This window comes from Psychromonas sp. (assembly GCF_047632995.1).
Lineage (GTDB): Bacteria > Pseudomonadota > Gammaproteobacteria > Enterobacterales > Psychromonadaceae > Psychromonas.
Map to the genome: position 1 here is coordinate 57,672 of NZ_JBLIEK010000002.1, position 43,487 is coordinate 101,158.

Here is a 43,487-nt window from a genome sequence, read left to right on the forward strand (position 1 = left end):
GTCATAGACAGTACGACCTTCTTTTACAGAATGAGCAATAGATGCAAAATTATCATCGGCCAGCACCATCTCAGCAGCCCCTTTGGCCGCTTCTGTACCTTTGTGTCCCATGGCAATGCCCACGTCGGCGCGTTTTAAGGCTGGTGCATCATTTACCCCGTCTCCAGTCATGGCGACAATCAAACCCAGTTCCTGCATCAGTCTAACTAACAGCAATTTATGTTCAGGATTAACACGTGCATATACGTTCACATCCTGTACACGTTGACGTAACTCATCCTCACTCATTAAGTCCAGTTCCTGTCCGGTGAGTACATCATTGGCATTAACAAGCTTAAGTTGCTGGGCGATGGCACGTGCTGTGAGCGCGTGATCTCCGGTAATCATTTTCACCCGAATACCTGCTTCAGCACAGGTTTTTACTGCCTCAATAGCCTCCTCTCGCGGTGGGTCAATCAAGCCGAACATGCCCAGCATAATTAAGCCATTCTCCACATCGCTAAACTTCAACTCCATCTGTCCATAGGCTACAGGCTTGAGAGCTATGGCCAATACTCGCTGGCCAAGCTGTGCCATTTTTTCAATACGGCTTAGCCAGTAATCTCTATTGATTGGTTGTTCACCAGCAATGGTTTTTTGATGAGAGCAGATCTCCAATAGCCGTTCAGGTGCACCTTTGATAAAAATAAAGGCATTATCCTTGTGGCTATGATGGAGTGTCGCCATAAAGCGATGCTCTGATTCAAATGGAATAAGATCTGTGCGGGGATATTGTTTGGCTTCTACTTCAATTTCTAATCCAGCTTTCAAACCGGATACTAATAAAGCCCCTTCCATAGGATCGCCATGAACAATCCATTCAGAACCTTTGCATTCCAGTGACGCGTCATTGCATAGCACTGCAGCCCTGACGGTCTCTAACAACAGCGGCCGTTCTTCAGTAAACACATTCACACCCGACAAGGATATTGATCCATGGGGATCATAACCGGTACCGCTAAGCTCAAATAAACCACTCGTGGTTGTAATCATACGCACCGTCATTTCATTGCGTGTCAGGGTACCGGTTTTATCTGAACAAATGACGTTTACAGCCCCTAGCGTTTCCACGGCGGGCAATCTGCGAATAATGGCATTTCTTCCCGCCATACGCTGTACACCTATCGCCAGGGTGATGGTCATGATAGCCGGCAATCCTTCCGGAATCGCCGCCACTGCAAGGCTAACCGCGGCAAGAAACATTTCAGAGATTGCATAATCACGAATAAATGAACCGAAAACAAAGGTAATGATGGCAATACCTAAAATGGCCAGAGTAAGCCAGCGGCCAAACTGAGCCATTTGCCGCAATAGAGGTGTTGTTAGTGATTCGACATCTGCAACCTGTGTACTAATGTGACCTATCTCTGTGTCTAATCCGGTCGCAATGACCACACCCGCCCCCTGACCATGGGTCACCAGAGTACCCGAATAAGCAAGGCATAGACGATCACCGATCATAGATTCCAGTTCGACAGGATCCGTGATTTTTTCTACCGCTATCGACTCGCCAGTCAGTGCCGACTCCTGAATTTGCAACCCCTTAACACGGAACAATCTAAGGTCTGCTGGTACTTTATCACCTGATTGCAGCAAGACGACATCACCAGGTACCAAGGCTTTAGCGGGGATGGTTATCTGCTTTCCATTGCGCAACACCATGGCATTTGGCGAAAGCATTTGCCTTATAGCTTTTAAGGCATTCTCGGCCTTACCTTCCTGTACGAATCCGATGACTGCATTAATAAAGACGACCCCCAGAATTACACTGGCATCGATCCAATGTCCCAGCATAGCCGTGACAGCGCTCGCCACAATCAATACATAGATCAGCATATTATGGAACTGGTAGACAAACTGTAGCAAAGGACCGCGTGTTTTTGCTTCAGGAAGCTGATTTGGCCCGTACTTAACCTGTCTATTAGCGGCTTCCTCACTGCTTAAGCCGTCTGCGCTTGTGTCGAGTGATTCCAGTACTGTGTTCGCTTTTTTGAAATGCCAGCTAGTATTCTCAGTCATCAATAGCCCCTCTTCTGCAGCAGTTGTTCTGACAAAGTAGATCTGCAACTAATTAAAACGCTTACCTAAACTTATATAAGCTCCGAACTATTAATCTCTAAAAACGTCAAAAAGTTACACAGAATTATTTGTCGATAAATTTATTATGGCGTACAGCGAGATATATTCGCTGCCCCTGCAGTTCTATCCTTGAGCTTGGATAATACCAAAAGAACTAAAAAGGTGATCATCCTTGCTGGTTAAAATCATCCCTAACTGCGTTGTGAGTTTTGAAGTGAGAATAACTATCTCCTGCAACTCTCGCCTTGTTAGTGTTAATTTTTCCTTCGCAATCATTGATCACTTCATTAATTCTTTTGGTATAACCACTTATCAAAAAGCGATGTTTTTACAATAGTATATTTAATAGCTCAAATTGTAGGCAGCAAGATACATTAGGTAAAGTGATTCCATAGCCATTATTTAAGGATATTTATTAAGCGGGGGTTATCATCAGGGGAGCCAAAAATTTTTATAAATAAACCTAGTTAATTTAGCTCAATACCGTTCGGTTAAGCGGTTTTTTGGTTTATATCTTGATGATATAAGTAGGTGAACATATAAAAATCAATTGGATAGATGAAAGTGGGGTGAGTTTACATGTTCGGAAACTTGTCTGCCATTACTTATAAAGCACTGAACGCGGAAACGTTCGGTTTTTCCTTTTTTTAGACAGAATAAAATGATCATCATCGACACGCCGTCAAGGGCGGAATACCAACGATAAAAGTTCAGCCAACCGCTACAGGCGAAAGTCAACACGACAAGCCCTAGAATTCATATTCACCGCTAAGATTCTGTTTTTTAACTTAAGAACATCATCAAAGCGGTCAAATATTAGCTACTCGATTTTAAGACGTTCACATAGACTTTTAGATTTTGTCCGGGATGAATATATTTCTTATCAAACAGCTCATTCCAGCGTACTAAATCTGCAGTTTCAACACTAAATTTTTCGGCAATAACACCAAGAGAATCACCAGTTCGTACCTTATAAGTAATATGGCGTGTAACCTGTTTTTCCTGCTTTGCTTTCTCTGTATACACACGCAGCTCTTGCCCCGGTTTGATATATTTTTCCTCGTTTAGCTTATTCCAACGTACTATATCAGCGGTTTTGACATTAAATTTTGATGCAATAACGCCAAGAGAGTCTCCAGAACGCACATGGTAAGTCACTCGTTGTGTAACTTGTTTTTTCTGCTGCGCTTTTGCTGTTTTCCAAATAGTTAGCTGCTGGCCTAAACGCAAGGTTTTCTTGCTGCTCATCTGATTCCAGTACGCAATCTCTTTGGCTGTCACATTATACATGCGACTGATATCCCAAAGCGTATCGCCTTCGACTATCGTATGCTGAAGTTTGCGTTTACTGTTACTGTTACTCATCTTATCTTGTGAGCGATCGAAACGCTGCGCCTGGCTATATAGATAAGATTGCTGGGACTTAGTAGCAATCGGGATTAGTAACGGTTGCCCTATTTTAATCATCGAGCCGTTAATCTCATTTATCTGTTTAAGGACATTGGTGGTGGTGCCATATTGACGGGCGATCACACTTAAACTATCACCAGAGCGCACTTTGTAACGATCCCAACGGATCCGTTTATTGTTATCACCATTACTTAATTTTTCACTAAACACTTTAGCAATACGGGTTGGCAGAAGTAATCGATGCGGACCATCCGGTGAAGTTGCCCAACGGTTAAATGCGGGATTTAATAATTGAATTTCAGCAATAGATAACTCGGCTAATTCTGCTGCATAAGCAAGATCAAGTTGCGATCCGGTATCAACATGAGTGAGCACCTGCTTATTGGGAACAAAAGGTAGTTCAATGCCATATTTTTGATGATTACGTAATAGATCAATCAGCGCTAATAATTTGGGCACATAATTTTCGGTCTCTTTGGGCAAGGATAAATTCCAATAATCGGTGGGCTTATTATACTTCTGGTTTTTGCGCACCGCATTTTGCACTCGCCCTTCACCCGAATTATATGCTGCGAAAGCATGTAACCAATCTTCGCCTAGATATTTATGTAAAATTTCCATATAACGTAGCGCGGCACCCGTTGAAGCATAAATATCGCGACGACCGTCATACCACCAGTCTTGTTTTAAACCGAATCGGGTTCCGGTCAGCGGCATAAATTGCCATAATCCGGAGGCATTGCTGGGTGAATAAGCAAAGGGGTCGAATGTGCTTTCGACAACAGGGAGTAAGGCTAATTCAAGAGGCAGATTTTGAGCTTCTATCTGCTCAACTATCAGATATAAGAATGGCGCAGCACGTTTTGAAACTTGTTTTAAATAATTGGGATGCCTTAAATAATAATCACGCTGCTTGGCTATACGTGCATTATCAGGCACTTCAAACTCAAAACCTTCAGCTAACTTTAACCAAAGGTTATCATAGCCCACAGGCAGTAGTTGTTGAACTTCAAGCGGTGCATCATCATCAATTAGATTGGCCAACCCTTCTTCAATGTCTACCTCTTGCAATTGCTCATCAGGCAAGACCTCATTGTTCAATGCATCAACAACTGAAGCATTACTTGCATCTGTAACATCTGTATTTGTTGTTGTTTGACAGGCACTTAATAATAACAACAAAAATAACGGCAATAATAATTTCATAAAAGGGACCACCTACCTATAATAAGTGGCGTATTCTAGCCTAAATCATTGCAAAATTCATTAGAACTGATCTTTATACTTACGCAGTGCCGTAAAACAAGATAATGGTTCACTTAATTTCGTTGCTAAATGCATTTGCAAACTGTTAACCAGCGAACTTTGATCGCAACGCAAAAAGGGATTAATCGTTTTTTCCAGCCCGATAGTGGTCGGAATGGTCGCTAAACCTTGCTGACGTTTTTTACTAACCTGCTTAATATATTTCAGCAGGTGTTGATTTTTAGGCTCAAAATGAAAAGCAAAAATAAGATTATTTTGCGTGTATTCATGCGCGCAATAAACTTGAGTATGGTCGGGTAATAAGGCTAAACGTGATAATGAATTAAACATCTGCAGATATGAGCCTTCAAACAGACGCCCGCACCCACCAGAAAAGAGAGTGTCACCGCAAAAAAGTAGTGATTCATTGTAGTAGGCGACATGATCCAAGGTATGCCCTGGCACTTCCATCACCTTTAATGAAAAACGGTCGTCAAAAAAAGTTAATTCATCTCCCTCATTAACTAATACACTGTGCGCAAATAATCTGTTTTTGCTGTATAGCGCAATAGGTTGCTCAGATTCGGCTAGTAAAGCCTCCACACCATCTATATGATCATAATGATGATGGGTTAAAATAATCGCATCGACTATTAACTGTTGCGCAGCTAATACTTGTAAAACTGGGCCAGCATCGCCGGGATCGACTACAATACAATGCTTGCTTTGACTATCTTTAATAAGCCAAATATAGTTATCGGTAAAGGAATTAATCGTTAGAATATCAACCATAATTGATTCGCACCTATTTTAAGTTGGGGTTAGTTTATACCCGTTACCAATCGAAATGCAAAAATCAGCAAGTCGAAAGGTAAGCAGATTCTAGGCATGAAGTTGAAGAACTAACGGGTTAAATCAAGACTTCATAACAACGAAGATGCTTGCCTCTCGACTTGCCCTTCGGGGAGCTCGCTCGAAAACCAGCGCTGCGTTGCAACAATTGTAAAGGGAACACCATTCACTCATGTTGCGCCTTGCTCTGGTATCCGAGCGTGCTCCTGATAAATGCATTTTGAATGATAACGGGTATATATATGAAAATAGCAAAAACAACACGCATCCTTACCCCGATTGAAGATTGGCAACAGTTGCCAAAGGGTAAGATGTTACAGGAGCAAACTCAACAGCGGATCGATGATTACTTGCCTCTCTGTTTTGGTTACCATCTGTTAAAATTGGGAAGATTAAGCAGCTTACTGGACACTTCATACTCATTAATTCCCCATCAAATCAATTGCGCCGCTAGCGGAAAAGATATCGGTTTACTCGCAGATATTCACCAACTGCCCTTACAAGACGCTTCAATCGATCTCTGTATTCTGGCTCATGAATTGAATTTCTCAAATGATCCGCACCAATTATTACGTGAAGTTGAGCGGGTATTAACACTCGATGGCACCTTAATTATAACAGGATACAATCCAATGAGCGTTTTTGGATTGCGCTCGCTGTTAAAATCCAAAAGCCCGAAAACGGCACGGCTATTTTTACTCAATAGGATATACGACTGGCTCTCTTTATTGGGCTTTGAAATTCTACAAAAACAACATTTCGATTTTCTTTCTGGTGATTTTCACAGCCCATTTTCATCATTCGTCGAGCGAACAGGGCAACGCTATGCCCCTTCTTTTTGCAGTGTTTATTTTATTGTGGCCAAAAAGCATAGTATACCTATGACGCCGATTAAATCTCCATTTCAATTTAAGCAACAGAGAAGAACAGGGCAAAGTGTTGCCACCAAACATCATTACCCGTCATAACCTAAATCTTTTTGGGTTGGTTTAGATTCTGCCGCTTGCCGAGCCAAGTCGTCACAACGTTCATTTTCTGGATGCCCAGAGTGCCCCTTCACCCAATGCCAGGTTATATTATGCTTTTCCTGTGCGGCATCTAATGCTTTCCACAAATCAACGTTTTTTACGGGGGCTTTTGCGGCCGTTTTCCAGCCGCGTTTTTTCCAATTATGGATCCACTGAGTGATCCCTTGGCGAACGTATTGGCTGTCAGTGGTCAGATCTATTTCACACGCTTCGCTTAATGTTTCTAACCCTTTGATACAAGCTAACATCTCCATGCGATTATTGGTTGTACGCAGGTAACCCTCCGCCAATTCGCGACGGTGCTTGTTATAAATTAACACGGCGCCATAACCACCCGGGCCAGGATTACCTAAACAGGAACCATCTGTATAAAGTTCAATTTTCTTCATTATTATACCCAATTGATTAATTAATTTAGCGCTTATAGATGCACTGTGATTTCAGCTCTAGGCGCATTGGTTTAGGTTTGCTAGACTCAATTCTTTGCGAACTATAAATAGAGATTAAGATGAACACAAGCAAAGTAATTCGACAAGTCGTATTGGATACTGAAACCACTGGTATGAATAGAGATGGTGCGATTTATCTTGGCCATCGAATTATTGAAATAGGCTGTGTGGAAATTATTAATCGACGCTTAACAGGACGTCATTACCATGTCTATATAAAACCAGATCGTGAAGTGGATCCCGAGGCGGTCACAGTGCATGGCCTGACGGATCAGTTTCTGCAAGACAAACCCGTGTTTAGCGAGATTGCCGATGAATTTATTGAATTCATTAAAGGGGCAGATCTGGTTATCCATAACGCGCCCTTTGATGTCGGCTTTATGGATCAGGAGTTTCGTTTTTTAAATAAAAAAACACAAACAACTGAAGAAATATCCACCGTAACCGATACGCTAGTAATGGCGAAAAAATTATTCCCCGGTAAACGGAATAATCTGGATGTGTTATGTGATCGCTACGGTATTGACAATAAACACCGCGTACTACATGGCGCGTTACTTGATGCCGAGATATTAGCAGATGTTTACCTGCTCATGACAGGTGGACAAGCAAAACTCAATCTTTCTAGTTCGGAGCGCGGTGAAAATACGACAGGACGAAAAGTCAGACAATCTCAGTCGCCATTAACTATCATTCGTGCAACAGAAGAGGAAAAAAAAGCGCACCAAAAACGTTTAGATCTTATTGAGAAATCAGGGAGTTGCTTGTGGCGACAATAATGAAAAAAAACCTCTTAAGTTTATTATTTTTGATCTGCGCATCTACCGCCTGGGCGCACACGATTTATGCACCCAATGACATACCGTTATTAGATAATCGTTTTCGAATTGATCCCCATACCGAGCAAGTCACCTTTATTCTTAATCACGACAAAGGCCCTGAATTTATTGTTCTGGTCCGCCCTGATGGCAGTAAGATTTATCCGGCAAGACACCCCTCTTCCGTTGCTTGGGTAAGTGGTGAAAAAGAAGACATTATTACCATAAATAACCCGATGGCAGGACCTTGGCAAGCTGTTGCAGAATTAAATGAAAATAACCGCATTAAGTTAATTAGTCATGTTGAATTAAAAACAAATAAACTGCCGTTAAAATTATACTCACAAGAATATATCACCACCCATGCTTCGCTGTATTATGATAATCAATTAATGACCGAACAAAGTTACCTGGACGATGCCAAGTTATCTGTCGTACTAATGGCTGGTGCAAAAACACAACTGACATTATATCAAGATGATGGCAAAGGTTATGATGCCCTACCATTTGATGGCGACTTAACGGCCCGTGTTTATATTGATCTGCCCCCCGGACGTTACCTACTTAATATCCGCACTAAAAATGATGTTTTTCTACGCAATGTGAACAAAGATATTGTGGTTTTTCTTCCTCCTGTCACTTATAAGGTAAGCACACTTAACGAGGGCAGCAAAGAGGCGGTATTTGAGTTTAAGGTCGACAGCGAAGAGATTGATCCGGAATCGGTAATCATTGATGGGGTCATTAAAAATAGCAATAATACAGTCGTCGAGCAGTTAATTGTCCATAGCACCGGAAATATATCAATAGAAAACAGATTCGCGACAACAAAAGCACTCTCTTACGGTGTCTTAACTTTCTCAGCGAAAGCATTTGCGACCACCCGCTCAGGAAGAGAGATAGAGTTACAATTGCCGGATCAGCAATTTGAGTTGCTGCCTAAATTTATTGTGCCGGAAATAAAGACAAGTGCAGCGGTCGCCACTGATACTGAATTTTTCAAATATAATTTCTCATCACTATGGCAAAACAGTTGGCTTATTACAGCAATTGCGATTATCTGCTTAATTATTATCTCAGCGCTCATTTTTATGATTAGACGTAGGGCAAAAAAGAGAAAATCTGCAGATGGCAGCGATCAACCTTTAGCGGAATTAAAACTTGATGAACTGTCACCTACATCAATAAATCTAAAAGGGAATAAAAAATAAGCACTGAAAGAATATATTTAAACAACCTAAAAATGTAAACCGCTCTGTTTTTAGGTTATTTGCATAGAAAGTAACCATTTGTGAAAGTTAAAGCTTAATATTGCTGTTTTTTTCTTTTTCCTTATTGACTCAGCAAAAGCAACTAAGTATTATCTGCGCCTCAACAAACACAGTGCTCAGCTCTGTGTATTGATGCTAACTGGAGTGGTAGTTCAGTTGGTTAGAATACCGGCCTGTCACGCCGGGGGTCGCGGGTTCGAGTCCCGTCCACTCCGCCAATATCATATTTAGATGTGAAATTGACGTTAGTTAGCACAATGTTGAATCTGATAATTATCACGTGGAGTGGTAGTTCAGTTGGTTAGAATACCGGCCTGTCACGCCGGGGGTCGCGGGTTCGAGTCCCGTCCACTCCGCCAACATCATATTTCGATATGAATGATAATTATCAAAAGCTTGAACTGTAATACACTCGTGGAGTGGTAGTTCAGTTGGTTAGAATACCGGCCTGTCACGCCGGGGGTCGCGGGTTCGAGTCCCGTCCACTCCGCCAACAGTATTATTGAACAAGTAAACGTTATTATTTATTTAATAACAATTTATGTGTAACCAACACATAAAGTGAAGAAAGCTGTAACACACTCGTGGAGTGGTAGTTCAGTTGGTTAGGCTCTTGCTTAACATAGTCGGCATGTCACGCCGGGATTTGAATTTAAACTCAAATTAAGAGTGGTATTTATGTGTAACCAACACATAAAGTGAAGAAAGCTGTAGCACACTCGTGGAGTGGTAGTTCAGTTGGTTAGAATACCGGCCTGTCACGCCGGGGGTCGCGGGTTCGAGTCCCGTCCACTCCGCCAACTTCATATTTATATGAATGAACGATGTGTACACAGTCCATCTATAATGCGAGTTATAGAACAATAAAAGATTTTAGCGGAGTGGTAGTTCAGTTGGTTAGAATACCGGCCTGTCACGCCGGGGGTCGCGGGTTCGAGTCCCGTCCACTCCGCCAATTCCTTTTATATCCTCAAGTAAAAAGACCTAACGTTTTAAAAACCCCAACTTATAATAAAAGATTTTCGCGAAATGGTAGTTCAGTTGGTTTACTCTTGTTTAAAAGAAAGCCGGCCTGCCACACCAGTGCTCACTGCTTCGAGTCCCATTAACGAAGCCAATTCCTTTTATATCCTCAAGTAAAAAGATCTAACGTTTTAAAAATCCCAACTTATAATAAAAGATTTTCGCGAAATGGTAGTTCAGTTGGTTTACTCTTGTTTAAAAGAAAGCCGGCCTGTCACACCAGTGCTCACTGCTTCGAGTCCCATTAACGAAGCCAATTCCTTTTATATCCTCAAGTAAAAAGACCTAACGTTTTAAAACTCTCAAATAATAAATTCCCTCTGCATTTCTACTATCAATAATCTTTAGTTAATAAATAATTAGTTTATTACTTCGTTTCATTAAAATTAAATAAAAGATTTTCGCGGAGTGGTAGCTCAGTTGGTTTACTCTTATTTAAAAGAAAGCCGGCCTGTCACACTAGCGTTCACTGGTTCGAGTCCTGTTAACGAGCCAATTCCTTTTATATCCTCAAGTAAAAAAGTCCTTAGTAAAAAGACCTAACGTTTTAAAAATCCCAACTTATAATAAAAGATTTTCGCGAAATGGTAGTTCAGTTGGTTTACTCTTGTTTAAAAGAAAGCCGGCCTGTCACACCAGTGCTCGCAGGAGTCCCGTTAACGAAGCCAAATCCTTTTATATCCCATCTGGTAATAAATTCCTGTGCTAAACATATTTTACATATTCAAAACATTATTAAATTTAAATCGAATATTTTCAGAAAGTGGTCGTACTGTTGGTTTACTCTTTTTTGAAAGAAAGTGTTTTAGGGGACAACTAACTTGACATTTTTTGGTAAACTTCAAACCTAAACCAGCAAATTCTGATAGAAACAAAAAATCGGGTCTATTTAAATGTAATCTCAACCCGATAATTTATAATGTAATGTCTAAGCAACAATAGCGGTATAAAAATAGCCGTTATTGTTGGCTTTTATTTACTAAGATTTAGCACTGTTTGATTTGCGACGAGAAAATCCAAATCCCACTAAGCCCAACCCAAGCAAGGCAATAATAGCAGGCTCTGGAACTGCAGTACCCGCATAAATCAGCCCCGTTGGATACCTATTGTCTGAGCTAATATCATGCACATAAAAGTTAAGCCTGCTAGCTGCTGCGATAAAAATATCACCGGTAATAGCGTGAACATCTATGGCGGTATTCCATTCGTTGCCGGCAAATTCAGTAATAGAGTCAAAAAGCTCTACCCCAGCACTTTTAATTTTGAACGTATCGTCCGCAGATACCCACAGTGAAGTAATCCACATATCTTCACCCGTCATATTTAAATCCATCTCAAATACACGATAGTCATTTAAAACAGGATCTATATAACTTCCTTCTTGCTGAACCCATTGGGCACCTGTTGAACCTGCTGCCGTGTTGAAGTTTGCTTCAGTTATCCATGTGCTGTATGCGTTAGTTGAAAGCGTACAATTAACAGCTCCAACCTTACATCCATCATCAGTTCCTGACACAAAATCGATAGTAGTAGCGAAGGCAGTTTGGCTACCAAGTGATAGCGCTGTTGCGGCTATCGCTGCCATTAATAATCTTTTATTATTCATAATTAGTTCCTTTCTATTATTCAAAACCATAAAAATACAATTAAGTTCTATAAAAAGTATTAACCCGTGATATATATCCAACTTATTTACTAAATCCATTGAACTGATATCAACATTACATCTATTGCACATGCACAAGCGGTGCCAGATGATCATTTAATATAAAAAACATATGTGTACAAGCTATCTGCTGTACTTTTTTTGCAAAGGTGCAATATTTTTCGACACACCTAATATGGTTATATTAAGCTACCAGTAAGCGATAAATTAATAATCACATTAAAATACAACGAGATATATCCATTACAGCATTCAACTAAAAGTGTAAAAAATTTCGACTGCCTAAGGTGTTTTGTTTATAGCATCTGCAATTCGTAAAATTTAATCGTCCATGGAAAAATAGATTTAGAATAATCCCTCAGATAGCTCACATTTCCACTTATATCCCATACAAACAATAGAATTTTATCTGTATAAAAGGGAGAATCTCACATTATAAGTAAATAAAAGGTCCCCATGGAAAATACATTTACACATAACTTACCTAATGCGCAGGGCTACTTTGGTGAATACGGCGGTAGCTTTGTTCCTGAACAATTACAAACAATCATGGATCAAATCACGGCAACTTATGATGAGTGTCGCCAAGATCCCGCATTTCGTGCTGAACTGGCGCGCTTATACAAACACTTTGTGGGTCGTCCAAGCCCAATTTTTCATGCGCAAAACTTATCAAAAAAATATGGCACAGAGATCTATCTTAAACGAGAAGATTTAAACCATACTGGCGCGCATAAAATTAACCATTGTTTGGGTGAAGCCCTGCTTGCCAAAAAAATGGGCAAAAAGAAATTGATTGCAGAAACAGGTGCAGGACAACATGGCGTAGCATTAGCCACAGCAGCCGCATTAGTTGGTTTACAGTGTGATATCTATATGGGCGAAGTAGATATTGCTAAAGAGCATCCAAACGTTGTACGAATGCGCATTTTAGGTGCTAATGTTATTCCAGTAACAGAGGGACGTAAAACATTAAAAGAAGCGGTAGATGCCGCATTTCAGGCTTATTTACAAGATCCTGTAACGCAACTTTACGCCATCGGCTCTGTTGTCGGCCCACATCCATTTCCGATGATGGTACGTGACTTCCAATCAATTATCGGCAATGAAGCGCGCCAGCAATTTCAGGAGATGACAGGTAAATTACCAGATAACTTGGTTGCCTGTGTAGGCGGAGGCTCTAATGCTGTGGGTTTATTTACGGCTTTTTTAGAAGATAAAGAGGTCGCTATTTACGGTGTTGAGCCTGCAGGGCGTTCACTTGAACAGCCTGGTGAACATGCTGCAACCTTAACATTAGGTAAACCGGGGATAATTCATGGCTTTAAATCTTATATGTTACAAGATCAACAAGGTGAGCCAGAGCCAGTCTACTCAGTGGCCAGCGGCTTAGATTATCCCTCTGTTGGACCGCAACACAGCTACCTAAAAGACCTTGGCCGTGTCACTTACGGGTCAATTGACGATAAAGAAGCGATTGATGCTTTTTTTGAGCTATCGAGATTAGAGGGGATCATTCCTGCGATTGAATCTGCACATGCAGTTGCCTATGCGCTTAAAATGGCTCAGCAAGGTGAAAAAGGGACAATCTTACTTAACCTTTCTGGTCGAGGTGATAAAGATATTGATTTTGTCGTTGAAAAATACGGTAAGGATTACGGTATCGAACTTTAGGGCCTGTTTAATAAAAGCGCCGGTTGGCGCTTTTTTCGTAAACAGAAAAATTATTAAGAAAAGGTTACATCATCGGGCAATGATCTTTCCATCGGCTCTAAACTAAAGCCGCCATTTTTCTTCGAATTTTCTTCTGCCTGCTCCATAATTCCGCCATGATGCAACTTAAATTTAAGTGCGATATTGGTCGGAGAGTCCGAGTTTTTAACCGCTTCCTCTTCTGTTATCCGCCCTGCAATCACCAGCTCAAATAGCGCACCATCAAAGGTCTGCATACCTAACTGTTTGGATTTTTCCATCACATCTTTTAGCAGACCAAAGTCGCCGCGCTTAATCATATCGCGAATGGTTAAGGTTCCCATCATCACTTCGATAGCCGCACAACGCTTACCATCAACAGTTGGAATCAGACGCTGTGAAATAAAGGATTTTAAATTATTGCCCAAATCACTTAACAGTTGTGGTCGGCGCTCTTCGGGAAAGAAGTTGATAATACGATCCAAGGCCTGGTTGGCATTGTTAGCATGCAGTGTCGAAATAGCTAAATGCCCTGTTTCAGCAAATGCTAACGCATGCTCCATGGTTTCTCGATCACGGATTTCACCAATTAAAATTACATCGGGAGCCTGTCGCAGCGTATTTTTTAAGGCCGCATGAAAACTTCGCGTATCAACCCCAACTTCACGTTGGTTAATAATACTTTTTTTGTGTTTGTGTACAAACTCAACCGGATCTTCAATGGTGATAATATGACCAGATGCATTGCTATTACGGTGGTCAATTAATGCAGCCAGCGAGGTTGACTTTCCCGAGCCTGTCGCACCGATAAAGAGGACTAAGCCACGCTTAGCCATGATCACCTCTTTAAGCACTTCAGGCAGCTTCAAATCATCAAATTGAGGGATATCCACTTTGATATTACGTGCGACCACAGAAATTTCATTACGCTGCTTGAAAATATTAACCCGAAAGCGTCCCACATTTGAGATTGAAATAGCCAGATTCATTTCCAGATCCTGCTCAAAAGCTATTTTTTGCTCACTATCCATCATTGAATAAGCGATAACCGCAATTTCTCCCGGCTTAAAAGGAGTATCAGTGAGAGGTTTTATCGTGCCTTGAAATTTGGCAGAAGGCGGGGCTCCCGTTGACAGATAAAGATCTGATCCATCTTTACTCGACAAAATATTGAGCATTTGTTCAAATTCCATGTTTACTCCTAAATTGAAAATAATTTTGCGCCCGTCATAAATAATCCACTAACTGTATTTATAAGGAAGAGCGGTGAATTAATGTCTGAAAATATGACTTGTATTTTTCCATCTGTACTTTGCTTTGCTCGGTTAACAGTGGATTGCTTAATTCAATAGTGACTCTATCTTGAATAGCTAATATCTTTAATGTTTCAGCGTACTTTTCTTTAAAAATTTTCTCATATTCACCATTATCGATTAACATCCTCAACCCTTTGGCTAAGCGCACTGCTAATTCCGGATTGTCTTTATTAACAAAATAATAAAAGGGTAACGGGTAGTAGATAACTAAGTGTTGCTCAATCTCTAATTCTTTATCAAGATGCAAATCAAGCTCCTGTAACACTTCATTGGCACCTCGGGAAAAACAATCAAAGCGCTTCGCGGCAAGCTGTTCAAATAAAAGCGCATATTTATGCCCTTTCCAAAGCGTTAGGCCATTCGCTTCCATTATTGTTCTGTCGGGCCAATCCCGATGCGTTCCTATTTTTAATTTGCTGCTGATCAGATCATCTAGACTTGAGACGGACTTGAAGCGTTCTTGTTGACCTTTGTTAATCAGGCAGATACGGTAACTTAATAAGGATCCGGTTACGGGAATTCGTACTGCAATCGCACTTTCTTCTCTTTCTTTAGTGGGCGCAAAAACAGCAATTTGTACATGACCATTATTAGCCATCTGTTTAACAACACGACCTTGTTCCATCGCCTCCGAAGGGATAAGTTGAAAAGAGCCATATTCATCAGCCGTTACCTGCAGCGCTTTTACAAGTAGCTCTGAAACCATAGGATTGGGGTGTTCCAGCAGTCTATTCCATACAACAATAGGTTGCGCAAAAAGGGGCTGCGAGAAAGAGAGGAGAGTAAAAAGAATGTAAGAGTTCATCCTTTTCATAAAAAACACCTTATTAAAAATCAATAACCATCCATAGTATGAGACGGCTTTAAGCTATTTACCACAATCAATTAACTAAAGCTGGATATGTAACGCTTGTTTACTATTTTTGAACTAAATAAACAGTGGTCAATCAACAATTGACCACTGTTTCAGCGACTGTTCAGCCTCTAGCCACCCCATGAGTCGCGCAACGCAACCGTGCGGTTAAAGACCAATTTCTGCGCAGTTGAATCTTTGCTATCTGCGCAAAAATAACCTTCACGTTCAAATTGGTATGTCTTTTCAGCCTGTGCATCCGCCAGACTAAGTTCAACAACACCCTGTTTTACAACTAATGATTCCGGATTAACGACATCGTGAATATTCTCTGCTGAAGCAGGATTTTCAACTAAAAACAGACGTTCATAAATTCTAAACTCTGCTGGTTTATTTAATTTAGCATCAACCCAGTGGATAACGCCTTTCACTTTACGGCCATCACTTGGATTATTACCCAAGGTTTCTGGATCGTATGAACAATGGATTTCAGTTATCTCGCCAGCTTCATCTTTAACTACATTTTCAGCTTTAATAACATAAGCATTACGCAAACGAACCTCTTTACCTAATACCAGACGTTTATATTTTTTATTGGCTTCTTCTCTAAAATCAGCACGGTCAATAAACAGCTCATGAGAAAAAGGTAAGGTTCGCGTGCCCATACTTTCATCTTTAGGATGGGCTGGTGCAATCAGTTGTTCACTTTTATCTGCATCATAATTGGTAATAATAACTTTAACCGGATCAATCACGCCCATAGCACGAGGTCCATTAGCTTCAAGATTTTCGCGAACGCACGCTTCGAGTGAAGCAAATTCAACTGTATTCTCCTGCTTGGTAACACCGATACGCTTACAGAATTCTCGTATTGATGCGGCAGGATAACCGCGACGACGCATTCCTGAAATGGTAGGCATACGCGGGTCATCCCAACCACTCACTAAATCCTCGGCAATTAGCGCATTCAGCTTACGTTTAGAGGTTAAGGTATATTGTAAATTAAGGCGTGAAAACTCAATTTGACGTGGTTTACAGGCAATACTGATATTCGCCAGCACCCAGTCATATAATGGACGGTGATCTTCAAATTCAAGCGTGCATAAACTATGAGTAATACCTTCAATCGCATCAGAAATACAATGCGTGAAATCATACATAGGATAGATACACCACTTATCGCCAGTTTGATGATGGTGAGCAAAACGGATACGGTAAATAACCGGATCACGCATCTTCATATTTGGCGATGCCATATCGATTTTTGCGCGAAGCATCATCGCGCCTTCAGCAAACTCACCTGCGCGCATACGTGCGAAAAGATCGAGACTCTCTTCGATAGGACGATTACGGAACGGGCTATCTTTACCCGGAGAAGTTAAGGTGCCACGATATTCACGCGTTTGCTCTGCATTGAGCTCACAAATATAAGCTTTGCCATTTTTAATTAACTCCACGGCATAATCATAGATAGTCTCAAAATAATCCGATGAATAATGAATATCCCCCGCCCATTGAAATCCTAACCAACGCACATCTTGTTCAATTGCAGCAACGTAATCCGCGTCTTCTTTTACTGGATTAGTATCATCAAAGCGCAGATTACAGAGCGCATTCGGGTAATCCTGGGCAATACCGAAATTCAAGCAGATAGATTTAGCATGGCCAATATGTAAATAGCCATTTGGCTCTGGTGGGAAGCGTGTATGTATCGACTGATGTTTGCCCGTTTGAAGATCGTTATCGATGATATTACGAATAAAATTGCTTGGGCCATTGTCCACCTGAGTCATTGCTTACCTCTGAATATATATAAAACGAAAAATAGAGACAATCATCTTATATTATCAGCCGAAGCTCAAGCTAAATAACACGAAAACAATAAAGGGCATGGCTTGCAGGGAAGGTTTTTATGGCAGATCACCCTCTCACGGTGAACAGACCTAAAATCGCTTCGCTTGAAAGCGCGCCTCTTACTTACTGTGCAATAAAACAGTAAAGGGTGAAACAGCCGCGCATGTTACTCCGACCTATTTTACCACCCACTGTCCTGTTGCATTTTGGATATATTGTCCAGCAGGCGTCTTTTTAATGGTTTTTTCACCCGCAAGAACCAATACTTGATCAAGGGTCATGCCATTTTTTTCCGCTATCTGTTTATATTTGACTAAGCGCTTTGCATTGATCTCTTTTACTAAATCGGAAACCTCTTGTGAAACGCTAACCACGCCCAATAACCCATTGGTTTGCTCGCCAATGACCCCCTGCTCTTTGGCATCAGACAACTCTAATGCAAAGGCTGAAAAACTGAGTATTAGCATGAACATCAAAAATACCTTTTTCATTTTATCTCCTAGATTATTCATTATTACTGTTAAAATAGACCGCTCTCTTCGGTAAAGAGATCATCTAACTCTTTGTCAATTTTCACTCTGATTTCGTGATCTATTTTAACATTTAAATTTATGGTAATAGGCTCATCGGGCATCGCAAGCTCTACCCGTGGTGTACATGCCGTTACAGTAAAAAATAACGCCGATAACATATAAATTCTTTTAAGCATTAATACCTCTCCTTTATCTGTTGTACTAATTGCTCGTTAAAGCGCAAACTTTTAAGTAATTGTAAAATATTTTCATTGTGTGAATAGTTGAAATTAATAGGTTGTGTTCCGCTGACGTTCGGATTTATCCCTTTAATTGCAATTTTTAAATCACATTCACCATCCGCAGTATAACCGATAGTGCCCTGTAAAGTATCGAACTGAAAATCAGATAACAGTTGCATAGTATAAGCAACGGCTGGATTGACTTGGCCCATAGCGACAGTAACGCTATTCTCTGGCACCTTAATATATCCGCCAGGCGCGCGGGCAGAAATCGTTCCATTACTGATGGTTGGTCCTTGCGCAGTTAACGATAAGGGCAGCACACCATCAATTATAGCTGTGCTTTCTATTTCAGGATAAGCGCTATATTTAACCACTTCACTTAAACTAAGACCGGAGAGGTTTATTAATGTCTGACTGGGTGCGGCTAATGTGAAATCATCAAAATCCACCCGTCCGCCCAATAACCGAGCCTTAAAATGCTGCACCAGGGGCTCACCAATATTGATTTGTGCGTCCAGCTGCAACGCCTGAATTGGTATGCCAACAAATAGATTGGCTATTTTCAGCTGCAGCTTATCGGTATTGACAGTGACCTTCTCTTTTTCAAACAGGTAATCCAATTCACTGTTTAAACTGATTCCATCAAATAGCACATTACTGTTCTCACCCGCTACCGAATGCGCGCTGATATGGCTTGCAACTCTGGTGCTATTTTTAGTTAAATCATACCAGGCGGAGAGTTGCAGATTGATCTCACCGCTTTTTATCTGCAGCAACTCGGTGGCTGGCAGATAACTGTGCAATGATTCAACTAATGTTTGCGGCGATAGATGGGTATCAGGCAGCTCCACTTTGATTTTTTTATCTGCATACAGCAGTTTGCCAGCAAGCGTTTGGTTTAACAGTGAGAGGCGCCAATCAAGCGATAGATGGTCAACAGATCCCTGCGCATCTATCGAAGCAAATAAAGAAGGTAATTTTTGCGTATCAATATGAATGCGTTGCATTTTACCGCGGGGGGTCTTGGTCAAAAGCGCACTGCGTCCGACACGCAGTTGCAGTGGCAAGCTGTGAATCTGCAGCGATGATAGATTGATTAATGCCGGCTGTGCTAATTTAAGAGAGATAGAGCGGGTTTTCCACTCCTGCTGCGTTGACAGACTATAGTTGACGTTTTGTAAATTAATGGCGAGCTGACTTACCGCCAGTTGATCCGCTAACAGATTAATATCTCCCGCTAAACTCAACTGCCCCTGCTTCGCTAAATCAGGCAGACTCCCCTGCCAGTTAAGCGTAAACGCGCCCTTTCCCCAACTTTTTAAATTAGTTGTATAACTCACCTTGAGTTCATCATGTAATAATTTATTCAGCTCAACGGGCAGCGTTATCAATTGTGCGATTTGTTCTAAGTCTATTCTGCTTTCTACGCTTACATCTTTGTTTAATAGGTTTATTTTGAGATCAGCTTTGAGCTGTTCGCCGCTTAATGTAATAAAAAGATGCTCTTCTTTTTTTTTGATAAATACACTGAAGGATAATTTCTTATGGAGAAGATTTGTGGCTAAGTTAAGTGATTTTATACGTATATTGGTTTCGGGCAAAGCGGCTAAACGTTTAAACAGTTCATTGAGCTGCAGATCAATCTGTCCTTTTTGTAAGGTGAAGGGTAACTGTTTTGTGCTGCCCTTGTCCGTTTGAGCTGCCGGGCAATTAAGATCCCAGTCGATAACGCCAATATCGGTATTAAGCTTATTCTGTTTGTGACTGGCTTGAATATTTAAGAGTTGATTTTGCGGGCAAGATTGATTGGGCTGAATACGTTTGATATTGGAAGTTAAAAACGGAAGCCAGTTTAATAATAGCCTCTGTGTTGTTTGCGCCGAAAGAGGCGCGCTACTCAGTAGGAGTAAACAGCTAACTAATATAATTAAATAACTGTTTAACTTACGCTGTGATTTCACAATACTTTATTGCACCCATTCAATAATACCTGCAACATTTTTCCCGTCTTCGCTGACGATTAACCACTTAATATGCTTTTCACGCATGATCTCTTCTGCATCCGTTAAACGTGCATCAGGGGAGATAAAGCGCGGTGACGGGTTCATCAATTCGCTGGCGGAGCAATCATTAATGGTTTTTCCTGAAATTAAGAAGCGGCGTAGATCGCCATCGGTGATCACACCCTGTAATTGATTATCTTTCATTACCAGAGCAAGACCGGTACGCGTTTCCGTCATCACCATCAGCACATCTGTGAGCGATGTTTGCGTCTCAACAAGCGGCAGATTATCACTGCGCATCTCATTCTTAACGAAGGTTAGTAAACGTTTACCTAAGCTTCCTCCCGGGTGGAACCTGGCAAAATCCATGGGGCTGAAATTATTATCCAAGGTCAGCGTGGAAGCCAGCGCATCGCCTATTACCAGCGCTAAGGTGGTAGAGGTGGTTGGGGCTAAATTATTCGGACAGGTTTCTTTTTCAACACTTGCATCTAAAATGACATCTGAGTTTTTCGCCAGCGTGGAATCTCGCCCGCCTGTTATCGCGATTATCTTATTACCAAAGTGCTGAATCGACGGAATGATTTTTAATAGTTCATCGGTTTCACCGCTGTAGGAGATAAGTAAAAGCAGATCATTTTTGGTGATCATGCCTAAGTCACCGTGAAACGCTTCTCCCGGGTGCATAAAAAATGAAGGCATGCCAACGGATGCAAGCGTTGCTGAAATCTTTTTGCCGATATGACCAGATTTACCCATTCCGGAGACAATCACCCGCCCAGTGCAACTTTTCATTAAAGCCAAGGCTTGTAAATATTCATCGCCAAGCTGTTTACTGTGAGAGGTCAGCGCTGCACTCTGCACATCAAAAACATTGCGAACTTCTTTAAGTAATTGCTCAGATGATAATGAAAAGGGTGTCATAGAAGATCCTTAGAAAAGGTGATGATATTTAAAGCGTGATATTAACGAAAAAAGAAAGGTGGTCGGTATGAAAGGATTTGAACCTTCGACCCCTGCTCCCCCAGAGCAGTGCGCTACCAAGCTGCGCTACATACCGATTATTATGCAAGTCTAATAATTTATGACTGAGATGCAACATAAAGTTAATCAAAAACAGAAATAATTTACTTTTTTAAAGATATTCCCCTATTACTGCTTATTTATCCCTCAAAAAATAGCTTTCCACACAACTTATTGAAATAACGGTCAAAAAACACCCACCTAAATGGGTGTTTAAAAAATGATAAAAATCAGTGATTAAACGCTAAGACAATCAAATTCAACTAATGTATCCACATCTGCCTCATAATCGATCCCTGCAACGGCAAAGCCGAACAGTTGTAAAAACTCTTCTTTGTATTCTTTGTAATCCGTTAAATCAAACAAGTTTTCAGTGGTAATGGTCGGCCACAGATCTTTACAAGCTTGCTGCACATCATCGCGTAATTCCCAATCATCTAAACGTAGGCGGCGCGCTTCATCCGTCGTTGGTGTACTGCCGTCTTTTTTATATAACTGCGTAGTAAAAAGGCGGTGAATCTGTTCCATGCAACCTTCATGCAGCCCTTTCTCTTTCATGATTTTAAATACCATAGAGATATACAGCGGCATAACTGGAATCGCAGAGCTGGCTTGTGTCACCACACTTTTTTGCACGGAAACATAAGCTTCACCGTTAAGCGGTGCAAGTTTCGCTTGGATAGCGGTCGATGCTCTGTCTAAATCAAGTTTTGCTTTACCTAATGCGCCATCCCAGTATATCGGCCAGGTCAATTCTGTGCCTATATAGGAATAAGCAACGGTTTTGACGCCTTCTGCCAATACCCCAGCATCCCCAAGTGCGCTTAACCAAAGTTCCCAATCCTGTCCACCCATTACGGTGACTGTATTGGCAACTTCTTCTTCTGTTGCGGGCTCTACAGAGGCTTCAATAATACAGTCTTTATTGGTATCAATCGCCGTTGAGATATAGGTTTCACCGATTGGTTTTAGACTTGAACGAATCACTTCACCGCTATCTGGCATTTTACGAACAGGCGCGGCTACCGAGTAGATAATGGCATCAATCTGACCTAAATCTTCTTTGATCAGCTCAATCACTTTTGCTTTAGTTTCATGTGAGAATGCATCCGCATTGATACTTTTTGCATATAAGCCATCCGCTTTTGCTTGCTTCTCAAATGCAGCACTGTTGTACCAACCGGCAGAGCCAGGTTTACGATCTGTTGCTGGTTTTTCAAAAAACACACCAATTGTTGCTGCATCTGATCCGTATGCGGCAGCGATACGCGATGACATGCCGTAACCTGCAGAAGCGCCAATCACTAATACACGTTTAGGACCATTTTGAATTTTGCCCTGTTTTTTAGTGTATGCAATTTGTGTTTGAATATTCTTTTCACAGCCCACTGGATGAGTTGTGGTGCAAATAAAACCACGAGTTTTAGGTTTGATAATCATAATTTACGCTCTTCTCTTGATTAGTTTCAAATCAGTTATTTGAATATGTTTTTATTATTGGGCCGTAATATACACTGTTTTTTTAGTTGCTCAAAATAGCGCAAAATCTATTTACAATTTATCAAGCAGTTTGGGTAACTCGCCACTTAACCCCATCGCCTGCCTGATAAACTGTTTTTTAAGTGGATTGACTTTATCTGTAACTAATAAAAGCAAATCCCGCACTGTTTTTTGCACTGGATTATCACCTTGGAATAAACGCTTTAACAGTTCCATTGAGGCTATCATCTGCGCGGCTTCCGTTTTCCGCCAGCGTTCAAAAAAACGTAAATTTTCGTATAAACCAATATCTTTATCCGCGTGCAGATTTTCTAAAATAGCTTGACTTAAACTTAACGCATCCAGCAACCCCAAATTCACACCCTGCCCCGCAAGTGGATGGATGGTATGCGCCGCATCGCCGATCAGCGCGATGCGATGCCTGGCAAAGTCGCGCGCATAACGCATGGTCAATGGAAAACTACAACGTTCGCTGTGCAGCTCACAAGGCCCTAAACGGTTATCAAATGTACGCGTTAATTGCCTATTAAATTCAAGCTCTGAAAGTGCCATTAACTGCTGCGCTTTTTCGGGTGGAACAGACCAAACAATCGAGCAGAGATTTTGCTCAAAAAGGGGTAAAAAAGCCAACGGCCCCTCTGTCGTAAATATTTGTCGGGCGCAATTTTCATGTGCTAAATCGGTTTTAACTGTCGCGACCAACGCATGATGATTGTAATCCCAGCGTGTTAACGGAATATCAAGTTTGTTACGCAGCCAGGAGTTTGCACCGTCAGCAGCAACCACCAGCTTAGAGGTTAACGTTTTAGTGCTTTTTAATGTCAGCCAGGCCTCCCCGTCTCCAATTGCAATATCGCCGAGTTGCTCTAGAGCATAAAAAGTCACGTTCTGCTGTTTTTGCACTGATTGTAATAATGCGGTTTGGATTTGATCATTTTCTATAATGTAGCCCAGCTCTGCGCAATCAACCTCGTCTGCACTGAAATCAATTTTTCCAAAACTGTCTTTTTCCCATACCTGCATGCTTTTATAAGCGCTAATGCGCTCACTATTAAGGTGCTGCCAAATATTCAAATGTTCGAAAATAGCACGGCTGGCATAACTAATCGCGCTAACACGAAGGCCCGGCTCGACAGTTAGTTGCGGGGGTTCGTTTGCTTCAATCAGTGCGATGGATAATGGGCTGTCTGCCAAACTAGCGGCTAAGGTTAAACCAACCATTCCGCCACCAACGATAGTTAAGTCATAGGATTGCATCATCTTTGTTGCTCTCTGTTGAATAAATTAAATTGCCCTTTCGCTTGTTTGACAATATCGGCTGACAAACTCGGCGCGCAACTCATCGCCTGCAAAGCAATATTTCTTCCGAGAATAAAAGGCCAGCTCGTATTACTAAAGATGCGCACCATTGAATCGGTTAGCGCAATGGTATTCTTATGGTCATTGTAACGGGCTAACCAATATTGATTAAGCATAGTAAAGCCGCCGATCTCCTGTTTATTTTCCACTTGGCTGATTAACACAGCCAGAACATAAAGATCGCGCATCCCCAAATTAAATCCCTGCCCCATAACGGGATGTAAAGAGTGTGCGGCATTACCGATACACAGACCGCGGTGGGTCACTGGTTTTTCAGTTTGCATCAGTTTTAGCGGGTAGATATCACGCTTGCCCACGTCAGTAAAAATGCCTGCACGATAACCAAAAGCTTGCTGCAGTTCAGCCAAAAAATCGTGCGCCTCCAGTTTCGCTAAACGATCAATATCCCCATTTTCCACAGACCACACCAAGGAGTAGCGGTTATTGCTAAGTGGTAACAGAGCGATCGGACCAAATTTTGTAAAGCGTTCAAATGCTTTATTAAGGTGAGCTTTAGAAGCGCAGACATTGGCGATAATTGCACTGCAATCATAATCAAAAAGTTGCGAGGGGATAGCCAACAGTTCGCGTGTTAAGCTTTTTGCGCCATCTGCAGCAACGCATAATCGCGCAGTTAATGTTTTTCCGTCTCCCAGCTGACAAACGACTTGCTGCGCTTGTTTTTCTATTGCTAGCAGGTGGGTATTGTATAAGCGCGTTAGCTGTTTATATTGTGATAAATGCTTATCTAAGAGTAAACCGACATCTTGCAGCTCAATCACAAAACCGAAAGCCTGGTTTTTATATTTCGTCGAGGCGTGATTACGCGGCAGATCTAAGGCGCCGAAAAAACCACGATCGGAGATATGGATATCTTCAATCGCCTGCGCACTCCCTTTTAACTCCGCCCACAATCCCAATTCATCTAATAAATCGCAACTGCCAGCACTTAATGCAATGCTGCGCGCATCAAATCCGGGATGAACCCCTTTATTTAACCCTTCGGGATTATCATCAAGCAGCACGACGTTTAAAGAGGGGGACAACTTTAAAACGGCATAAGCGAGCAGGCAACCGGCCATGCCCGCCCCGACGATCAACAGATCGTAATCCGTTTGTTTAGCCATATTTTTTTGCATCTGCCATTAACGCTTCAATTTCATTAATACTTTTAGGTACATCTGCACTTAATACTTCCGCACCAAACTCGGTCACTAACACATCATCTTCAATGCGGATCCCTATCTTCTTCCAAATATCGTCAACATTTGCAGACGCACTGATATATAAACCAGGTTCAACTGTCACCACCATACCCGCTTCCAATAAACGCGGATTGTCAGCAGTGCCACTGTCACCCACATCGTGCACATCTAGCCCCAGATAATGGCCGATACCGTGCATATAAAAATCTTTGTAGACCTCTTCTTCTATCAGAGCGTCACGCTCTCCCTCTAAAATCCCTAACTCAAGCAGACCATCCACCAGCTGTTTAACCGCATTTTTATTCACATCCCGCAATGCCACACCCGGTTTTATCTGGCTGATAGCGCTGATCTGTATATCTAATACGAGTTGGTATAGCGTTGCTTGCGCCTCAGAAAAAACGCCGTTCACAGGAAAGGTGCGCGTAATATCTCCCGCATAACCTTGGTACTCTGCACCTGCGTCAATCAACACCAGATCACCATCACGCAATTTACCTTTATTCTCCGTGTAATGAAGAATACAGCCGTTTTCACCGCCAGCAACGATTGAGTTATAAGCAACATGAGGTGCGCCTTGCAAAGCAAATTCATGTTCGACTTCTGCTTGTAATTGATATTCCCACATCCCCACAGAACATTGTTGCATCGCGCGGACATGCCCTGCTGCTGAAATCTCTGCAGCCTCAGATAACAGCGCTATTTCGCCTTCAGATTTAATTAAACGCATCTCATGCAAGATAGGTAAGCTATCAATATAACTTGTCGGCGCATTTTGTCCTTTGCGTTTACCTTCACGTAACTCATTGATAACATTAGATAGGATTTTATCTAAATCCGGATCTTGAAAAATCGGGAAATAAAGTGCAGTTAAACCATTCGCTAATTCGAGCAGATGCTTGTGCAGCTCATCAATCTCATAAGCCGCATCAAAACCAAGGACGCTGACCGCGGCACTTTGCCCTAATCGATAACCATGCCAAACTTCTGCCTTTTTATCTTTTTTACGGTTAAATAAAACGGCTTTTTGAAACTCAGGTTTATTGATCAGCAGTAAGCAAGCGTCGGGTTCATTAAATCCTGTCAGATAATAAAAATCACTGTTTTGTCGGAAAGGATATTCTGTATCATTGCTGCGAATTTTTTCTGGACTGGCAGGAAAAACTGCCAAACTATTATTATCCATCTGCGTAAGAAACTGCATGCGACGATCTTGAAATGCGCTCATAAAACCTCTTTTCTATTGTGCTTAGTGAAGTGTCTTGGAAACAGGCGTTGGGGACTGGCGGGAAAAAGTATTAAAACAACTCATCGCCCCTAAACGTAAATATTCAACAATTTCTGAAAAAGCGATTTCAGACTCTTCATCTTCCTGTTCAAAGTCCAGTGATACCTGGGAAATATCGCGAATATCACGGATTAACTCTTGAATGTCGGCAGGTGCTTGATTTAATCCTTGCTGGACCATACCAAATCCGACTAAAAAGCCCTGCGCCCATTGTGCCATTGCCTCAGCACGCTCATCAAGCGGCACATCATCATCGGGCAATAGCAGCCTAAAACCCAAACCATCATCGGTAAATTGATGAACGACTTGCTCATAAATAGACTCTATTAATTTTTTTGCATTGTTCGGCAGCCCCATTCCCTCATTAACAACATCATTAAAATGCGCTCGCCAACTGTCACCAACAAGCGAAACCCCACCGCAAACAAACCCGGATAATATGCCGTGTGTTTCCGATGCATTAGTATATAACTCAGCAGTTTCAAGCGTCTGCGTTATCTTTTTAAAACTTGGTAGTGGCTCTTTACTCATGGTATGACTCTTTCTCTTAGCGGTTAATTAACTATCGGGTACTACTTGGCAATGCAGATACTATATAAAGCATTCTAACACCCTGTAGATCGCGCTGCCAGTAAGTACTTGAAACTTGATGATGAGATAGCTATAGTCCTTAAATTAATTTCGATTTTGAGATGGCTATCTTTCAGTTTAGCGCTCATTTTACTCTTATCACCTAGTATCACGGGTTAACTATGGCAAATGTTGAGATCTCAATTTTAGGACAGCAGTATAAAATTGCCTGCCCGGATGGTGAAGAGCAGACGCTACAAAATACAGTGGATCAATTTAACGATAAATTGAAGAGTATCAAAAGCAGCAGCCGCGCTTTACGTAGCGAGCAACATATTGTAATGGTTGCATTAAACTTCTGCCACGAACTTAATGTAGAAAAATCTAAAAATAACAAACATGCTGAGCAGCTCAATCAACGAATTGAAGATCTGCAAGCATTGATACAAACCGCTTTACAAACAGATGATAAAAAAGAGCCTGTTCGATAATCCTTTTATTTTTTAACCGCTTAACTCATTAATTTTCTAAAATAATATCAATACTAAAACAAGATGAAATATCACTATAAAAAACACTTTGCAAATGCCGGAAACTGACGTAAGGTGTTATTGACCCTCGGATATCCGCTCATCTTGACTAAGTCCCTGAGCCGATAAGCTTTACCCTGGTGACTTGGCCTGAATGCTATTGTGCAAGCTCGGCTCGTATCGAGAAGCCTGCGGCAAACACTGAGACACCAACCTTGACCTTCGGGTTCAAGGTCCAAGTCAATAACGGTATCCTTGGGTCACTTTTCCTCTCTACTGAATAGAACACTCAGAAATATCCACTATAATCTGCCAATAACAAGCAGATGCAAATATACTTAAAACTTACAGTAACGTGATAAACCTCTATTTCCCCGCGCATGATGTTTTCTCAGCTTCAATTTCAAACTTTTAATCAGCAAGACTGATCTCTTATTTGATGCGTTTGCAATTTATAATGATATTCTTTGAATATCTACTTTAAAGAGCCAATTGAGATTGTTATGGATAATTCAACGAACATCTTATCTCGCCCGCAAATACGCCAACAAATTCGCTCTGCAAGACGTGATCTGTCAGGTTTTCAACAGCAGCAAGATGCGGCTAAATTACTGGCGCGATTGATTCAGCACAAAAAAGTGTTAAGCGCACAAAAGATTGCCATCTCACTGGCACATGATGGAGAGATAGATACCTTTGAATTTATAAATTGGTGCTGGGCAAATAACAAACAAGTTTATCTGCCTGTTGTACACCCTTTTAGTAAAGGCCATCTGCTGTTTTTACAATACACAATAGACTCTGAAATGGTGCTTAATAAATATGGCATTTATGAACCCAAGTTAGAGCAGTTACACACATCTCCAATCAATAATTTAGATCTTATTTTCACCCCGCTGGTTGCCTTTGATCGAAAAGGAAACCGGATTGGTATGGGAGGCGGTTATTATGATCGTATGCTTGCGCCTTGGTTTAAAGAGAAAAGCGGCCCTTATCCAATCGGTCTGGCACATGATTGCCAGCAGGTAGAAACACTGCCGATTGAAGCATGGGATGTCCCCTTGCCTGAAATCATCACTCCGAGCGTTCATTATCAGTGGTAGTTATCAGTGATAGTTATGGCGAATAAAATTTAACAAATATCTCATGGATAACTGCTTCTAACAGGATATAATATCGGCTCTTTTACTCGATGCATCAGCAAACAGGATATACGACGATGACACAAGATGAAATGAAAAAAGCAGCGGCTTATGCCGCTCTGCAATACGTAGAAAAAGATTCAATTGTTGGCGTGGGTACAGGCTCAACTGTTAATCACTTTATTGATGCATTAGCGACAATGAAAAATGAGATTAAAGGTGCGGTATCAAGCTCTGATGCGTCAAGCGAAAAATTGAAGTCCTATGGTATTGATGTATTTGATCTTAATGAAGTCTCTGAATTAAGCGTTTATGTTGATGGGGCGGATGAGATCAACCCGTATAAGCATATGATCAAAGGTGGCGGTGCTGCGTTGACCCGTGAAAAAATTGTTTCTGCCGTTGCTAATAAGTTTATCTGTATTGTCGATAACACTAAAAATGTTGATATTTTAGGTGATTTCCCGCTCCCCGTTGAAGTTATTCCAATGGCGCGCAGTTATGTTGCCCGTGAACTGGTTAAATTGGGTGGAGATCCCGTTTATCGCCAAGGTGTTATTACCGACAACGGTAATATCATTTTGGATGTGCATAATTTAAAAATTGCAGAGCCTCTTAAACTTGAGAGTCAAATTAATGCAATTGTAGGTGTAGTAACCAATGGCCTGTTTGCCAACCGCGCTGCTGATATTGTTTTAATCGGTTCACCGGAGGGGGTTAAAACAATTAAATAAAGCTATTATATTTGACGATTAAGCGATCTATTTGATAAATCGTCAAAATGTAATAAGTTAGTTTAAGTTTTTATATGTGAATCCACTCACAAAAATTCACATCTGCTTCTGTTTTTGCTATTTTAGCAACACTATTGCTTGTCCATTTACCTTATATATAAGGCCCAAGGAAATAAAATGACTAAGTTTTCACTCAGTAAAGATAAAATTAAAATTCTACTACTTGAAGGATTACACCAAAGCGCTGTAGATACATTTACTCAAGCGGGTTATACCAATATTGAAAATGTTAAAACTTCGTTAAGTGAAGAAGAGTTAATTGAAAAAATTAAAGATGCTCATTTTGTCGGGATCCGTTCGCGTACCAACCTCAATGCAACTGTATTGGCAGCGGCTGAGAAGCTTATCGGTATCGGTTGTTTCTGTATCGGCACAAACCAGGTCGATTTGACTGCCGCGCAAACTAAAGGGATAGTGGTGTTTAACGCGCCTTTCTCAAATACGCGCAGTGTTGCAGAGCTAGTACTAGGCCAAGCATTATTACTAATACGCGGCGTGCCTGAGCGCAACGCAAAGGCGCACCGAGGTGAGTGGGATAAATCAGCAACAAACTCATATGAAGCACGCGGTAAAAAATTAGGCATTATCGGTTACGGCCATATCGGCACACAGTTTGGTATTCTTGCTGAAAACTTAGGTTTTAAAGTCTCTTTTTACGATATTGAAAACAAATTAACCTTAGGTAATGCAACACAAGTTGCAACCATGGAAGAGTTACTTGCGCAATCTGACATCATCAGCATGCATGTGCCGGAGCTTGATTCAACCAAAAACATGATTGGCGCGAAACAGTTCGCTCAAATGAAAGACGGCGCTATTTTCATGAATGCGGCGCGCGGTACTGTTGTAGATATTCCGGCATTATGTGATGCGCTGGCAGGTAAAAAACTCTCCGGTGCAGCGATCGATGTTTTCCCAACAGAGCCTAAATCAAATAATGAAGAGTTCGAATCTCCACTGCGCCAATTTGACAATGTGATTCTAACGCCACACGTAGGCGGAAGCACACAGGAAGCGCAAGAGAATATCGGTTATGAAGTTGCGGGTAAATTAGTTAAATACTCAGATAATGGTTCAACACTCTCTTCTGTAAACTTCCCTGAAGTCTCTTTACCAGGGCATATTGATGCCAGCCGTTTATTGCATATTCATAAAAACTTGCCGGGCATCTTAACTAAAATTAACTTAACGTTTGCCGAGTACAATATCAATATTGCAGCACAATTCCTGCAAACGAACGCAAATATTGGTTATGTTGTTATTGATGTGAATAGTGAAGATGCCGACATGGCATTGGATAAGTTAAAAGAGATTGAAGGTACAATTCGCGCTCGTATGCTTAATTAAATTAACTATTTTGCGCTAATTAAAAAGCCCGAATGATCTCATGATTATTCGGGCTTTTTTATTAAAAATCATAAACTGACAACACAATTCCCCCCTGTGCCCTTGGCTTTATATAGCGCCAGCTCGGTAGATTTAATTAGCGCCTCAAGCGATTTTTGAGTACCTGCCTGACTCACTCCCAAACTAACACTCAGTTCAACCCCTCCTTTTAACAGACGGTAGATATCGGCGCGTAATCTTTCCGCTAATACACCTATCGATTGTAATTCACTAACAGGGCAAAATATTAAAAATTCGGTTCCTCCCCAGCGCGCGCAGAAATCCGTTTTCCGTGTTGCCTTAACTAACTGTTCTGATATATCGATCAGAATACGATCTCCTTCATGATATCCAAATGTACGATTGATAACTTTAAAATCATCAATATCAATCAGAATCAAACAGAACGGCTCTTTATAACGGCTAAAACGATCCCATTCTGATAATAATTTCGACTCCAAGGCCTGGCGATTATATAACTTAGTCAGCGCATCCCTTGACCCCCGTCTTTCCGCAAATGCGGCAAGCTTGGCCCCCTCTCTCCATCGACGCACGACAAAATAGAGGACGCTGACTAACAGCATAAATATTAACGGGATAAGCAGCTCAAGCTGATATTTTGGATGAGCAAGTCCATAAGCATGTAGCTCATCAAGTAGCGCCCTTTCTCTAAAAAAAAGCCAAAATCCAGCGTTTACGATAACTATCAAGAGGATATCGAAAATTAACCTTTTTTTCTGTTGTGGTTTTAATCTGCTCATAGGTATCTCTATCGAAAGTATAAATTAAGGGTAGACCAGTATTTTAATTAGAAAGCAGAGAACTCTGTTGCTGAAAACTCCATGCCAGCAAACGGCTAATCTTTTGACCTTGTGCCATATTGACCACTCTTACCTGTTTGGCACCAAGCTCCGCTAATAGTTTTTTTAGCGGTGATATATTTTCAGATTTTGAGACCAGGCTGCTAAACCAGTAAACTTGTTGCCCGTAACTTCGACTCTCTTTACACATCTGCGTTAAAAATGCGATTTCACCGCCAACGCAACATAACTCATTTTCCTGCCCGCCAAAATTAAGCCCGTCATTTGCCACTTTCTTACCTTTGCTAAGGTTATTTACTTTTCGAGAATTCCCCGCAAGCGCCTGTTCCATGGATGCATGGAAGGGAGGATTACAGATAGTTAAGGAAAATTTATCCTGCTTTTTAATTATGCCGTCAAAAATAGCGTTACTGTTTTTTTGCAGTAATAATTTAATAAAAGGGGTTAAATTACGATTTGATTTAACAATCAGATCAGCTATTTTAATAGACACAGGATCGATATCTGTTGCTACAAAAGACCAGCCGTAACTTTGGCTGCCAATAATAGGATAGATACAGTTGGCACCCGTACCAATATCTAAGACCTTCACCTGCTTACCCGTCGGCACTTCTCCGTTACCGCTTTGTGCTAATAGATCGGCAAGGTAATGGATATAATCCGCACGTCCAGGAATAGGCGGGCAGAGATATCCCTGTGGGATTTTCCAAAAATCAATTTTATAGAAGCATTTCAATAATGCCTGATTCAGGATTAATACGGCCTGATGGTCGCTAAAATCAATTGTTGGCTGTCCATTGGGATTATGGATAACCAAGGGGGACAGTTGCGGGCAAACGGCGCATAGCTGGGTGAAATCATAACTGCCATGATGCAAGTTGCGCGGATGCAATACCCTCTTTTTAACTGTGTTACTATTTTTCATCTATTTTTCCAAAGGGCAATTATACCCAAACTACTTGCAGATTCAGATTCAGAGTGATTTGGGTATAGAACTCATAAACTGATCATTGAGCGTTCACTGATCACGCCATGAAGATCCAGGAGGTTACGTTTATAATGAAATTTGACCATTTGATAATTAACATCAGGCGCAAACCAGGCAGTAAGCTTGCGATCTTCTCTGCGCGTTTGCTCCAACCGGTAGGTAGCAAGTTTACCGAATTTAGTATCGAGCACCTCTTTGCCAGTCACCTCAAAAAAGTAGTGCGCAACAGAGTCCGACGTTTGCATATAAAATTCAAAATGGGTTTGACCCGATTTTAGACCTTGGCTAATCTGCAGTCCAATCGCATTGAAATCTATTATTTTTTCTGTCTCATTCGTAAATTCATTAACCTCTCCATCACGCGTGATACGAGTCTGATGGCCTTCTTTAAAAAATTCAGCTTGCATACTCACAGTTGTAAAACCGACATTGTTACGTACAAATTGCTCAGTGAGAAACTGCTCTGAACTGTCGTCCCAATAGATACGCGTAAGCTGATTTCCACCAAAATGGTAAAATAAAAACGACAACTCCGCGGTCGTATTGACAGTTTCCCTACCGCCCTCACTGCGCAATTCTCTGATTATTTTACCCACTGCAATGCTTTTATAGGACACATCGTAAACATATCGTTGCTCACTCTGTGCAAAGGCCAGCGGTGTTTTTGCCCACAGGCACGCAGAAAACAGAGCAAAAAAGCAGAGGATGGAGAAAAAAAAGTTCTTTTTCTGAAAAATATTAAACATCTTTTATCCTATTTACTATCGCCAGTAAACCGTTAGCGCGAGAGGGACTTAGGTGGTTAAGTAAACCTAACTGTACAAATAGATCTTCGATATCAATACGTTGTATTTGCTGCGCCGTTTTGCCTTGAAAAATAATAAGTAAGATAGCCATTAACCCTTTTACGACGCGACTGTCGCTGTCCATTTGCAAGTAATAATGCCCCTCTTTCTCTTCAATAGCCAGCCATGCCCTACTCTCACAGCCCTTAACTTGATTGTGCTGTTTTTTTTCAGTCTCGGTCAATGCTGGTAATTTTTTACCCAGTTGGATAATTAAACGATACTGTTTATCCCAACCTTTATTCTCTGAAAAATCACTCAGTAATTGATCCAGACTCATTAATGACTCGGCCACTTTTACTTTCCTTTTTTCTGTTTCATATAATCAGAGAAGATAACTAACGCACCACTGCTTCCTGTTAACTCTGAACTTTTATTATTATCTTTGCCAACCCAAGTAGTGACCACTTCATCATTATCAAAACCAACAAACCAGCTGTCGTTTAAATTATTCGTGGTGCCTGTTTTCCCCGCAAAATACTCACCGGGATTACGCCAACGTAGACTGCGCGCGGTACCTTCGCTGGTCACTTTGTGCAGTGTATCCGTTAACTGCTTGACCGCGTGCTCTGAAAACACTTTTTCTGTTCGAGCACTGCGCTGATATAGCAGTTCGCTGTGATTAGAAACAATAGAGCGGATCAATGTTAATGGCTGATAAATCCCCTTCATAGTGATCGGCTGGTACATCTGCGCAACCTGCATCGGTGAAAGAGAAACACTGCCCAGTACTAGGGAGGGATAAGCTTGTATCTCTTCTTCTACCCCCATTTTATGGAGACTGGTAATGACATTGTTGAGTCCAACCTGCATCCCTAAATTCACAGTCGGAACATTGAGAGAATGGATTAATGCGTCCTCTAACGTTACCTGACCGCGAAATTTCCGATCGTAGTTTTTAGGTCTCCAGCGTTGCCCTGTGCCATTTTTGAGAATAATGGCCTTGTCATTTAACGAGTAATCTAAGCCATATCCCGCTTCCAAGGCAGTTAAATAGACAGCAGGTTTAACCAGTGAACCAATCGGACGATTGGCATCTAAGGCACGGTTAAATCCACTGAACTTAACATCACGGCCAGAGACAAGTGCACGGACTTCAGCATATTCTCTGTCACTTATCACCATCGCAGCTTGTAAATTTTCTTGCTTATCCTTGCTTACTTTATCTAATCCATCTTGTACTGCAAACTCAGCATATTCTTGTGCCAACGGATCAATAGAGGTGAAAATATGTAAGCCGTTACTTTTGCGCACTGAACGGGGTACGTTCGCTGTCAACTCACGCGATAACAAGCTGATAAAAGCGGGGTTGGCGCGATCATTTAATGCGTGCTTCTCACTTAAATTAAGTGAATCTTTGACTGCATATTTATAATCCGCTGTGCTGATAAAATTATTGGCAACCATCATACGCAGCACTAAATCACGACGTGATAATGCACGTTCCGGGTTTCGTCTCGGATTGTAATAGGACGGGCCTTTGATAATAGCCACCAGTAATGCAATTTGTTCAATACGCAATTCATTAATCGGCCGCGCGAAATAATAATCGCTGGCAAGCCCTATTCCGTAAATACCTGTTTTACCATTTTGAGCAAAATAAACCTCATTCAAGTAAGCTTCCAGCAGCTTATCTTTACTGTATTTATAATCCATCAACACCGCAATATAGGCCTCTTGAAATTTCCGCCATAAACTTCTATCTTGGGTCAAAAACAGATTTTTAGCGAGCTGCTGGGTTAACGTGCTGCCCCCTTGAACCGTTCTGCCCGCTTTAAAATTAACGATAAATGCACGTAAAATACCCAAAGGAGAGATCCCTTGATGGTGGTAATAATTCCTATCTTCCATTAATAATAAAGTATTAACAAATAGGTTAGGGATTTTTTCAAAAGGCACAAAAACACGATCTTCAATTTGATCAGAATGCAGCCGAGCGAGCAGCAGTGGATCTAAACGGAGGGAAGCGAGATTCTGGTTTCTTTGATCTTTAATCGAAGCTATTTTATCCTCAACAAAATACACATTTATTTTCAATGCGGTTTCATATCGATCGGGGAAATCAAACGCCCGACGAAAAATAATAATCTCTTGCTGATTAACCGAAAACTGGCCGCTGCTTTGCACCGAATCCACCGGCCGGTAATTTAATAATTTTAGCTCCTTGATTAAGCGCGCCTGTGAACCCTCACCCGTTTTCAATAAAAGAGGTCGTCCATAAACTTGCGCAGGCAGCTGCCAAGTGGGGCCATCTAATTTACGTTCAACTTTCTCATCAAAATAGATACCGGCAATAAACATAAAGGCGAAAAAAGCCAGTGATCCTTTCCATAAGAGCGACCATAAAAAGCTGAAAAATCGCTGTTTAAGGCTTTTATTCTTTGCTTTTTTGCTATTGGTTTTCTTGTTTTTTGAAGTAACTTTACTTGTTTTCGACATCAATTTACCAACTGTTTTTTCATATTCTGATGAGTATCTCTTGCTGGCAGCGATTGTAGCAAGCATATTGACACTTTTGCCAATCTGTATCTGGAATGTTGACAAAAAGGGATAAAATTAAGGAGAAGATTTGAATTTTCATTAGCCCTGACTGACTAACGCGTCAGTTTAACTTATCGACTAAAAATTCAAAATGATGAAAAAAAGATAGAATAAGATTAAATTAAACGAAGTCGATATTGCTAAAAAGATCAAGCGCTTGCAACAAACAAGCTGGCACTCGATTGTTCTAATTGAGCTAAATAATAAGTGATTTTGCAGAGATTAAAGCATCAACATCTCTTCGCTGAGAATGGGTTGATTGCAATAAGCAGATAAATAATTTTTTCCCGAGAATATTATCCGTCAGCCAAGTCAAAGTAGCTTGGGTATAAATTGAGGGCATGATGTACGTAATGCCCTTGTATTTCTGCTCTTTTTACAGAGCAGAGTTCCGCACTCTATTTACTCTTATTCACTAACTACTTGTGTGTCAGGATAAGCCCACAAACTTGAATATATTTTACCATGATGTACGTAATGCACTGCATCGCCTTGAATGACAGAGCGATCTTGCCAACCACCTCTGCTATCGGTTTTGATGGTACCATCGTGGCTTAAGGTTTTAGCCGCGCTATCAAGGGTAAATAATAATAAACCGGTGTAATTCAATTGAACATCTTGTGGGTAAATAGTTGCCGGAATTGCAATTTTATAGCGCTGTGATTCTCCGGCTACGGCCATTGATGTAAAGGCATGATAATCACCAGCAACTGGCGTATACGCATCTTCACCAAACAGATATTGCTGAATGCTCTGCACACCATCCTGGCTATCGTAGAGTTCAACTTTCAATCCTTTTCTATTTCCCCATTCATTTGCATCATAGCCAACGCCGAGTGTTAAACTGTCAAAATTATGCAGGTAAACCGATACGCCATCTTCTTGTAATTCACCTAACGCTTGCGGATTTTTTCGATCTGTAATATCAAAGATGTAGAGTGGATCTGTTTGTTGGAAAGTAACCACTTTCACCGTGCTTTCATCTATGCGTACGCCATAAATTTGCTCCCCAGGCTTACCTAAAGAAAGCGGCGAGTCGTCATACTCGGGATAATCAGCATTGGGTAATTCCGCAATCTGCTGATATTTAATTTCACTATCCGTGGTGACTTTCTGGAAAAGCTGCAATTTATTGATAGTATTTGGATCGTTCCACCATATACCCCAATCATTCATTGATTCATTTTGACTGGTAAGTAAGACGACTGTCCCATCAGCTAACTCTTTAATGCGAAATTCAGCGCTGTTCCATCCCAGTGTTCCATTCACTTCAAGCGAGCTATCGTAACTCAAAGTGTCTAAAGTAAATCGATGTATACGCGATGTTTGCTCAGCCCACTGTGCAGAGTCAATTAAAAACAGTGACTGCGCATTCATATACACTTGATTTATATCTGCTAATACACACTGTACAGAGCTAACAGAGCCGGTGTTTAAATCTATCTTGGCTAGATAATTAAAAACAATGCCTCCCGCTAGATAACGGTCGCTATCATCTGGCAGATAACATTTTTCTAATTCGAAGGCGGCGGTTGTGCCTGCATTAGTTTGGATCTGTGGAATAAAGGCATTGATATCGAGAATATTGATCAATTCAATATTGCTAGCGACTATACGGACGGCGTCCCTACTGCTATCCGACCAGACATATTCCAGACCCGCAGGTTGAGAAGTATGACGCATCAATATATACATATTTGAATCGATACGACGACTGCTCACTATATGACCATCAAATGCCATACTCCAATTTGGCGTTAAAGTTTGGCCAACCAACTGCACCGAATCAATAACACTTTTACCATTATCCCAAGCCGCTAGCTCTTGCCATGGACTGGATTGCTGATTAGCTCTGCTTTGTACAATAATTTGATCATCAAGCTGATAAAAACCTGATACATATTGCGCATCTTCATTGAGAGGTAAGCGGGTGATCAAATCCGCGGAAGGTGCTTCATTAATAGCGTAAAGATTTAAGCTCGCGGCAACATTATAGCCAATAACAGGCGAAGTGCGGGTAACAGAAACTGAGTCAACGGCAATAGGGACTGAATCGACAATATAATCATATTGAGGCTGAGTGACAGTCAATAGATAGTCTTGTGATTCAAAATTAAAGGCTTTAACCAGATCCGCTTCATCCACCTCTTTTTCGATGGTATTGGTTGCAGATAAATTACCGCCAGCCTCAGCGGGCGCAGCATCAACCATAGTATCATCGACATATACGAGCATCTCTTTTACTACCCCATAGTCATTAAGCAGGTAGTTACGAATATACTGCTCGGCACTATTTTTAGTATCAGTAACATAGAGAGAGCGCGGCAATGATTTACCCGACGGTAGATCAACAACAATTGCGTTACCACCCTCAATAATTGGAGTCTCGGAGTCAGATCCACCACAAGCGGTCAATGATAACGCCACTGTCAATAACGCCCAATTCGATCTTTTCATCTGTAAAATCCCTTTTATAAATAATTAGCTTTAATTTCGCTCATTAACTTTTCTTTTAATAAAAACGACATGATGAGCGACGAAATACAAATATCAATTATTTACGATACATCAAAATAAAACACAAATCTTTATCAACAATACAAGAACAGGACCTGTGATTCTTTTTGCATAAAAATGTGCGCCTTTCCATTTTCCGCCGATTAAACGCATGCCCTTCTCAATGGCACAAGCCTCAGTACATGCATTGAACGGTTTTTTCTGCCTTTACTATCTGTTTTTACTTCACTTTCCATTATTTCATCGCACAAAATAGTAGGTTACTAAAAGTAAACCAATTGCTAATTTTTTTTAGGTAACTAAAATACACCACTCATTTATGTCTACACGGCAGGTATAGGCCGCGCGTTATGTGTCGGTGATTAAAAAATGCAGATGTAGAAAACGACTTTCAACGCTTTGAAGCGCATATCAATGCTGATTTTGGAGATAAGATGGTTTGGCATGAATAAAAAAACCAGATAATAGCAACCCTATACGCGGTATGAGACGATAAGATAACGACAATAGAGATAGTGTATTTAGTGTGCTGTTAACCCTAGATCCTATCGCACACAAAAAGTCCTTTGCGCCACCTGATATATATCAAGTGCTATTAGAAAATGAACAGGTAAAAGATGTAACAGTTATCAAAAACCGATGGTGTAAATAGAATTTATTTTCGATAAAACCGTTTAGCTGAACTCATCCCGCGCAACGATAATAATGGAGTAAGAAAACATTAAATTAAATATTATGGCTAAAATAAGAACCAAAATTTCGCTAAAAATAGGCGCTAATAGTCAAATTGAGGCTCAGATAGCATCGTTTAATCACTTGGCTTCTGATAAAGAGCATATCGCTATTATTTTTGGAAAAGCAGACGAGTGGTCAATATCACCGATCGTTCGAATTCATTCCGAATGTTTAACCGGGGACGTTTTTCATTCATCACGTTGTGATTGCGGTGAACAATTAAATGAAGCCATAGAGCTAATGGAAAAAGAAGGCGGCATTATTATTTATCTGCGCCAGGAAGGTCGGGGAATTGGCTTATATAACAAAATTGATGCTTATAAACTTCAATCTGAAGGTATGGACACCTATCAGGCCAATAACCAGTTAGGTTTTGAAGATGACCTTAGAGATTTCACAGAAGCGGGACAAATGCTCAAGGCGCTAAATATTGAAAAACTACAACTATTAACCAATAATCCGCTAAAAGTTAAGGCGTTGCAGGATTACGGGATAACTGTTGATAAGGTGATCAGTACTTCAACATTCATTAAAGACGATAACGAATCCTATTTGAGGAGTAAGGCAAAAAATGGTGGCCATGATATCCATTTTCCGTTTTAGGTTAGGGTCAATGACGCTTGCTGGTGGAAAATAAGATCCCATTTTTAATATACGGTAATTAAATCATTATATAAATCTAACAATCGGCATGCGGCATGGCTTAAGCTTTTCTTTGATTTGGTGTTTGTGGCGGTAATTACGCATGATCTCGCTTACACGCATCATGACTTTACGCGGCATAAAGCAGCTAATTTTCACAATGCCTTGCAAAGCGCAACCTAAAAAACTGCTTACTCAAATCAAAAATGGCGAGAATACTCCCAATACTCAGATTTAATAACAAATGCTAGCTCAGGATCCCAATCAATTGTTTGATCTGTCGAAGTAACCCGTTATTATAATGTGACTATTTTTTTATTAACGGAACTTAATATGGATATTTTATTTGAATACTTTTTGAGAATTGAGGTTTTTATTCTCGTGTTGGCGGTGGTGATCTTAAAATCATCAATCCTTTTTGTACCACAAAACCGAGCTTTCCTGATCGAACGTTTTGGTAAATATCAATCAACCCGCGAAGCTGGATTAAATTTTATTATTCCTTTTATTGATCATATTGGTGCGGATCGTTCATTAAAAGAGCAAGCCGTCGATGTGCCAAGCCAAAGTGCCATCACTAAGGATAACATTTCGTTAACCGTTGATGGCATACTCTATTTCAGAGTATTAGATCCGTTCAAGGCAAGCTACGGGGTCGATGATTATATCTTCGCAGTAACGCAATTATCGCAAACAACTATGCGTTCTGAATTAGGTAAGATGGAACTGGATAAAACATTTGAAGAACGTGATCTACTCAATACCAATATTGTTGCAGCAATTAATGAAGCCTCCGGTCCATGGGGTATTCAGGTACTGCGCTACGAAATTAAAGATATCGTCCCTCCGCAAACAATAATGGAAGCGATGGAAGCACAAATGAAAGCGGAGCGGGTAAAACGCGCACAAATTTTAGAATCAGAAGGCGACAGACAGGCCGCGATTAATGTTGCTGAAGGTCAGAAATGTTCGGTAGTATTGAAAGCTGAAGCTGAGAAAGAACAGCAGGTGTTACTTGCACAGGGTGAAGCTCAAGCTATCGTTGCTGTTGCTCTGGCTCAGGCAGAAGCATTACACAAGGTGGGACTGGCTGCTAATACCGAAGAAGGTCAAAAGGCAATTCAACTGGATTTAGCAACTAAAGCGATTCAAGCTAAGGCCGCTATTGCCAAAGAATCATCGGTGGTCTTGTTACCAGACAGTGGCACTGATGCCGCATCCATGGTTGCACAAGCGATGACCATAATTAACACCTTAAATAAAGGTTAATTATGGAATCTATCTTATCCCATTTACCGCAAACTTTAGTCGTACTTGGTCTGATTTTATTAGTCATCGAAGTACTTGTATTGGGCTTTTCGACCTTTGTTTTGTTTTTTATTGGAATAGGCTCCATAGCGACGGGTCTCTTGATGGCAATCGGACTGATCCCTGAAACTTGGCTTGATTCATTATTAGCAACGGCAATATTATCGACAGTCGTGGCGTTAGTCAGCTGGAAACCGTTGAAACGGATGCAAAATAAAGTTGAGTCAAAGCCGGTAAATAATGACATGATCGGTCATCAATTTGTATTGACCGAAGAGTTGGCCCTCGGGCGAACTATCACTCATCGCTATTCAGGCATCGATTGGCAGGTCAGATCGGACGAGCAACTAGCAGCTGGAACCGAAGTAAAGATAATCAGCATGGAAGTTGGTTTATTGACGGTGGAACGCGTTGGCCAATACTTGAAATAAAAAGCCGCAATATATCCCATTGCGACTTACAAACCCACCAAGCTATGGCCAATATTACTTGGCCATAGCACATTAAAATCAACAAAAAAAATGGCAAACCCGTAAAGGTTTACCATTTTCTAAAATATAAATTTAGCTCTGTGTAGAAGCTAAAATATCACAGCAAATTAAAGCGCTACGATATTTTCTGCATTAGGACCTTTTGGACCTTGAGTTACAGTGAATTCTACTTTTTGGCCTTCAGCTAAAGTTTTGAAACCTTCGCTTGCGATAGCGCTAAAGTGAGCGAATACATCTGGACCAGATTCTTGCTCGATAAAACCAAAACCTTTAGATTCGTTGAACCACTTAACCGTACCTTGAACTTTAGACATAATAATAATACCTTGTAATTTTAATGTTAGATTGCCTCGATTGGCATGATAGCATAAAAACAGACTGGAACTTAAAAACTACAGAGCGAGGTGTTATTAATAAAACGACGGTATGAAGAATGTAAACAAAAGGCTTTCTTTCTTGCTGAGAGATACTTTATAGAATCTAAAATGAAAGTCAAGTTGTTTGAAAAACAAACAACCAATCACCTGCCAATACACCTCCTTGTTTAAGTAAATTTTGCCGCACTTTTAACACTATAAGAAGCAAATGTCCCAAGCGACTTCCTAAACGGCAAATCCGTGTTCGAATTTACTTAACCACAACCGTTTTTCATTTTTATCCATTCAGCTTCTGTTCAGCTAATAACAGTTACATTAGCTCATCGAACAAAATCTTGTGATCGGTAAAACATACTGGAGAGAAAAATGAATATTATTTCAAATTTGAGAAGCAAACAAAAAACGTTAATGATCGCTGCTTCATTGTTATTCGGTTTGGCTTTAACACCAACAGCCTCAATCGCAGCTAATGCTAAACATGAGGGTTACAGAAATAACGATGTGCACCATACAAACCAACAACAAGGAAGTAGACATGCGGAAAAGAATAAAAGGCATCATAATAAACATGCATCAGCTGATCACCGTTATAATGAGAAACGGGGGCATAATAGACATAAGCGTAATAAACATGCATCTGCTGATCGCCATTATAATGAGAAACGGGGGCATAATAGACATAACCGTAATAAACACAGAAACCACTATTACAGCAAACCACATTATGCGCTAAGCAGTCAGCATCATCACCGTCATCCAGATCTTTTTGGTCTTCAGGTTGGTGTTCACGCAGGTAACTTCAATATTTTTGTGCGTGATTAAGCAAATCAACTTGCTATTCTGATTCAGGAAGGTGGTTTGTAACCCGAGCGAGGTTACTTTAGGAAAAAAGCATCAACGTAGTGTTGATGCTTTTTAGTATTTATACCCATGTTACTTCAAGATGCAAAATCAGCAAGTTCAAATTGTACTTAGATGCTAGGCATAAAATTGAAGTATAGTTATTCTACATTGAGATTTTATAACGACGCAGATGAGTGCAATTTGGCTTGCCCTGCGGGGGCTCAGCT

At 40.9% G+C, this 43,487-nt stretch carries 36 protein-coding genes, 6 tRNA genes, 1 other RNA gene and 1 pseudogene (1 of these 44 only partly in view); 18 read left to right on the forward strand and 26 right to left on the reverse strand.

Annotation, left to right across the window (positions count from 1 at the left end; translation table 11 throughout):
- The 3 genes from ACJAT7_RS00895 to gloB form a co-directional block, all read right to left on the reverse strand.
- Positions 1-2,058: the 5' portion of a cation-transporting P-type ATPase gene (locus tag ACJAT7_RS00895; protein WP_415224913.1), read on the reverse strand. It extends 636 nt beyond the left edge of the window; only the first 2,058 of its 2,694 coding nucleotides appear in the window; the start codon lies at positions 2,056-2,058; its stop codon lies off the left edge, out of view.
- Positions 2,059-2,934: 876 nt separating this feature from the next.
- Positions 2,935-4,734, reverse strand: a complete 1,800-nt coding sequence (locus ACJAT7_RS00900; RefSeq protein ID WP_415224914.1) for a LysM peptidoglycan-binding domain-containing protein — start codon at positions 4,732-4,734, stop codon at positions 2,935-2,937.
- A 60-nt stretch (positions 4,735-4,794) separates the two neighbouring features.
- Positions 4,795-5,565: a hydroxyacylglutathione hydrolase gene (gene gloB, locus ACJAT7_RS00905; protein ID WP_415224915.1), complete on the reverse strand. Its 771-nt coding sequence runs from the start codon at positions 5,563-5,565 to the stop codon at positions 4,795-4,797.
- 302 nt (positions 5,566-5,867) lie between these two features.
- Between gloB and ACJAT7_RS00910 the strand changes: the two genes are divergently transcribed.
- Positions 5,868-6,593, forward strand: a complete 726-nt coding sequence (locus ACJAT7_RS00910; protein WP_415224916.1) for a class I SAM-dependent methyltransferase — start codon at positions 5,868-5,870, stop codon at positions 6,591-6,593.
- Here ACJAT7_RS00910 and rnhA read toward each other — a convergent pair.
- Positions 6,581-7,042, reverse strand: coding sequence for a ribonuclease HI (gene rnhA, locus ACJAT7_RS00915; RefSeq protein WP_415224917.1), 462 nt, complete (start codon positions 7,040-7,042; stop codon positions 6,581-6,583). The two genes, ACJAT7_RS00910 and rnhA, sit on opposite strands and share 13 nt — an antisense overlap.
- A 119-nt stretch (positions 7,043-7,161) precedes the next feature.
- Here rnhA and dnaQ point away from each other — a divergent pair, with 119 nt between their 5' ends.
- The 7 genes from dnaQ (at position 7,162) to ACJAT7_RS00950 (ending at position 10,146) form a co-directional block, all read left to right on the forward strand.
- On the forward strand, positions 7,162-7,881 hold the full coding sequence (dnaQ, locus tag ACJAT7_RS00920) for a DNA polymerase III subunit epsilon (RefSeq protein ID WP_415224918.1): 720 nt from the start codon (positions 7,162-7,164) through the stop codon (positions 7,879-7,881).
- Positions 7,881-9,131, forward strand: coding sequence for a hypothetical protein (locus tag ACJAT7_RS00925; protein WP_415224919.1), 1,251 nt, complete (start codon positions 7,881-7,883; stop codon positions 9,129-9,131). Before dnaQ ends, ACJAT7_RS00925 begins: the two co-directional genes overlap by 1 nt.
- A 201-nt stretch (positions 9,132-9,332) precedes the next feature.
- Positions 9,333-9,409 (forward strand) — tRNA-Asp (locus tag ACJAT7_RS00930).
- A gap of 64 nt (positions 9,410-9,473) precedes the next feature.
- Positions 9,474-9,550: transfer RNA gene (locus tag ACJAT7_RS00935), tRNA-Asp, on the forward strand.
- A 57-nt stretch (positions 9,551-9,607) separates the two neighbouring features.
- Positions 9,608-9,684, forward strand: a tRNA-Asp gene (locus tag ACJAT7_RS00940).
- A gap of 230 nt (positions 9,685-9,914) precedes the next feature.
- Positions 9,915-9,991: transfer RNA gene (locus ACJAT7_RS00945), tRNA-Asp, on the forward strand.
- Between the two features lie 78 nt (positions 9,992-10,069).
- Positions 10,070-10,146, forward strand: a tRNA-Asp gene (locus ACJAT7_RS00950).
- A 1,047-nt stretch (positions 10,147-11,193) separates the two neighbouring features.
- Here the strand turns inward: ACJAT7_RS00950 and ACJAT7_RS00955 are convergent.
- A complete protein-coding gene (locus tag ACJAT7_RS00955) occupies positions 11,194-11,820 on the reverse strand; it encodes a PEP-CTERM sorting domain-containing protein (protein ID WP_415224920.1) in 627 nt (208 codons plus the stop codon).
- A gap of 516 nt (positions 11,821-12,336) precedes the next feature.
- Here ACJAT7_RS00955 and trpB point away from each other — a divergent pair.
- Complete coding sequence (gene trpB, locus ACJAT7_RS00960) at positions 12,337-13,554, forward strand: tryptophan synthase subunit beta (RefSeq protein WP_415224921.1); 1,218 nt, start codon at positions 12,337-12,339, stop codon at positions 13,552-13,554.
- Between the two features lie 53 nt (positions 13,555-13,607).
- Here the strand turns inward: trpB and ACJAT7_RS00965 are convergent, their stop codons facing one another.
- The 13 genes from ACJAT7_RS00965 to ACJAT7_RS01025 form a co-directional block, all read right to left on the reverse strand.
- On the reverse strand, positions 13,608-14,765 hold the full coding sequence (locus tag ACJAT7_RS00965; RefSeq protein WP_415224922.1) for a PilT/PilU family type 4a pilus ATPase: 1,158 nt from the start codon (positions 14,763-14,765) through the stop codon (positions 13,608-13,610).
- Positions 14,766-14,823: 58 nt separating this feature from the next.
- Positions 14,824-15,702 carry a hypothetical protein gene (locus ACJAT7_RS00970; RefSeq protein ID WP_415224923.1) on the reverse strand — a complete coding sequence of 293 codons (879 nt, stop codon included), beginning with the start codon at positions 15,700-15,702 and terminating at the stop codon, positions 14,824-14,826.
- A gap of 170 nt (positions 15,703-15,872) precedes the next feature.
- Complete coding sequence (gene glnS / locus ACJAT7_RS00975) at positions 15,873-17,534, reverse strand: glutamine--tRNA ligase (protein ID WP_415224924.1); 1,662 nt, start codon at positions 17,532-17,534, stop codon at positions 15,873-15,875.
- 237 nt (positions 17,535-17,771) lie between these two features.
- A complete protein-coding gene (locus ACJAT7_RS00980; RefSeq protein WP_415224925.1) occupies positions 17,772-18,086 on the reverse strand; it encodes a YdbL family protein in 315 nt (104 codons plus the stop codon).
- A gap of 29 nt (positions 18,087-18,115) precedes the next feature.
- Positions 18,116-18,286: a YnbE family lipoprotein gene (locus tag ACJAT7_RS00985; protein WP_415224950.1), complete on the reverse strand. Its 171-nt coding sequence runs from the start codon at positions 18,284-18,286 to the stop codon at positions 18,116-18,118.
- A gap of 17 nt (positions 18,287-18,303) precedes the next feature.
- Entirely contained in the window at positions 18,304-20,313 is a 2,010-nt protein-coding gene (locus tag ACJAT7_RS00990; RefSeq protein ID WP_415224926.1) for a YdbH domain-containing protein, read from the reverse strand.
- Positions 20,314-20,319: 6 nt separating this feature from the next.
- A complete protein-coding gene (locus ACJAT7_RS00995) occupies positions 20,320-21,279 on the reverse strand; it encodes a KpsF/GutQ family sugar-phosphate isomerase (protein ID WP_415224927.1) in 960 nt (319 codons plus the stop codon).
- 59 nt (positions 21,280-21,338) lie between these two features.
- Positions 21,339-21,415 (reverse strand) — tRNA-Pro (locus tag ACJAT7_RS01000).
- 200 nt (positions 21,416-21,615) lie between these two features.
- On the reverse strand, positions 21,616-22,818 hold the full coding sequence (gene fabV / locus ACJAT7_RS01005) for an enoyl-ACP reductase FabV (protein ID WP_415224928.1): 1,203 nt from the start codon (positions 22,816-22,818) through the stop codon (positions 21,616-21,618).
- A 111-nt stretch (positions 22,819-22,929) separates the two neighbouring features.
- Entirely contained in the window at positions 22,930-24,138 is a 1,209-nt protein-coding gene (locus ACJAT7_RS01010) for an FAD-dependent monooxygenase (RefSeq protein ID WP_415224929.1), read from the reverse strand.
- Positions 24,135-25,364, reverse strand: coding sequence for a 2-octaprenyl-6-methoxyphenyl hydroxylase (gene ubiH / locus ACJAT7_RS01015; protein WP_415224930.1), 1,230 nt, complete (start codon positions 25,362-25,364; stop codon positions 24,135-24,137). Before ubiH ends, ACJAT7_RS01010 begins: the two co-directional genes overlap by 4 nt.
- A complete protein-coding gene (gene pepP, locus ACJAT7_RS01020) occupies positions 25,357-26,670 on the reverse strand; it encodes a Xaa-Pro aminopeptidase (protein WP_415224931.1) in 1,314 nt (437 codons plus the stop codon). The genes ubiH and pepP overlap by 8 nt, the downstream gene beginning before the upstream one ends.
- A gap of 21 nt (positions 26,671-26,691) precedes the next feature.
- Positions 26,692-27,261, reverse strand: coding sequence for a UPF0149 family protein (locus ACJAT7_RS01025; RefSeq protein WP_415224932.1), 570 nt, complete (start codon positions 27,259-27,261; stop codon positions 26,692-26,694).
- Positions 27,262-27,482: 221 nt separating this feature from the next.
- Here ACJAT7_RS01025 and ACJAT7_RS01030 point away from each other — a divergent pair, with 221 nt between their 5' ends.
- The 5 genes from ACJAT7_RS01030 to serA all read left to right on the forward strand — a co-directional run bounded on the left by ACJAT7_RS01030 (position 27,483) and on the right by serA (position 31,113).
- Positions 27,483-27,791 carry a cell division protein ZapA gene (locus ACJAT7_RS01030; RefSeq protein WP_415224933.1) on the forward strand — a complete coding sequence of 103 codons (309 nt, stop codon included), beginning with the start codon at positions 27,483-27,485 and terminating at the stop codon, positions 27,789-27,791.
- A gap of 120 nt (positions 27,792-27,911) precedes the next feature.
- A non-coding RNA gene (ssrS, locus tag ACJAT7_RS01035) (6S RNA) lies at positions 27,912-28,095 on the forward strand.
- Positions 28,096-28,333: 238 nt separating this feature from the next.
- Positions 28,334-28,933, forward strand: a complete 600-nt coding sequence (locus ACJAT7_RS01040; RefSeq protein WP_415224934.1) for a 5-formyltetrahydrofolate cyclo-ligase — start codon at positions 28,334-28,336, stop codon at positions 28,931-28,933.
- A gap of 116 nt (positions 28,934-29,049) precedes the next feature.
- Positions 29,050-29,706 (forward strand): ribose-5-phosphate isomerase RpiA, encoded by a 657-nt coding sequence (rpiA, locus tag ACJAT7_RS01045; RefSeq protein ID WP_415224935.1) that lies wholly within the window; start codon positions 29,050-29,052, stop codon positions 29,704-29,706.
- A gap of 177 nt (positions 29,707-29,883) precedes the next feature.
- Positions 29,884-31,113 carry a phosphoglycerate dehydrogenase gene (serA, locus tag ACJAT7_RS01050; protein WP_415224936.1) on the forward strand — a complete coding sequence of 410 codons (1,230 nt, stop codon included), beginning with the start codon at positions 29,884-29,886 and terminating at the stop codon, positions 31,111-31,113.
- 68 nt (positions 31,114-31,181) lie between these two features.
- Here the strand turns inward: serA and ACJAT7_RS01055 are convergent, their stop codons facing one another.
- The 7 genes and pseudogenes from ACJAT7_RS01055 to ACJAT7_RS01085 all read right to left on the reverse strand — a co-directional run.
- Positions 31,182-31,913: a GGDEF domain-containing protein gene (locus ACJAT7_RS01055; protein ID WP_415224937.1), complete on the reverse strand. Its 732-nt coding sequence runs from the start codon at positions 31,911-31,913 to the stop codon at positions 31,182-31,184.
- A 43-nt stretch (positions 31,914-31,956) separates the two neighbouring features.
- Positions 31,957-32,898 carry a 23S rRNA (adenine(1618)-N(6))-methyltransferase RlmF gene (gene rlmF, locus ACJAT7_RS01060; protein ID WP_415224938.1) on the reverse strand — a complete coding sequence of 314 codons (942 nt, stop codon included), beginning with the start codon at positions 32,896-32,898 and terminating at the stop codon, positions 31,957-31,959.
- Between the two features lie 71 nt (positions 32,899-32,969).
- Complete coding sequence (locus ACJAT7_RS01065; protein ID WP_415224939.1) at positions 32,970-33,707, reverse strand: DUF3108 domain-containing protein; 738 nt, start codon at positions 33,705-33,707, stop codon at positions 32,970-32,972.
- Positions 33,700-34,101, reverse strand: coding sequence for a SufE family protein (locus ACJAT7_RS01070; RefSeq protein WP_415224940.1), 402 nt, complete (start codon positions 34,099-34,101; stop codon positions 33,700-33,702). The genes ACJAT7_RS01065 and ACJAT7_RS01070 overlap by 8 nt, the downstream gene beginning before the upstream one ends.
- Positions 34,102-34,103: 2 nt before the next feature.
- Positions 34,104-36,311 (reverse strand): penicillin-binding protein 1B, encoded by a 2,208-nt coding sequence (gene mrcB / locus ACJAT7_RS01075; protein ID WP_415224941.1) that lies wholly within the window; start codon positions 36,309-36,311, stop codon positions 34,104-34,106.
- Positions 36,312-36,755: 444 nt separating this feature from the next.
- Entirely contained in the window at positions 36,756-38,804 is a 2,049-nt protein-coding gene (locus tag ACJAT7_RS01080) for a beta-propeller domain-containing protein (RefSeq protein ID WP_415224942.1), read from the reverse strand.
- A gap of 171 nt (positions 38,805-38,975) precedes the next feature.
- A pseudogene (locus ACJAT7_RS01085) lies at positions 38,976-39,100 on the reverse strand (transcriptional regulator); the annotation flags it as partial.
- 499 nt (positions 39,101-39,599) lie between these two features.
- Between ACJAT7_RS01085 and ribA the strand changes: the two are divergent.
- The 3 genes from ribA to ACJAT7_RS01100 all read left to right on the forward strand — a co-directional run bounded on the left by ribA (position 39,600) and on the right by ACJAT7_RS01100 (position 41,980).
- Positions 39,600-40,202: a GTP cyclohydrolase II gene (ribA, locus tag ACJAT7_RS01090; RefSeq protein ID WP_415224943.1), complete on the forward strand. Its 603-nt coding sequence runs from the start codon at positions 39,600-39,602 to the stop codon at positions 40,200-40,202.
- Positions 40,203-40,574: 372 nt separating this feature from the next.
- Positions 40,575-41,510 carry an SPFH domain-containing protein gene (locus ACJAT7_RS01095; protein ID WP_415224944.1) on the forward strand — a complete coding sequence of 312 codons (936 nt, stop codon included), beginning with the start codon at positions 40,575-40,577 and terminating at the stop codon, positions 41,508-41,510.
- 2 nt (positions 41,511-41,512) lie between these two features.
- The gene (locus ACJAT7_RS01100; protein WP_415224945.1) at positions 41,513-41,980 is read left to right on the forward strand and encodes an NfeD family protein; all 468 of its coding nucleotides are present in this window, start codon (positions 41,513-41,515) and stop codon (positions 41,978-41,980) included.
- 167 nt (positions 41,981-42,147) lie between these two features.
- Here ACJAT7_RS01100 and ACJAT7_RS01105 read toward each other — a convergent pair whose 3' ends face one another.
- On the reverse strand, positions 42,148-42,354 hold the full coding sequence (locus ACJAT7_RS01105; protein WP_415224946.1) for a cold-shock protein: 207 nt from the start codon (positions 42,352-42,354) through the stop codon (positions 42,148-42,150).
- A gap of 429 nt (positions 42,355-42,783) precedes the next feature.
- On the opposite strand from ACJAT7_RS01105, the gene ACJAT7_RS01110 reads away from it, so the two are divergent.
- Entirely contained in the window at positions 42,784-43,239 is a 456-nt protein-coding gene (locus tag ACJAT7_RS01110) for a hypothetical protein (protein WP_415224947.1), read from the forward strand.
- The last annotated feature ends 248 nt before the right edge of the window (positions 43,240-43,487 follow it).

Bases quoted from the DNA above. Each gene is read 5' to 3' on its own strand.
- ACJAT7_RS01040 (WP_415224934.1), top strand. From the start codon at position 28,334: ATGGATAATTCAACGAACATCTTATCTCGCCCGCAAATACGCCAACAA.
- rpiA (WP_415224935.1), top strand. From the start codon at position 29,050: ATGACACAAGATGAAATGAAAAAAGCAGCGGCTTATGCCGCTCTGCAA.
- ubiH (WP_415224930.1), bottom strand. From the start codon at position 25,364: ATGGCTAAACAAACGGATTACGATCTGTTGATCGTCGGGGCGGGCATG.
- ACJAT7_RS00910 (WP_415224916.1), top strand. From the start codon at position 5,868: ATGAAAATAGCAAAAACAACACGCATCCTTACCCCGATTGAAGATTGG.
- ACJAT7_RS01095 (WP_415224944.1), top strand. From the start codon at position 40,575: ATGGATATTTTATTTGAATACTTTTTGAGAATTGAGGTTTTTATTCTC.
- ACJAT7_RS01110 (WP_415224947.1), top strand. From the start codon at position 42,784: ATGAATATTATTTCAAATTTGAGAAGCAAACAAAAAACGTTAATGATC.
- ACJAT7_RS01030 (WP_415224933.1), top strand. From the start codon at position 27,483: ATGGCAAATGTTGAGATCTCAATTTTAGGACAGCAGTATAAAATTGCC.
- ACJAT7_RS00995 (WP_415224927.1), bottom strand. From the start codon at position 21,279: ATGACACCCTTTTCATTATCATCTGAGCAATTACTTAAAGAAGTTCGC.
- glnS (WP_415224924.1), bottom strand. From the start codon at position 17,534: ATGACTCAGGTGGACAATGGCCCAAGCAATTTTATTCGTAATATCATC.
- ACJAT7_RS01105 (WP_415224946.1), bottom strand. From the start codon at position 42,354: ATGTCTAAAGTTCAAGGTACGGTTAAGTGGTTCAACGAATCTAAAGGT.
- ACJAT7_RS01080 (WP_415224942.1), bottom strand. From the start codon at position 38,804: ATGAAAAGATCGAATTGGGCGTTATTGACAGTGGCGTTATCATTGACC.
- rnhA (WP_415224917.1), bottom strand. From the start codon at position 7,042: ATGAAGAAAATTGAACTTTATACAGATGGTTCCTGTTTAGGTAATCCT.
- ACJAT7_RS00900 (WP_415224914.1), bottom strand. From the start codon at position 4,734: ATGAAATTATTATTGCCGTTATTTTTGTTGTTATTATTAAGTGCCTGT.
- ACJAT7_RS01010 (WP_415224929.1), bottom strand. From the start codon at position 24,138: ATGATGCAATCCTATGACTTAACTATCGTTGGTGGCGGAATGGTTGGT.
- ACJAT7_RS01065 (WP_415224939.1), bottom strand. From the start codon at position 33,707: ATGTTTAATATTTTTCAGAAAAAGAACTTTTTTTTCTCCATCCTCTGC.
- dnaQ (WP_415224918.1), top strand. From the start codon at position 7,162: ATGAACACAAGCAAAGTAATTCGACAAGTCGTATTGGATACTGAAACC.
- ACJAT7_RS00965 (WP_415224922.1), bottom strand. From the start codon at position 14,765: ATGGAATTTGAACAAATGCTCAATATTTTGTCGAGTAAAGATGGATCA.
- ACJAT7_RS01025 (WP_415224932.1), bottom strand. From the start codon at position 27,261: ATGAGTAAAGAGCCACTACCAAGTTTTAAAAAGATAACGCAGACGCTT.
- gloB (WP_415224915.1), bottom strand. From the start codon at position 5,565: ATGGTTGATATTCTAACGATTAATTCCTTTACCGATAACTATATTTGG.
- ACJAT7_RS01100 (WP_415224945.1), top strand. From the start codon at position 41,513: ATGGAATCTATCTTATCCCATTTACCGCAAACTTTAGTCGTACTTGGT.
- ACJAT7_RS00955 (WP_415224920.1), bottom strand. From the start codon at position 11,820: ATGAATAATAAAAGATTATTAATGGCAGCGATAGCCGCAACAGCGCTA.
- serA (WP_415224936.1), top strand. From the start codon at position 29,884: ATGACTAAGTTTTCACTCAGTAAAGATAAAATTAAAATTCTACTACTT.
- trpB (WP_415224921.1), top strand. From the start codon at position 12,337: ATGGAAAATACATTTACACATAACTTACCTAATGCGCAGGGCTACTTT.
- rlmF (WP_415224938.1), bottom strand. From the start codon at position 32,898: ATGAAAAATAGTAACACAGTTAAAAAGAGGGTATTGCATCCGCGCAAC.
- ACJAT7_RS01055 (WP_415224937.1), bottom strand. From the start codon at position 31,913: ATGAGCAGATTAAAACCACAACAGAAAAAAAGGTTAATTTTCGATATC.
- ACJAT7_RS00970 (WP_415224923.1), bottom strand. From the start codon at position 15,702: ATGAAAAGGATGAACTCTTACATTCTTTTTACTCTCCTCTCTTTCTCG.
- ribA (WP_415224943.1), top strand. From the start codon at position 39,600: ATGGCTAAAATAAGAACCAAAATTTCGCTAAAAATAGGCGCTAATAGT.
- fabV (WP_415224928.1), bottom strand. From the start codon at position 22,818: ATGATTATCAAACCTAAAACTCGTGGTTTTATTTGCACCACAACTCAT.
- pepP (WP_415224931.1), bottom strand. From the start codon at position 26,670: ATGAGCGCATTTCAAGATCGTCGCATGCAGTTTCTTACGCAGATGGAT.
- ACJAT7_RS00925 (WP_415224919.1), top strand. From the start codon at position 7,881: ATGAAAAAAAACCTCTTAAGTTTATTATTTTTGATCTGCGCATCTACC.
- mrcB (WP_415224941.1), bottom strand. From the start codon at position 36,311: ATGCTTGCTACAATCGCTGCCAGCAAGAGATACTCATCAGAATATGAA.
- ACJAT7_RS00985 (WP_415224950.1), bottom strand. From the start codon at position 18,286: ATGTTATCGGCGTTATTTTTTACTGTAACGGCATGTACACCACGGGTA.
- ACJAT7_RS00980 (WP_415224925.1), bottom strand. From the start codon at position 18,086: ATGAAAAAGGTATTTTTGATGTTCATGCTAATACTCAGTTTTTCAGCC.